This is a genomic window from Psychrobacter sp. NG254 (assembly GCF_015277735.1).
In the GTDB taxonomy this organism is placed as follows: Bacteria; Pseudomonadota; Gammaproteobacteria; order Pseudomonadales; family Moraxellaceae; genus Psychrobacter.
This window is the reverse complement of record NZ_JADHDA010000002.1, coordinates 519,043-576,713: the sequence shown is the minus strand read 5'-3', so window position 1 is coordinate 576,713 and position 57,671 is coordinate 519,043. Positions and strand designations below refer to the sequence as shown.

Here is a 57,671-nt window from a genome sequence, read left to right as displayed (position 1 = left end):
AAGACAGCTTATATAGCTCAGTGGCAAAATCAACATCCGCCTTGATGGTTTCAAACTGTACCGCTTGGCGGTTTAATTTGGTAGTATTTGGTGACGTTAGTTTGGTTTGCTCTTGCGTGATTTGCTCTTCGACTGCTTTTATTTGGCTTCTGAGCGACACCACTTGCGGCGCATCTGGATTCAGATAACTGAGCAATTGACGCTCTTCGGTACGTAGTGAGCTCAACTGTGCCTGCAAGCTGCCAATCAATTGATTGACGATCTGAGCATTGGCTTGTGGATCATAAATCTCATTGTCGTTTTGATAGTTTAGTAACTGCTCTTTGGCATCGTTTAAACGCTCTTGTGACTCATCTAACTGAGTTTCTGCGAACGCCAATTGATCACGTGCCACTTCTTGTGAAATGCGGTTCACAAAACGCTCAGACTCACCTAAGATGGCTTTGTTCAGCTCAAACGCGTACTTTGAATCAAAACCTTCGGTTGAGACTGACAGCACATAACTTTGTTCATCAAGATCAATATGAACACGTTTTTTGAAGTACTCAAGTAGATCTTCTTGCGTCGCATCAGGAGCGATTTCATAGATAGGGTCTGAACCATCGACATAATAGGCATCACGAAATTTAAATTTACTATCGAGGCGCTTTACCATGTCATTTGAAAGAATATATTCCGTCAAATAGGTGGCGTCTTCTTTACTGGTACTATTGACACCTAGTAGCGCCGATAGCCCGCCACCAGAAGGTACGCTTGCATCACTGACTTGCTTCACCACCACATCAGCAGTCGAGATAAAGCGTGGGTGAGCCAATGTCATGACGTAAAAGATAACGAGCGCCCAAGGAATGAGCACCAAGCCGATAAACAGCGAGAAGTTAATTATCTTACTTTTTTGCTTTGTGGATATGCTTTTCATAAACCTCAATCGCTTCTGTTGTATCGTCAAAGACGTGTGCTGTTTGATCCATTAATACAATACCAATATCACAGTTTCTTTTGATATCACCAATATTATGCGACACGATTAGAAACCCTGCTTGTGCACGCCGGGCGGCTAGAATCTCTTCACTACGTTTACGAAAAGCCGCGTCCCCAACGGCACCCGCTTCATCAAGCATATAATAATCAAAATCAAAAGCCAAACTTAACCCAAAGGTTAATCGCGCTTTCATACCTGATGAGTAGCTTTTCACTGGCATATCAAAATAATTACCAATATCAGCGAACTCTTCGACAAAACGAATTTTCTCGTCGATGTAAGGACCACTAGAATAAAGGCGGCAAACAAAACGTACGTTTTGACGTCCGGTCAAACTGCCCTGAAAACCACCTGCAACGCCTACCGGCCAAGAAATAGTCGAATTAGTGAGAATCTCTCCGCTATCGGGCTTATCAAGTCCACATATAATACGTAACAGGGTAGATTTACCCGCTCCATTACGCCCTAACAAACCCACACTTTGCTTGTCACCAATGGTCAAATTCAAATCTTTGAATAAGTAATGTCGACCTTGTTTGGTCATAAATGACTTAGAAACATTTCTAATTTCAATCATTTGATTGTCCTAAGTTAAAACTGATATTACGCTTGATGATTTATTTGGAACGTATTAAATCTCTCTCTACTGCTTTGTACATCAATAAACCCAAGAAATTTACTGCAATGGTCCATTTTAAAAAGTAACTCATATCAATATGGTAGGCAGGATAATTAGGTGCCAAAGCGTGTCTTATCAGCTCGATATTATGAATAAAAGGATTATAAAGTAAATAGCTGAAATATGGTTCTGGAATAACATGAATAGGATAAATGATGCCTGACGTAAAATACAATATAGTAAAAAGTATCGAAATTACCTTATTGATTTCGCCACCATAATAACCAATAATCATCATAATCAACGCGACACCGAAGCTGAACATAAAAAGCGTTATCCAGCAAAATAATACGATATGAAAATTCTCTAAACTAGCATAATCGTTAAAAAAAGCCAGCCCAATCAGCAATATAATAAATGTTATGAAATAAATAATCAGTTCTAAAGCTGATCTAGCAATAATGACGTCAATGTGTTTAATTGAACGATACATTAAAAGCCCTTGATTGGCTTCTACTGCCCCTAATGATCTAGTTGCAATAGTTTGGAACATTCTGAAAGGGACCATTCCTGCAACTAGAAATAATGGAAAACTCATTCCTGGCAATGCACGCTCAATAATCACTCCGAAAATCACTAGAAATATAAGCATTTGGAATATAATTTCTAGCGGTGCCCAAAGATAGCCCAAACGGTAACCGCCAAAGCGAGTCTGTAGTTCACGCATAAGCAGTGCATGAAAGGCGGCACCCATGACTTTTAGGCCACTGCGGTGCTTGATAGGACGATAAGGAGGTAGTTGAACAGACATGGCGTTACAGGACTTTACCGAAAACAGCCCCTATGATAAGTAAGCGCGACATAAGTTACAAGAATTAATCTGTAGCTAAACAGATAAGGCTATGATTTAGTAAGAAATGTGTAAGTAATTGCTGCAATTTGTTTATCATTGAGTCAATTTTTAGGCGAAAAAAAACCAATCTCGATAGATTGGTTTTTTAGTTGATACTAATTAAAGTATCTATAAATGGTGGCGATGAAGAGACTTGAACTCTTGACCTCACGATTATGAGTCATGCGCTCTAACCAGCTGAGCTACATCGCCATTTTAGGTTGGCTATTATGCCTAAGCAGATGACTATCGTCAACCCCTAATAAGCACTTTTTCCAAAAAACTTGACCTAATATTAAAAATATCGCTATTAAAAAATAGTTTTACTTCTAATACACATTAGGCCATTAAAAAAGGTTTGGTAAACCGATAAGCCGGGTTCTGTCGTGGACAATCATTCCTCTAGGCGTACAATCGCTCATACGCTCAAGCAACCTACCCGCATCGAACGCGGGCCGCGCCATGCCGATGCCTATTTGGTCTTGCTACGCGTGGAGTTTACCATGCCGTGAACTGTTGCCAGCCACGCGGTGCGCTCTTACCGCACCCTTTCACCCTTACCGATGACATGAATATCTTGCGATACTCATATAAGCCAAAGGCGGTCTACTCTCTGCTGCACTGGTCGTCAAGTTACCCTGCCCAGCCGTTAGCTGGCACGCTGCCCTATGTAGCCCGGACTTTCCTCCCCTGCATGTCTGTTGCCAGTGTGCAGCGGCGATTGCCTAGTCTACCAAGCGCGCTAGTATAACAAACTTATGGCAGAGTGCGAACGTCTTTTGGATTTATTTTTAGCATCAGCACAAATAGGTTAAATAAAGTCTATTGGTAAGCTTAAATGGCGATCTTTTAACAGATTATCAGTGGCATATATTGTATTTTTCAAACTGGGTAGCTGTAGCCAATGTGTCTTTGGATAGTTGCTTTTGAGATAGCTTTGCAAAAATTTTATTGTACTAGTGGCTATCTCTTCATCTGTCTGAGCAGTATTATCGTGGATATGATTATAAATCACACTATGAACCTGCAATCCGCGCGACGATATTGCCTCTAGACTGAGCAAAGTATGATTGATACTACCTAAACGACCAGAAGTGACCAAAACAATTGGATAACCTTGAATAGCAATATAATCTAAAATTAATAACTGCTCCGTTATTGGTACCAGTAATCCACCAGCACCTTCTAGTAATACCAAGTCGTACTTAGCTTGCAATCGTTTGGTGGCATTAGTAATCAGTTCAGGATCTAATACTTCCCCCGATAATCGAGTGGCTAAGTGCGGTGATGCAGGCTTCTCATAGCGATGAGCGCAAGTGGTAAAATCAAGGTCACATCGCTGTAGTGGAATGTCCATTAGTTGACGATGCATAATGATATCTTCAGCAATCCCCATCTCGCCAGTACTTGGATCAATACTGATGCCAGTTTGCACCAACTTTTGAGTGATGACTCTTACACCTTGCTGCATAAGCGCTTTGGCAAGCAGCCCAGTAGCATAGGTTTTACCGATATCGGTATCGATACCTGAGACAAATAACACACTCATAGCTCACCTTATAAAAAATTGACTGGCATATAAAACAGGGTTTTATTATTAAACTTCAATATTCGAAGCTTGCGCCAGATAGACTGTCACTACATGTAGTAACGATTGGCATAAAGTCACAAGCTCAGTACTGGTGATAATATAAGGTGGCATGATATACACTAATTTGCCAAATGGTCTGACCCAGATACCATTCTCAATCAACAAAGCCTGAAAAATGGTCATATCAACAGTGTCATGTAATTCAATGACGGCGACTGCACCCAAGCAACGTACTTCAGCAACACCTTCTAATAAGGCGGCTGGTGCTAGCTGCAGCTCCATCGTGCGTTGCATATTGGCAGTACGCGCTTCAATATCATAAGACATAATCAAATTAATCGAGGCACACGCAACCGCACAGGCCAGTGGATTGCCCATAAAGGTTGGGCCATGCATCAATGCCGGATAGTCACTATTATGAATAGTATCGGCAATTTTTCGGGTACATAGCGTTGCGGAAAAGGTCATATAGCCGCCCGTCAACGCCTTTCCAATCGTCATAATGTCTGGGCTGATAGCTGCATGCTCACACGCAAATAACTTACCGCTACGACCAAAACCAGTAGCAATTTCGTCAGCAATCAATAGCACATCATGCTCATCACACAGTTGACGCAGCAGTTGCAGATACTCAGGACTATAAAAACGCATGCCGCCTGCGCCCTGAATAATTGGCTCAATAATAAAACCTGCCAGCTTATCGCTGTGCTCATCAAAAAATGCTGTGAGGGCAACGCGATCAGGTTCTGTTAAAGCCCGCTCAAACCCTAGCGGTGGTGCTGGGACAAAGTGTTGCGTTGGTAACTGCTTACCATACAGGCTATGCATACCATTAATAGGATCACAAACACTCATCGCATGCCAGGTATCACCGTAATAACCAGAATGCGTAGAGGCAAACTGCTGCTTGGTTGGCAGCTTGGCAGCTACTTGATATTGCAGCGCCATTTTCAATGCTACTTCTACTGCGATACTGCCACTGTCCGCATAAAAAATCGCATCAATTCCAGCAGGTACAATAGAGAGCAGCTTTTTGCCCAAATCGATAGCAGGCTGATGGGTCAAACCACCAAACATCACATGCGCCATTTTACCCAATTGTTCAGTGATAGCGGCGTTAAGTACAGGATGGTTATAGCCATGAACGCTCGCCCACCATGACGACATACCATCGATCAGACGTGTGCCGTCTTCGGTAATGATATAAATACCTTCGGCACGATCAATAACGATATTTGGATAAGTGGGTGGCAAGCTAGCATAGGGATGCCAGAGGTGTTGATGATCAAAATCGCTAGTCGATTGAGCAGTAGCTGTCGTCATTTTATAGTTCCTAATGCATATCAAACATCAACACTTGCCTGTGCTGAAATTACTGACCTGTGATGCGCTTATATTTAGACAACAAGTCGCTTTGCGTCTCGACATGATCAGGGTCATGTGGAATACAGTCAACGGGACAAATCACCACGCATTGTGGCTCATCAAAATGTCCGACGCATTCGGTACATAAATCAGGGTCGATAACATAAATATCATCCCCTTCTGAGATTGCCTCATTTGGGCAGGCAGGCTCGCAGACGTCACAGTTGATGCACTCATCAGTGATTAATAGCGCCATGATCTGCTCCTTATATTGTTGCTCGTATTGGGCATAGTAGTATGGTAAATAATAGACATAACTGGCATCGCGCCCTACTTTTAACAAGGCTAGCCAGCAAACATTTTATCTACTGAGTGTTTAGTTTTTTATCAAATGCCTGCAACACGCAAGGGGGAACGAATTTACTGACGTCGCCACCAAGTTTGGCAATTTCACGAATCATCGTGGACGAGATAAATGAATAATTCTGAGACGGGGTCAAAAACACCGCTTCAAAATTCTCATCCAGCTCACGATTCATATTGGCCAACTGAAACTCATACTCAAAATCTGACATCGCTCGTAATCCGCGTAGCACCGCCGTCGCGTTTTTTTCACGCATAAAGTCAACCAGCAGCCCTTCAAACCCAATGACAGATACTTGCGGTAAATCGGCAAACACCGTTTCGACCAAGGCTACACGCTCCTCAAAATTAAACAGAGGTTTTTTGTGATGTCCTGAAGCAACCGCAATCACCACCTCATCAAATAACTTGGTGGCGCGTGTGACCAGATCCACATGACCATTGGTAATGGGGTCAAAAGTCCCAGGATATAAGATTTTGGTGTGTAGTTTTGAGGAAGTAGCAGAAATAGAGTGGCTCATAGCGTGGCTGATATCGTCGATAATAGTAGGCCATATGCTAGCAAATTTTACTCAAACTTAATACTTATCTGCTACATTTGTCCTAACAGCGGATTTACCTTTTGCTCAAAGGCTTTGATACAATAGTCAGTTCGACTCATCCCGCTTATGGTTTAGATAAAAACCATGTTATTGATTGGCTGAGGATGAGGAATCAGTAGGATCAGTTAGATAAGGACGCTGCGCTTTTAGCGATTCTTATGGAGAAATTATGTCAAAAAAATCAAAAAAACCAGATAATCAGATTTGTGCCAATAAAAAGGCACGTCACGAATACTTTATTGAAGAGTCATTTGAGGCAGGTCTTGCCCTACAAGGCTGGGAAGTAAAAGCCATTCGTGCGGGTAAAATGACGATTACCGAAGCTTATGTGATATTTCGTAATAACGAAGCTTTCTTGTTTGGTGCGCACATTCAGCCGCTGTTATCCAGCTCGACGCATGTCAGCCCAGACAGCATTCGTACCCGTAAGTTACTGCTTAATCGTCGTGAAATCGAAAAGCTATCTGGCGCAATCAATCAAAAAGGCTATGCTTGTGTGCCATTGTCTTGCTACTGGAAAAACTCACTGGTGAAATGCCAAATTGGCCTAGCACTGGGTAAAAAGCAGCATGACAAACGTAAAACCTTGAAAGACCGTGATTGGGAACGTGATAAGCAACGCGGCTTTAAGCAGCATTTAGATTAATAGAGTCAGTCTGCTATACAGTGGGACAATGTTAATCTAATACGAAAAAGGACGACTCAATATTTATTGAGCCGTCCTTTTTTATTGTCTATGACATCTCATAGACAATCGGTTTGCTCCTCTAGAGACGTTGCTGTCTGACTATTGGCTTGACGCAGTTGCCTAATACCATGCGCAACCAGACACGCTATGCCTAACCAAATCAGACCGTAGCTATAAATCATTGATGACTCAAACGGATTGCCCAAAACGGTGATGGCCAATACAAATAAGAGTGCTGGCTCTAAATAACTCATCATGCCATACATATTCACAGGTAACATTTGACTGGCGTCTACGTTGGTTTTCATGGCCAAGACACTTAATATGCCCAGCCCTACTAGCATCATGATAAAAAAGCCAGAACCACTTACCAAAGCCACACTACTGGGCGCAAAAAAGAACAGGTAAGCCAAGGCAAATGGTGCAAAAATGCTTAAGTCAACCAACAGTCCAGTTACCGCACCAATACCTTGCAGTCGGCGTAAAATATAATAAACAGGATAGGTACCACATACCCATAGCGTTGCCCATGATACGCTTTGCGTGCGCACAATTTCGCTACCCACCCCTACTGCGGCAAATGCCACTGCCAACCATTGCAGGCGGCTTAGTTTTTCGCCAAAGAGGACACAGCCAAACACCACCATCATGAGTGGGAATAAAAAATAACCCATCGCGGTTTGCACACCTTGACCATTAACTGGTGCCCACATAAATAACCAAAACTGGCTGAGAAATATCGGCGTAGGTAGTAGCAACCAAGCCCATTGCTTCGCGCCCTTTAGCGCTTTTAGTTTATCAATGTGCAACCCCAGACGTCCACTTACCACCAGATATCCTACCAACGCTGCCCACATCGCAAGCATCCGCCAAATAAACACTTGCGTTCCTGATAGTGGCGCTAAAAAACTGCTATACGCATAGAGTACGCCAAATAACACATTGGATAGTATGGCAAAAGACACCCCTAATATCAGGGTACGTTGTTGTGCGTTACCTGCCGTCCAAATCGCAGGCAATGGCAAACGTGCAGCAGTCGTTGCTAGCGTATTAGTGAAGATATTGGAGAGCATCGAGATAGACATTATAAGCACCGTAGATATTAATAGATGGTAGAGAACCAATCGGTAGCTCTTATTTTGAAGCGACTCTAATTGGTACAGTCTATTTTACTAGGGTGCTTTGATACATTATCTCTATATATCTATATTAATGAATAAAATTATCAAATAAGTACGTTATAAATTATTATTTTCTTATACTAGGGCTTTTAGTGATAATATTTATAAAATATAAAAAGATTACTACTATTAAGGAAGTCGGGACATGAGCCATACTTTAGACAATATTGATAAAGCCATTTTGAACTTGCTACAAGATGATTCGACCCTACCGCTTAAAACTGTCGCAGAGCGAGTGCATGTATCTATTGCAACGGCGCAGCGGCGTATACAGGCGCTAATAGATAATGACGTAATTACCAAACAAGTAGCCATCGTCAATCCTGACAAAGTGGGCTATGGTCTGACGGCAGTGGTGATGATAGAAATGGAGCGCTCTAATACCTCAATGCAGCATCGGTTTGAGCGCCTGATGGACGCGCAATCACGAATCATGAGCTGTTATGAAGTATCAGGGGATTTTGATTTTATGCTTATGGTCAATGCGAAAAACATGAGTGACTATCATCAGTTCACGCGCAGCTTGTTGACTTACGAGAATAATGTACGCAACTTCAAAAGTCAGTTTGTGATGAACTTTACGAAGAGTGGGACAAAAATCACGCTAGATTAATTACAACCAATAAGTCACAGCTAAATTTACCCATCATATGACAATTGAAGATAAGTAGCTAAATGATATCTAAACCCTGTACGATATCACCAGAAGTCTAGTGATAAATAAAACCTCAATAGCCAATTTCGTAAGCCCATTTATTAGACAAGGAAGCCTAATCATGACCGACAATACAAATGCTGCTAGCAAAGATATGCGCATAGCACTAAAACAGTCCAATCTAAGACCATCAAATTCAAAATCATCACATCCAAAAACCATAATGGCAGGTGCTCTGTTTGCTACGGTACTAGCCAGCTCAGGCTGTGCCACCAGCTCATTGTTAGACAATAACGGGCATGCCAGTACCAGCACAACGAAGCAAATATTGTCTGAAGATCAAATTGTTGCCTTTGGTCGCCCTGCGCAGGCGTTACCAAAAATGCCAAACGCGACAATGGTTATCGTGGGTGAAAAGAACAGCTACGTGCTCACCCAAGGTGGGACAGAGATGGTGAACTTACTGAGTAATCTGACGCAAAAAAACATTCAAGTAGATAACGATATGAGCTTTGATGTACCCAACAACGATGGGTACTTTCAAGGTGAAATGAAACTGTCTTATGCTAAATTAAAAGACGAATTTGGGCGCTCAGATTATCAGTTCTTTTTGCAAAATAACGGTAAAGAATGTACCTCGGCAAGCGATCAACGTATCAATGCTCAGCGCTTTTGCTTTAGCGTGCCTGTCAAAGGCGCTATCTACCCACAAGTCAGTAACTTAAGCCTAATTCAGTCAAATTATCGCGCTTTAACCAAACCCTATACGGTGAGATTTTATACGCAGACTCAGCAAGATGTTGTCACTCGTAGCGGTCCAAATAGCGCACAAAAACTGGTCTTACTACCCTTTGCCCTCGCCTTTGACGTGGTTACTTTCCCACTTCAGCTATTAGATAATTAGTAAGCTATTAGGCAGCTCACCGTTCGTGTTAAAACGTAGAGCACGTTACGAGGGAGTCTTTATCATAGATCGTAACGTGCTTATTTAATCGATTAAAACAACTGTTCGACCAGTGCTTTCGGGTAGCTTTGCTTAGTCGCTTGTGCTGCTCGAAACATCATTTCATCTGCTTCAACAGGCCCTGCAACATCGCACAAGCACACATAGGCCAGCTGCACCAAATTGTTTAAGAGATACTCATCGTCAGGTACGGATGGAAGACCCCCTTCCAAAAACTGTTTGATATGGATGCTATGCCCTTTGAAGGTGCGTTCTTGCGAAACAGTTTGGTGCATCGTCAGAAATAAATTGTGATTTTCCATGTCTGTTAGCTGACTACGAAGCGCCTCAATGACGCTATAAAACGCCAAAACCAATTGTGAGACGATGACTGGCGTATCGATGATGTCGCTATGATCATCCACCTCCTGTATCTGCGAATTGCTCGTTTGCAACGTATCCCAAAAGGCTTTACGAATATCAGACTTGTGATCTTGTAGCTCAGGATAGCGTCTCGTGGCATCCAATATGCATTGCTGCATCATTTTTACAGAGACCGACGAGTACCGTTGCCACTGCGATTTAAGCAGCCGTACCTCTTCAGGATGCAGATACGCTGCAAGTATCTCTGTCATCGCGGACACAGCTTGGTCTACGGATTGAGTATCAATATTCATCAGCTCTCTCCTATAAATGCCGCTCGGTTAAACTCTTGGAATCAAACATCTGCTTCTGGAATTCAGGGTAACCAAGCTCTGCATGCTCAGTATAATCAAGGCCACGCTGCTCATGTAAGCGGCTTGCCTTTAATCCAAAACTGAAATCAATGAGCTTATACATCACAAGACCCAACCCTAGCCCCCAAGCTAATGCCACGCCCACGCCCAGTGCTTGTATACCAATCCGTGATAAGTTGAACAAATCCCCTGTATAAAACAATCCTGCTGCAAGTGTACCCCATGCACCGCCAAAACCATGTACTGCTACAGCCGATACCACATCATCTACTTTGAACTTTAACAATGCCTGCGTGGATAGGATATAGACGACGGAGGCGACCGCACCAATGACAATAGCAAAGATAGGTGTCGTTGTGGCACAGCCTGCGGTGATGGAGACCAAGCCAATCAAACTGGCATTGACACTATCACTCAGCAAAATCGCTTTGTTAAGTGTCCGAGAGATCAACATATAACTCACGACAGCGCTCACTGCTGCAATGAAAGTATTGACGGCGATCAAGCCGATATCACCTGTAATAGACAAGGTCGATCCAGCATTGAACCCGAACCAGCCAAACCATAAGATAAATCCGCCCAGCGCGAGCAACGTCATGTTGTGCCCTGCGATTAGTCTGGGCGTGCCATCAGGGGCAAACCGGCCCAGTCTTGGGCCAATGACCAAGATACCTGCCAGCGCAAGCCAACCTCCGATCGAATGCACGACAGTAGACCCAGCGAAATCAATAAAACCAAGCTCGGCTAGCCAACCCGTACCGCCGAAATGACCGCCCCACACCCAACTGGCAAACACAGGATAGATAAACAGACAAATCAGACAGGCGGCGACTGCATAGCCGATGAACGAGACACGCTCTGCCATCGCTCCACTAGCAATGGTCACCGCTGTCGCCGCAAACATCATCTGAAAAAACATCAGTGCCCAGTCCATATTGGACAACTCAGTTGGCATAAAATGATCCGTACCGACAAATCCTGAGTGATTGTTGCCCATCATTAGCCCAAAGCCGACCAAATAAAATGCCAGACCACCGATGCACATATCGGTATAGTTTTTCATCATCACGTTTACTGCATTCTTTGCTCGTACCGATCCACTCTCTAGTAATGCAAAACCTGCCTGCATAAAAAACACCAATACCCCGCCCCAGATAATCCAAGCGATGTTTTGATATTCGAGCAGCTGTGCCACTGTCAAGGTATCCGTCTCTGCGGCTTGGGCGCTACCCATCGCTGTAAACAGTAGTGTACCCAGCACCAGTATATTGCTTAGCGATGACCTTAATAGTTTTAATAAGCCCTTTATCATGTCTAGCCCCGCGAATGATGCTCTCATTTTATCTCCAAACACTTATCTATCTGTTCAAATGTTATCGGTGCACCATTTTCACTCATCAGTGTGCACAAATAAGCCCTAACAGGTGTGGAGCAAAACCTGTGCCAAAATCTACTATGAGAAATTTATAAATATAAGAAAACAAATGATTAGTATTAACCAAATTCATATTTTGATTATTGTGCTTGTACTCATGTAATTATGAATTGAACAAGGATGGAGAATATTACTTAATATGAGGTTTATAGCGCCAATTATGTGACTGTTCTGCCTAGACTACTTTTGCCATTATCTTGCTGTGCTAACAGCTTACTTTGCATGAGCAGTTTATCTCATGCTATCAATAACTTATCATTAATCGCCCATCATAGAATAGGTCGCATAGTGAGGGCGATTCATGTTAAAATGAGCGCTTTTAAATTCGCCTTTATTATCAGTGAGTGATAAGGGACGTATTTTTAGTGCCAATTTTCTAATTAACAGGTCCGCCCATGTCTGCCGATACCATCGCCCGCACTGCCTTTAAACAAGGCACCAAGCCACTTTATGATTATGACAAACACTGGGCGAGCTGCTACGAGCCAGCGCCTTATCTGCCGATGAGCCGCAAAGAGATGGATGATCTGGGCTGGGATGCTTGTGACGTCATCATCATCTCAGGTGATGCCTACGTCGATCATCCAAGCTTTGGTATGGCGATTATTGGTCGCCTATTAGAATCTCAAGGCTTCCGTGTTGGTATCATTGCTCAGCCAGATTGGAAGAGCAAAGACGCCTTTATGGAACTGGGCAAACCTGTCTATGCTTATGGCGTGACCGCGGGCAACATGGATAGCATGATCAACCGCTACACGGCAGATCGTAAAATCCGTAGCGATGATGCGTACTCTCCTGGTAACGTGGCAAACAAACGCCCTGACCGCGCCGCTATCGTCTATAGCCAGCGCTGCCGTGAAGCCTATCCTGATGTGCCTATTATTTTAGGCGGTATCGAAGGCAGCTTACGCCGTATCGCTCATTATGATTATTGGTCAGACAAAGTCCGCCGTAGTATCTTGCTGGATGCCCGTGCTGACGTCTTACTGTATGGTAATGCTGAGCGTGCCATCGTCGATGTGGTACATGGTCTGTCTAAAGGCTATAGCTTTGAGCAAATGAGCAAATTGCGTGGTACATCGTATCTGTTGACTCCAACACGCCGCCACTGGCAAGACGGTATGACTGAAGTCGCGAGTAACGACGTCGATACCGTTGGCCGTGTCGATCCGATCATCAATCCTTATGTGATGACTGAAGATATTGATAGCTGCTCAATTGAGCAAGAAAAGCCAAGCGACTCGCCAGTTGGTCAAGCCATGTCATCTATGTCGTCACAGTATCAGGGATTTGTCGCTGAGCCTGTGACCAACAAAGTCATCAACGCCGATCAAGTGGACGAAGAGACGCAAGTGGTACAAATGCGCGGTTTTGATAAGCCGATGACCGCACGTAAGCATAAGCTAAAAATGCCACCACGTGAGCAGACAGTTATTCGCCTGCCTGATTATGAGCACGTCAAATCTGACCCTGTGCTCTATGCTCATGCGAGTCGTATCTTGCATCTAGAGACCAATCCAGGTAATGCCCGTGCGCTGGTGCAGCGTCATAGCAGCGGTGCAGGCAACTCCCATACTTCTATCGATGTATGGCTCAACCCACCACCGATTCCGCTCTCAACTGAAGAGATGGATTATGTGTTTGACTTGCCGTATGCACGCCTGCCTCATCCAAGCTACGGTGATGCGCGCATCCCTGCTTATGACATGATTAAGTTTTCAGTCAATATCATGCGCGGCTGTTTTGGTGGTTGTACCTTCTGCTCGATCACTGAGCACGAAGGCCGCATTATCCAAAGCCGTTCAGAAGACTCTATCTTGCGCGAGGTTGAAGCGATTCGTGATACCGCGCCTAACTTTACTGGCGTGATATCGGACCTTGGTGGCCCAACTGCCAATATGTATCGTCTGAGTTGTAAAGACGAGACGATTGAAAAGAACTGCCGTAAGCCCTCTTGCGTCTATCCTGACGTCTGTGAGAACTTGATTACCGATCACAGTAATTTGACCAAGCTGTATCGCAAAGCGCGTGATATCAAAGGCGTGAAAAAAATCCTGATTGCGTCTGGCTTGCGTTATGACTTGGCGGTGAAAGACCCTGAATACGTCAAAGAGTTGGTCAGTCATCATGTCGGTGGCTATCTAAAGATTGCTCCTGAGCACTCTGAAGAAGGCGTGCTATCGAAGATGATGAAGCCGGGCATGGGCAGCTATGACAAATTTAAAGCCATGTTTGAGCAGTACAGCCAAGAAGCGGGCAAAGAGCAATATCTGATTCCTTACTTCATCGCCGCCCATCCGGGTACCAAAGATGAAGACATGATGAACCTTGCCCTTTGGCTCAAAAGTAATGGCTACCGTGCTGACCAAGTACAGGCATTTTATCCAAGCCCAATGGCAACCGCGACCACCATGTATCATACGCACAAAGATCCGCTACATAAGATCAGCCGTGATGAAGGTGACATGGATATCGTCAAGTCTGGCAAGCAGCGTAAACTGCACAAAGCGTTCCTCCGTTATCATGATCCAAAAAACTGGGTGATGCTGCGTAAAGCTCTGCAAGATATGGGTCGTAGTGACTTGATCGGTAAAAACCGTGGTTGCCTGATTCCGCCATTTAACGCCAGTTTAGAAGGGCGTGATGCCGCGCAAGATACTTATCAGTCAGCGCGCAAAAAGAACAGCCGTGTTGGTAATGACTCAGTGAAGCGTAGCAATAATTCGTCAAATAGTAATGCAGCGGCAAAAGGCGCAGCAGCTACAAACACTAAAAAAAGAGTCAGCAAAGGCAACTTCCAAACTCAACATACGGGTCTGCCGCCGCGTAAAACCAAGTAGTATTGATAGTATAAAAATGCATGCTCGAATTAGAGCGTGTTAAGTCAATCAAAAAAGCGCCTATCAGCCATTCGTTGATAGGCGCTTTTTTATAATCAGATTTTATAGTCAGATTCTATAACCATGATTTTCAAAACACGAGCTTCAAAATCAGCATTTCATACTGTACATGTACTATGAAACTGCAAGTTACATTCGACAGCGGTTGGGTAACGAAGCTAACAGGTAACAAACAATTTCTAACATTGACATGGTTCATTTTCGCTACTATAAGCCTCATATGCTAAACGCATCATTAAGAACAAGTAAATGACACCAGTAAAAAGCTTTGGAGAGCACTATGAAAATAATAACTAAAATTGCAACCGCCCTACCTGCCCTTGCGCTATTGAGCGCTTGTGCGACTACCGCACCGACTGCGACTGATACACCTGTGCCAGAAAAGGTCACAGCAGCCTATGATCGTATGGCACCAGCACCATACACCTGTACGGATGACAGTACCATCATGGCAAAACAGTCTATTAATAAAGAACAAGTGATGCTCAATGTGACTTTGCCTAAAGTAAAATGGGCCGAGCAACCTGTCATCTTAAATGGTGCGGTAAAAGGTGAAGTGGCAAGCTATGTAAATGATTCAAACCCAGAAGTCGTCTATGCATGGCACATGAAAGATGACAAAGGTATCTTTGCGATGAAATGGGCAAACGGTAAGGAATACCAAGTAAACTGCCAAATCTAATTCGCTAAAGACCATCTAATAGTTGTCACAGATAAATAGCAGTCATTTTATAATGGCTGCTTTTTTGTGCATATTCATTCGATATCTCTATGAACATGGCTATATCAAAATTTACCATCCGATGTATTTCGCTAGAGAACCCTACAGAAAGCTGTCAAAATAGCAGGTAAAGTACATTAATCATGACTGATAATAAAAAGGATAACTCGATGGCAAAGCGTCTGATAAATCTAACGGTGATTGCAGCGGCCAGTATGTGGGCGCTGGCAGGATGTGATAGCAGTGCTGATGCTGTCAATGTCACCGACCAAGCAGCTGATAAAGTGGAGACGTCGGCTACCGCAGCAGCACCCTCAACAGCAGAAGGCAAACCAGCGGCCAATACCATCGACTGGTCGATGATGGATAGTGGCGAAAAGCCTGCTGATCCTACCACTTACAAATATCCATTTGCGCTCGATAGCCAAAACGTCCGTGATTATGCAGATTACTTTAAGGTGGACGCGGCGACTGCGCAGCATAATCTAACCATTAGCATGGCCAGTAACGAGGCAGTGTCAAAAATATTGGATCAACTGAGTGAGACCTATACTTCACATGAGCTGACCGATGGCAATGAGATGACGCTTATCATTCATACCACGCCTGATGTCGCTGCCAGTCGTTATGATTACGTGCTGTCTGATGACTTTGCCAAAGGATTGGTGCTACCTATCGTGATACAGCCAGATGGTAAGAAAGGTAATGCAAAAGCGCATAGTGAGATGGTGGAGTAGAAAACTTACGTATCGTACAGGTGGTAATCCATGAAATTAAACATGGATTATCACCGAGCTACCACTGCATTTTTAGGCCTATATATCTAGTTTGACTATCGAAATACATTCGCTGATACTTCAATTGGTACATCCACGTTTTGTAAGATATATTCAAAATACCTTTTGTGTTGAAGCGCAGCAGGAGCTATATAGATTTTATCGAGATGGTCTTTAACGCTAGGTTCATACTCGACATATAGAAAACTACCATATTTCATTGTCACTTCAGGCCTATCGATTGAAGTGATATAAATCATCCTACACTCTTGCTCTTCACGAAATGCTGAATGCTTTATCAAATACTTCAAAGGTAAAAGGATTTCATCTAATAAGGTGTTCAACTCTTTCTGCTTCAAGCTCCCAAGAATAAACCTTACACTGTTAATTTCCGTCTCTACTTCTTCATAAGTAACCTTAAGATCTTCATAAGCAATTTTGAATTCATCAGTAATGATCTTTATATAATCTTGATAAATACCCCACTCATATTCAGCTTGAGATTGCTTGATACCATCTTTTATTATCGTCTTATCACCAAACTCTCTAAAAAACGTTAAACGATTTCGCTGTGCTAAATGAAAATATTCTGAAGCTGGGTCTAAATAAACACATCTCATTACTGAATGTTTAATCACCTCACGTTTATGACTACCATTTTCGTTCTTAGTCTCTTGAACCCTTTTATCATAAAGCTTTTTACTATCTATACCTGAAACAGCCTTAGTATCGTTTGACGTATTCTCAATTGATAAATAAGAAATTCCTCCTGCAAAGTTTTTTGGCTGGAAAAAGCTTTTGTTAAAAACTAAGCTTACTCCAGAAGCCTCTTTGTTATCTTGTTTACCATAAAGTCTAAATTGATTTAGACTGTCATTATTAAAAGTAAAACAGCCTATAAAAGCATGAAACTCTTCATTAAAACCTAATGCAGTAAAATTATTATCTTTTACACTTTTCAGCTTTCTAATAAGCAATTGACCCTCACTAGGATCATTAACGTTATTAATTGTATTAAGACGAAATGCGCTTGGAAAGTTTTTTTCTTCATCACTCTCTAGCAAAATATTAGCGGTGAACGTACTGGTATAGTGTGCAAGCTTTCTTTCGAAAGGCTTTTCTTCATCAGCATATTTCCTGAAATCTAGCGTCAAAATATTAACTACATCTAATACCAGATTGAAAATTTCAAGCAAACTTAGACCAAGTTTTTTTGTCTTGGAAGCTTCCAGTAAATCGCATATTTTTTTATAGCAATAAGTTTCATAGGGATAATCTGACTCAGCATTAGTAAATGCATTTTTGGCATCAGCGTAATTTTTTGATTCATGGTCAAAAATTAGAAGCTTACCGATTTCATATTGAGCAGACATATATATTTTTAACTCATCTGAAGATAGTATATTGCTCCATATTCTAATAGCTTGTTTGGTATCGCCTTTGTTTTTAAAATCAAAACCTACCATTAATTGTGCAAAGGCATAATGTGTAGCATTGTCTTTACGTTGCACTCTACGTAATGCGTCTAGAAACCCTACGTCACTCCCCATATCTTTCATCAAAGAAGCGATTATAAGCTCTGCTTTGGCATACACTCTTGAATCATCAGAACTCTTAATATCACATAAATGCTTTAATGCACCCTCATATTCATCTTGCTCTTTTAGTATCTGAGAAGCTAGATATCTAGATTTTGCATAGGCATGAGGACTATCCGAGTGGTCAATAGCTTCTAAAAGTAATAAAGCAGATTCTTTATCATCATTGATATATAGCATTAGTCCGAGATTATATTGTGCTTGACTGTATGTCTCCAAATCATCTGCTCGGTTAATGTTCTTCCAAGCTACCTGAGCAGCATTCTTATCGCCCTTTGTATCCAAAGCGACCCCACTATCGAATTGTGCATGAGCATATGCCTTTGGATCATCTGTGCGCTTTATATTACTCCATGCAGATAACGCCTTTTCGGTATCTCTATTTTTTTCAAAAGCGATACCTGTATTCAATTGAGCATAAGCATAAGAATTTGGACTATCTTTCCGTTCAATATCTTTCCACACAGATAACGCACCAGAAACATTATTACCTTGTGCTAAGATAATACCAATATTAAACTGAGATTCCGCATATGCCTCATCCCCATCCTTCTCACGCGTCACCTTTTGCAACTCTTTAATTTCTTGCCGAGTTTCTTCGTCCAGACCTTCCATGTCATCAGTATTCATACTCTACTCCCCAACCAACGCCAAAAACTCTTCCTCACCCACCACTTTCACACCCAGCTTCTCAGCCTTCGCCATTTTTGAGCCAGCTTTTTCGCCTGCCAATAATGCCGTGGTTTTAGCAGAAATACTGCCGGATACTTTTGCGCCCAGTGCCTGTAGTTTGGCTTTGGCTTCATCACGCGCCATGCTGCTAAGTGCACCCGTAATCACCCACGTCTGCCCATCAAGTGGTAGCCCTTCAGATGCGACCTGCTCGACCTTATCCCAATGGACGCCAGCCTCGCGTAATGCAGTGATGACTTCGATATTATGTGGCGCACGGAAGAACTCGTAAGCCAGCTCGGCAGTGATGGTGCCAACGTCAGGGGTTTTAATTAGGGTTTCGATACTGGCTGCCATCAGGCTATCGAGGTCACCAAATTGCTGAGCAAAGTTTTGCGCTGTGCCCTCGCCCACACCACGTATGCCAAGCGCATAAATAAAACGAGCCAATGTCGTGTGCTTACTGGCTTCAATGGCATTGATGATGTTTTGTACGGATTTTTCGCCCAATTTTTCTAGCGTGACCATCTCATCCGTGTGAGTGTGCAATTGGTAAATATCTGCCACAGTTTTGACCAAACCGTGCTCAAAGAAGCTAATAAGCCAACTCGCGCCAAGCCCATCGATATCCATGGCACGACGTGAGACAAAGTGAATCAGTGCTTCTTGCTGCTGCGCAGGACAAAATAGGCCACCAGTACAGCGTGCCAATGCTTCATCTTCTGGCAGCACCACAGGCGAGTCGCAGACAGGACAAGTAGCCGGTAGCGTGACTGGTGTGGAGTCTGCTGGGCGTTGGTCATGCCAAACGCGGCTGACTTTCGGTATCACATCACCAGCACGGTGTACGCTGATCATATCGCCTGCACGCACGTCCAAACGCTGAATCTCACCAAAGTTGTGCAAGGTCACATTACTGACAGTGACACCGCCGACTTTGACGGGTTCGAGCTTACCGACTGGGGTGATTTGACCGGTACGCCCGACTTGCCATTCGATATCATTTAGACGCGTCATGACGGTTTCAGCAGGGAATTTATAGGCAGTCGCCCAGCGCGGCTCACGGGACAAAAATCCAAGTTGCTGCTGTAGCGCAAGGCTATTGACCTTGATGACCATACCATCGATTTCAAACGGCAAACTGGCACGGCTCTCAATCACTGACTCATAATAGGTCTGGGCAGCACGTGGATTTGCCACCACTTCTACGGCGCTGACCGTAAATCCAAGCTCGGTGAGCCATGCCAGCGCCCCTGACTGAGTGTCGATAGTATCTGGCAAACCTTGATTGACCGAATAGCCGTAGAATGCCAGTGGACGACTGGCGGCGACGGCAGGATCTAACTGACGTAAGCTACCAGCGGCCGCATTACGCGGATTGGCAAAGGTTTTACCCTCACTCTCTTCTGCTAAACGATTGAGACGCTCAAACCCTGCCTTTGGCATCAATACTTCACCGCGCACTTCTAATAGCTCGATGTCAGCGGCACCTGCAATCCAAAGTGGCAAGTTACGAATGGTCTTGGTGTTTTGCGTGATGTCTTCACCTGTCTGCCCATCACCACGCGTGACGGCTTGCACGAACTTACCGTGCTCATATTTTAACGATACTGCTAGCCCGTCGAGCTTTAATTCCATCTCATATTCTGGACTTTGCTGAGACACGCTGAGACGGTCATTGACACGGCGCATAAAATCGCGCAAATCATCGTACTCAAAGACATTGCCCAGCGATAGCATTGGAATGTCATGCGTGACTTGGGTAAAGGCTGATAACGGCATGTCACCGACTTGATTGATCGGACTGTCTGGCTGTACCAAATCTGGATGTGCTTCTTCAACCTCAAGCAGTGAGCGACGCAACTGATCGTATTCGCTGTCCTCTAATATCGGATTATCAAGCACGTAATAGGCATAGTTATGCGTCTTAATCGCGTCAATAAGCGCACGCATTTGCGAGACAATCTCTGTACTATTATTGGTACTGCCATCGGTCGGACTGGGTACATTAGAGGTCGCAGGTGCTTGGCTTTCTACTTGGGCAGATAGATTTTTAGAATTATTTGGTGAGGTAGAGTCAGTCATAGTCGGCGTCTTTTTCGCAATTCAAGATACCGATATGATAACAAGTTTGCAGTAGGCTCGGTATAGTCAATCCCATATAAATCAGCGATGGCATCAGGCCTACTTAGCTTAGTGCTTTGCGCACTTTTACTCGACCTGCTTGTCTCCAACTTATCTTGGACTGAGTGTGACTTTTTTAATAAATATACATTGAAAAAAATGCAGACCATAAAAAAGGCAAATAACGTCGAGCGCTATTTGCCCTTTTATTGCTTCTTAGATTAATCAGTGCTTAGTCTGCATCATGCTTAACTTGCACAATTTTTAACCTGCATAGTCGCGGACTTGGTTACGTAGCTGCTGCTTGTATTCAGGGGTTATTGCTTCGTTTTCTTCGTCCAAGATAGTCGCGTCAAGATCGCTTGCCATCATATAGGCAATACTCATCATACTATCAAAGCTGTGCACGGCTTGTGGATGCGGCAATGACAAGAACACCACCACGCCATTATAACTGTTGGTCGCGACACTATGCGGATCAAAGGGCGCGATACCACTGTCGGTGATACCCATCATACTAAACCACAATATGCCTGTGCCGTCTTTTTGCTCGTAGCGATGGAACATGTTCATCGCGCCATAGCGTAGGCCATATTTATCAATCAGTGCCAGCAAATCACGACCACGGATAATTGCCGCTGGACGATCACGATATTGGTTCGGCAAGATGGTGATATTGATGTTGTCTTTGGCATGGATCAGTGGGCCATTTTGCGCATCATCGCCTGACTCTGATAAATGCTGATCAAGTATCGGACTGTTTTCATCGAAGCTTGGCTCTTCTGCAGTATCGATTGATGGCATCAGGCTATCAGTCGCTGACATTAGGCTTGAGAACGCATCAGGCTCTTGTTCTATATGCATCTGCTCGGCAACTTCTACGAACTCAGCACTGTCGGCACGGCGCTGCTCATCTTGCCAGCGCGCATAGTCGGCATCATCTATCACACCATAGTCATCATCCGGCGCGGCATGATCAAGCTGGGTATTGACAGTAGTGTGCGACTCGGTCAGAGGCGCTTCCTCGACGACGGCATCTAGATAGCTACGATCAGGGCCAATGCTTGTCTCGCCCGCGACCGTATCATCCAAATCTGGCTGATCAACGATATTGCGCTCGTGACGCGGTATGATGGGAATACCATTTTTATCATAATTGACCGCAGCAGCTTCGGTAGCACCTCGGCGCTTAAAGCTGCGAATGACCATAAACAGCCCTGCAAACACGATAAACGCGGCAACGGCAATCAATATAAACTGAACAACGGTCATGATAAATACATCCTAGTATATATAACAAAAGAGAATACACAATCGAGCATAAATGGCAATATTCTAGCATGGCAAACTCATGCCGTCATCACATTGTGTATTTTATAACCAGTATGCTTGACTGAGCTCAAAATCAACAGTGTCTATGCCAACTGGTTCATTGCATTGACTTATTTAATCACAGTGCATACATTAGTGTTCTACTATAGTCAGCTCAATAGTTAACGGAGTCACTATACGGTCGATACAGCAGGGCTGATAGCGATTTTTTATTGCCATTACATAGGCAATCACAGCATAAAACATATCACTTGCGCACTTATCATGATGTCCGATACCCGTATCATTTCAGGTCAATGATAGGTGAATAGCAGCTACTAGCTCTCCACGTAACGCGCGGCCTCATCAAGTGAGACACTAACTAATGTCGAGATGCCCGCACTTGGCATGGTAATGCCTTTTAGCTCATCAGCGATCTGCATGGTCAGTTTATTATGACTGATAAAGATAAACTGTAAGTCGTCTGCCAGCTCATGAATAAGACTGGTAAAGCGCGCAACATTGGCATCATCGAGCGGCGCATCGACTTCATCTAGCACACAGAACGGTGCGGGATGCTGCTTAAAGATGGCAAAAATCAAACTCAGCGCAGTAAGGGTTTTTTCACCGCCAGACAGTACCGCTAGTCTACTGTTACGTTTGCCCTTAGGCTGCGCCATTAAGGTGACTCCTGCCCGCCACTGTTCTGACTTTGCTGTATTGGCTGGCATCTCGTCAGTATTCAACGTTAGGCTGGCTTGTCCGCCACCAAAGACTTTGGCAAACAAATTGGCCAGCTCATTATTGACCGCATCAAGTGTCTGCATAAATAGCGTCTTGGTCGTCTCGTCAATAGAGGCAATCGCTTCAGTCAATGTTTGCATACTAGCCGCAATATCTGCTGTCTGCTGTGCGAGTGGATCTAGGCGTTCATTTACCTCGGCCAACTCTGCGACCGCAGCCAAATTCACTGCGCCAATCTTGCTCAAATGCTGGGTCAGCTTGGCTCGCTCGGACTCAAGTGCCGTGATCTTATCTGGGCGGACGCGGCGATCATGAGCGATAAAATCTGCTAGCAGGTTTGAGACGCTCATGCTTGTTTGTGAATGTTGCGAATGCTCTGCTTGTGCTTTGTATTTATCACTTACACGAGCGTAAGCATCTAGGGTGCTTTGCGTATGCGTACTGGCATCTTCCAAACGCGCTGTGCTCAGTGCCAGTTCAGTCGCATGATGGGCAAGCTCGCTTTGCTGCATCTGTAATGTGTGTTGCAACGTGTCAAATGCCGTTTGCTGCTGGGCATAGTCTTGCTTTAGCATCGCCAATGCGCTGTCTCGTTCTGTTAATAACACCTGCTGCGCATCACGCGCTACCCGTACACGCTGCAATATAGCTTGCAAATCCGGCAGCTTGTTTTGCTGCTTCTCATAGCGCATTTGTAGATGTTGTTCACTCTCTAACGACTTATCATATTGCGCCGTCGCACGTACCAGACTACTAACGCTATGCTCCAAGCGCATCTCGTATTGCTGAATACGCAGCTGTAATGCTTGCCACGCGTCATCATCGGCTTGACGCGCGCGATTTAGCTCACTGCGCTCAGATTGCAGTTGCTGAGTCGTCGCTCGTGCCTCTGCTATCTGTGGGGTGAGCGTAACTATCTCAGCTTCGATGTTTTGCTGTTCTTGCTCAAGCGTTTGTTGCTCTTGCGCCAGTTCCTGCTTTTCTTGTTCTAGCGTGACTTTATCAGCATTCAGGCGTTGGCTATCTGCTTGCAAGCGTTCAGCGTTGGCTCGCTCGGTGGTCAGTTGCTGCTGGTATTGATGCTTATCTCTGGTTAATTGCTCCGCTTGCGCGCGCGTTTCTTCTAAGCTGATCATTAATGCATCATAGTCACGCTGGTTTTTAGCGATAGCTTTCTTCTGCGTTTCTATTTTGGTTTCAAATTCATCAAGCAAGTTTTCTAACGCCTGTAAACGACTACACTGTTGCAAGCGCTGCGTGAGGAATTGGCTATTGCTATCGTTTTGCTCATCCTGTGCACCAGCGAATTTGCTTAAATTAATCGTTCCATGACGACTGATCAGCCAACCATCTACGGTAAGTAGAATCGCTGATGGTGGTAATGACTTTAGCACTTCAGTCAGTGTGTCAATCTCATGCTGATAACTACTGTCAAACGCCGCTGTATATATATAGCACTGTTGCCATAGTGAGAGTAGCGGCTGAGTAATCAACTGCGATAACGGCAACACTTTATCAATCAAATTGTCTGGTAATTCGCTGACAAAATCATGGTCACTAATATCATTTTGCGCAGTAGGCAACCATAGGCTATGACCTGTCTCTACTAAGGTTTTATCCTTTGCACTGGCAGGTGTATTTTGTGCCGTTTGATAAGTCAGTAAGTCTGCAACGTCATGCTCAAGCGCTTGCCATAAGCTATTAGCTTGTTGAGAAACGCCAGTAGCATTATCAACGCTTGATTGATTGGTTTGGTTAGCTTGTTGGTTAGCAACCAGCACATGGCTGTCTAGCCATAACGCCAGAATACTATCGAGTAACGGTGCATGTTCCTGCCCTAGTGCACTTAGCTCAATCTGCGCACGTAGCGTCGCGATGGCTAACGGCTGATTAGGTATGCCATCGCTATCTACATTATCTGTCGCGGTAGCTTTAATCTTTTCTGATTGCTGCTGCGGCTGTTGTGTAGGTTTCGGATGCAATATCTGATGCAGGGTATCGTATTCGCCTGCCAGCAACGCATGACGCTTTTCATCATCGCTAAGCTCGCTCTGCTGTGAACTTAGTCTCTGCTGCAAGCCATGCGCTTGCGGTTGTATCTCAGACAAGCGTTCATCCACGCCCTCACGCTGACGCTCAATCTGCTGCAGCTGCCTATTCAAATCAGCTACTTGTTTCTCTAGCACCTGACTCAAGTCTTGCATATCAGTCATATCACTCACAGCAGCACGGTCAGATGGCGCGATAGATTGCTGTAATTGCTGCCACAGGTTTTGCCAGTTTTGCTCGCGGCGCTGCCATTTGTCATGACTTTTTTGATGGCGCTTTTGTGCTTGCACATTGATGGCCTGGTGCTGCTCAAGCAAGCGTGCTTTATCTTGCAAGCGTGACAGCTGGTTTTGTGCGTCATGCCATGCGCGCTGCAGTGGCTGCTCATTACGCTTATAGTCATCGCGTTTACCTGTCAGCTCAATAAGCTGTGGGCGTAACGCTTCTAGCGCTTGATTTTGCTCAGCTTGTTCAGCTTTTAGTCTTTCGATATCACCCACTGCTTGCTCACGCTGCTGAGCCAAGTTAGACAGTTGCTGCTCGATGGCTGTCAGTTGTGATTTGGCATCACTTAACTCGTATTCCGCTTGCTGATAGCCGAGCTGCTGCTGATAATGAATACTTTGGGCGTCATCTTTGAGCCATTGCTCTTGGTTGATACGAGTCGCCAGCTTGTCTTGCTGAGCTTTGAGCGTGTCATAGCTAGCCTGTAGCGTTGATACCTCAGTAGCACTACGCTCATGCGCTATTTTTTGCTGCTGCTGATTGTGCTTGGCTTGATACAGCTTCTGAATGGCGAGCTGCTGTTCAATATCAGCCAGCGTCAATGCCAGTGTCTCATAACGCTGCGCGCTCTCTGCTTGTTTAGACAGTGTTTTCTGTTGACGGAGTAGCTCGCTTTGCATATCGTGCAGGCGCGCTAGATTGTCTTTTGTCTTCTCTAACTTTTTTTGCGTTTCTTCACGGCGCGCCTGATAGCGTGAGACACCTGCTGCCTCTTCGATAAACTCACGCAGTTGCATGGGACTGGACTCAACGATTCGCCCAATCATGCCTTGCTCAATCACCGCATAGCTACGCGCACCCAGTCCCGTGCCCAAGAATACATCGACCACATCACGGCGACGGCAACGCGTGCCATTGATAAAGTAATCAGAGCGTCCCTCCAAATTGACCTGACGGCGAACAGACAGCTCTTGGTACAAGTTAAACTCATGACGAATGCCAGTATACTCATCTTGGGTATGCTCAAATGTCAGCTCGACACTGGCAACGCTTTTGGCGGCTTTATCTTGCGTACCAGCAAAGATAACATCACTCATCGCGCCGCCGCGTAATTGCTTGGCGGAGGTCTCGCCAAGCACCCAGCGAATGGCATCAATCACATTGGATTTGCCACAGCCGTTCGGCCCGACGATGGCAGTGATACCATGACGAAAAGTAAAGGTCGTTGGATTGGCAAAGGATTTGAAGCCTGCCAGCTTTAGAGATTTTAAACGCATGAATAGTCAATAAACTTAGCAAAAACAGGCGGCTATTCTACCTGAAATTGTAGTGAGTTTTTAGGGTTAAACGGCTAAGTGCATAAACGATTTTGATTCAAGGCTTTGATGGAACCCTCGTAGCAGTTTTTGCTCCACTTGGCAGACGTTATTTTCTGCTAAGTAGCGATTATTAAACTCGATGAGGGCTGACCATGTGATACTTGCCACTTCTAAATGATCGACTATCTCTAACAGCTCTGTTCTTAATAGATGCTGATACTTCCTTGGTCTTTTGTGACACAGCGCCAGCTCCCGATCTACGAGCGTTTGCTTATTTTGCTTTAACGCGTCACCACCGATAAACAGTAGCAAAAACTTTGCCCCTTTATCGATAAAACCTTTCTCTAATAAATGCTCATACATCAAACAGTATTTTAGGATTTGGTCCGGGTTTTTCTGACCAGCGAGCTTTAACTCATTTGCTATCAGTACATTTGCCTGATGGTTATAGGCCAAGTTATCCATATACATCGCTTTTAGCTCTGTACTGTTTTCAAACATGCCGCTGTTGCCATGTGTCGACCATGATCCACTTGGCTCAAAGGCTATAAATTGCTGATAAAATAAATCTAGATAAACATCACTACATAAACTCAAAAAGATATCGAATTCTTTATTCAGATAATCTTCAGAAAAAAACGTGACGCGGCGAACAGCTTCTCTTGCATTACAGATACCCATCGTTTGCGTTGAATAGGTCTCTAGCTGCTCAGATTCACTCATTTTTGTATTTAGCTTTTTGATGATTGATTGCTCAATCTCTTCTATGTTTTTATCCTTTAGCTCTGGATGGGTAGCCCACTCAATGATTTGACGGACATATTGCTTTTTAGTGATACCAAGAATCTGCTTTGGCTCCCATGCCAAAAACTCTACCATATTAGAGAGGCATGTCGTCCATGATAGTTGCTCTTTTAGATGATTCATTGAGCCGAAAACACGGCGGTATTTTTCTGCAGCTTTCATACTAATAATGTCTCACAGTTTACATACTAGCTTTATAAAGGTTTGTCATTGCTACCACACGTCAAGTTTATCTAAGGACTTAAGGCCTGTCAGCTTTAGGAGTTTTAAGCCTATGGATAATAGATAAACTTAGCAAAAATAGGCGGCTATTCTACCTGAAGTTGGAGTATTTGTGGTTGTCATAGACGATACCGAAACTCTCTAAGACCGTAATCTTTCAAAAGTAATCAATGAAGAATAGCAAAGGAAGTAAGACTATTCCTAAGAAGTTACTATTTGCGTATATTCATTAGCATGTCGTTTGACAACTTTTAATAGGTTTTCAGCTTCTCTATCAAATTCTTCTTTAATAACCTCACACTGTCCGAAACTACCAGAAAATAATTCGATATATAATTTAACGAGTTGTTTAGAAAATTTTTCGTAGTCCTGTTCTAACAAAGGGAAATGAAGCATGACTAAAGTATCAACTTCAGCCATTAACATCATGAATGTCTCCATCGTAAAATTTAGGTTTTCATTTCTTGAACGATAATATACGCCTTCATAAGCCATATAAGCTAGGCGATACAGCTTAATAATTAATTGCTCATACTTTTCACGTGTGAAGACTTTCACTTCCTTATTATGCTCTAACTTTAATTTATCAATATCATGCTTATGTATTTGTTTATTCGTTATATAAGGAAGTAATCCACCAATAAGAACACCTAAGAGACTAGCTATTACTGTAAACATTTTTAACTCCTTATATGATAATAAAAATTAAAAACGATTGGTTTCTTACAATATCCCAATCCCACTTAGTAACAACTGCCCACCTGCAAACAATAACAACACACCAAACGCGCGTTTAAGTGTGAGTGCTGGCAGCACATGGGCGAGCTTGGCACCGACTTTTGCCATGGCAAAGCTCGCCACTGAGATAAATAGAAACCCAGTAATATGGACAAACCCTATGGTGCCTTCAGGCAGATTGACCACGTCTTGACCGAACCATGCAAACCCTGCCGCCCCTGCCAACGCAATCGGTAGACCACACGCTGCTGACGTGCCGACCGACTGTTTCATTGGTAACCCTGCCCAGTTTAAAAAAGGTACAGTCAAACTGCCGCCGCCGATACCAAAGATAGATGACGCCATACCTATGCCAGTACCTGCACCAAACTGTACGCTAGCTGGTGGTAACGGTTTACCCACTTGCTCTTTATTAGAAAAAAACAGCATTTTTAACGCGACCAATAACGCACCAATACCGATGATGGCCTGTAGTGCCTGCCCATCAATCATATCTGCGATACCAGCACCGACTAAACTACCAATCACCAATCCAAGCGCCATTTTGCGCCATACTTCCCAGCGTACACCGCCGCGCTTATTATGTGCAGTCAGTGAGCTGATTGAGGTCACCACGATGGTTGCAAGTGAGGTACCGATGGCCAAATGGGTCACGACTTCTGGCGAAAAGTCATAAGCGGTAAAAATCCAGACCAATGCAGGCACGATAATCATGCCGCCGCCCACGCCAAACAAGCCCGCGCTGACACCTGCGAACGCCCCTGCAATCACAAACCACACATATAACATCATAGAACGAACCTTTTATAATACTGACTGACGCTATAATACTCACTGCCGCTTAGGCGTGCTCAATTGTATTTGCCAAATCTCAACGTGACCTTTATGCTGTCATTGACAATCGCCCAGTATATCAAAATTTCCTTTAACCACATCGACTAAACTTATGCTGCCACTCACGAATTCCTCTGCTTACTTATCTGAGCTCAATCACCGTCATGTTGTCAGCAGCGCCTCGACCAATAGCGAGCTGATAGAGCAAATCCAAAACGGCACATTGGATGTCACGGCAGTGCAGCTGTTGACCGCTGAAACCCAGAGCGCCGGACGTGGACAACACGGCCGTTCATGGCAATCGCCACGCGGCAATGTCTATCTGTCGCTATATCATCCTGTGCATATGCCGATCAGTGGTATATTGTCGCTCATCATCGGCGTTGAGCTGGCAAATATGCCTATCATTCAAACATTGAATGAGCAGTTGCAAGCACAAGAGTTGACGCCAATTGGTGTCAAATGGGCAAATGATCTAGGATTCTATCAGCAGCCAACTAAAACCTCAGATGAAGATAAATCTGTGGCGGTTGACTCGATATTGGACAACTCAGTCTTGAATAGTGCCGTGTCAACTCAGCGTACGCTACCCTTTAATAAACTGGCTGGCATTTTGATAGAGCCTGTCACTCAATCTGGTAGGGTGGTCGGTGTGGTATTAGGTATCGGCCTCAATGTACAAGCTGCGCCAAAACTAACGGCGCAGACATCTGAGGGCATGAGTTACCAAGCGATTAGTCTGCAAGATATTAATGAGATGCTACCTCCAGAGACGCGTTCTGAGAGACTACCAGACCTACAAACACTCTATCAGCAGATGAGTAAAGCATTGATGGCGGCGATGACGCGCTTTGAGCATTTAGGGTTAGAGCAGCCCACCGGTCATACGTATTATTTGGATAGTTTTTTGGCACAATTTGCAGCGATGGATGCGCTAGCAGGTCTGCGCTTACGCGTCACCCAACACTATAATAACAAAGAGCATGTGGTGATCGGTCATGCTTGCGGTGTGGATACTCACGGGTGTTTGCAATTGCACTTAGATAACGGTAATATTTCTACGCTTTTTACTGGACGCATCGACGTTATTTATTAAGTATATAGTCAAAGAAATCTAAAACAGCTACAAGGCAGCCGACCGTAGATTGTACATATAGTACCTCTAGGGAAGGTAACACCGTAGCGGTTTAATAGTTCGCCGGCTATAGATAACCATACTGACGAGCATCATATATTAACGAGCACAATATAAAGGGACTTTTATGCTCTGGCTTGATCTTGGAAATACCCGCCTGAAATACTGGCTCACCGATGATATCGGTCAGATAGTCACACATGATGCCAAACAGCATTTGCAAGCACCAGCCGAATTATTGATGGGTCTGACGGATCGCTTTGAGCGTTTTGCCCCTGACTTTATCGGTATCTCGTCCGTATTGGGCGACAATCTCAATGCTCAAGTATCGGAGACCTTAAGCCGTCTCAATACGCCGTTTGAGTTTGTCCATGTGGATGCCGCGCATGCGCTGATGAAGAGTAACTATAATGATGAGCAGCTCGGCTGTGATCGTTGGCTACAGATGCTGGGGGCGGTCGATAAGAAAAAGCGCCAGTGTGTCATCGGCTGCGGCACCGCCGTGACCATTGATTTGATTGATCACGCTGAGCATTTGGGCGGTTATATCTTCCCGAGTATCTACCTGCAACGTGAGTCGTTGTTTTCTGGTACCAAGCAGATTACCATCTCTAACGGTACATTCGATAGCGTTGGCCAAGGTCTGACCACACAGGATGCTGTGCACCGAGGTATCTTACTCTCTATCGTGGGTGCGATTAATGAAATTAGCCACCGTCATCCTAACTTTGAGCTAATTATGACGGGTGGTGATGCAGCCACGATATCGCAGCATGTCAATCGCCCAGTGCGCTTGCGTGATGACCTCTTACTAAATGGTCTGGCACGATATTTTGATTATCGTAATAAGCCATAATAGATAACTCAGTGTCACGTTGACATGAAAAAAGCAGTACGTTTTAAACGTACTGCTTTTTTATTTTATTATCGGAAAAGAGCTAAGGTCTCGCTAGCTATAGTTAGAGAAGTCTAAAATTGCTACAAGGCAGCCGACTGCAGATTGTACAAATAGTACATCTAGGGAGGCTAACACCGTAGCAGTTTAGTAGTTCTTTAACTATATTGCCTTAATCCTTTCTTATTTGGTCTCGTTAAATAGCTCACGACCGACTAGCATACGGCGGATTTCACTGGTGCCTGCGCCAATCTCATACAGCTTGGCATCACGCCAGTAGCGACCAAGTGGATACTCATTGGTATAGCCGTTGCCACCAAATATTTGGATACCCTCGCCTGCCATCCATGTGGCTTTTTCAGCACACCATAAAATCACACTAGCGCAATCTTTACGCACTTCACGACTATGACCAGCACCGCGCGCGTCCAACATATCGAGATTTTTTCCGACCGTATATAAGAAGCTACGACCTGCTTGCAATATCGTATACATGTCTGCGACTTTGCCTTGGATAAGCTGGAACTCACCGATGGCTTGACCAAATTGTTTACGATCATGGATATAAGGCACGACATTGTCCATCACTGCTTGCATGATGCCGATAGGACCCGCAGCCAATACAGCACGCTCGTAATCTAGCCCGCTCATCAGTACTTTGACGCCTTCATTGAGACCGCCCAAGATATTTTCGCTCGGCACGGTTACATTATTAAAGGTCATCTCACCCGTATGGCTACCACGCATGCCGAGCTTGTCTAGCTTTTGCGCTGTGCCGAAACCTTCCATGCCTTTTTCAACGATAAAAGCTGTCATGCCTTTGCCGCCTAGCTCAGGATTGGTCTTCGCGTAGACCACCATCACATCTGCATCTGGGCCATTCGTAATCCACATTTTAGTGCCGTTCAACACATAGCTGCCGTCTTTCTCTTCAGCTCTGAGCTTCATACTAACGACGTCTGAGCCAGCACCGGTCTCACTCATTGCCAATGCACCGATGAATTCACCGCTGACCAGCTTTGGTAAGTATTTTTGTTTTTGTGCTTCACTGCCGTTACGTTTAATTTGGTTGATACATAGGTTTGAGTGCGCGCCATAGCTCAGCGCTACCGATGCCGAAGCACGGCTAATCTCTTCCATCGCGACCATATGTGCGACATAGCCCATGTTAGAGCCGCCGTATTCTTCAGGAACGGTAATACCATGTAGACCGATGTCACCCATCTTTTGCCATAGATCCATAGGAAATTCATCGCTGCTATCAATCTCGGCAGCACGTGGGGCGATTTCATTGGTTGCAAACTGCTGTACCATATCGCGTAGCGCATCAATATCTTCGCCAAGCTGAAAATTCAATCCAGGTAAACTCATAACTATTCCTTGTATTTTAGTATTTAATTTTTACAATAATTTTTTAAGACTGACGTTTGTTAATTAAAGCTCGTGCCACATTTGAGCCATTTGGACGCTTTAAAAACGCACTGATACGCTCGCCTGCTACGACCAATTTATCCAAATCGATACCGGTGCTGATACCCATACCATGCAGCATATACACCACATCTTCAGTCGCGACATTGCCTGTTGCGCCTTTGGCATAAGGACAGCCGCCAAGACCAGCCACTGAGGTGTCAAACTCACTAACACCCATTTGTAATGCGGCTAGCGTATTGCTCAATGCTTGGCCATAAGTGTCGTGAAAATGTCCCGATAGCATAGAGATATCAGCATATTCTAATGCAGCTTGTAACGCCCGCTGCACTTTGAGCGGTGTACCAACGCCAATAGTATCAGCAATGCCAATTTGCTCAGCACCAATCTCTACCAGACGCTTGGTCACGTACGCTACTTGGCTTGGGTCAATCTCGCCTTCATAAGGACAGCCGACTGTACAAGAAATCACGCCGCGTACTTTGATACCCTGTGCTTTTGCCGCAGCAGCCACTGGCGCAAAACGCTCGATACTCTCATCAATACTACAGTTGATGTTTTTTTGACTAAAGGTTTCGCTGGCTGAGCCGAAAATAACGATTTCATCAGGACGGTGCAAAATGGCATTTTCAAAGCCGCGCATATTGGGTACCAGTACCGAGTAGCAAACCTCCATTTGTCGCGTAGGTGCTAGGGCATTAAGTAGCGCACTGTTATCACCCATTTGTGGCACCCACTTTGGCGAGACAAAGCTTGTTGCTTCTAGCTTTTTGACACCTGCCGCAATCAAATCATTGATAAGCGTTTGCTTAACCTCAGTCGGTACCGTCGTTGACTCGTTTTGTAGTCCATCACGCGGGCTGACATCAACGATGGTGACATGGCTTGGATACGAATGGTTTGGATATGCATTTTTCATACTTATCATCCTTGTTATTATTCGCCTTTTTATGAGGCTATGTCAGCTATTCGCTTTCAGTATCAATACGTAATAACTCGTCACCATCAGCGACCAAATCACCTGCCGCAAATAGCAATTCTGCCACAACCCCATCCGTCGGCGCAGTAATGGTATGCTCAATTTTCATGGCTTCGATGACTGCTAACGGCTCGCCTTTTTTCACAGTATCACCAACCGCCACTTTAAAGGCAACAACCTGTCCTGGCATCGGTGATTTTAAACTACCGACCGCTGCGGACTCTTCACCCACGTGCGCCATAATATCAACAAGCGTAATTTCGTCACGGCCACTGTCTGTGAACACATAAACGGTCTCATTAAGCACCCAACTTTGCGCGCTAGTACGTGCACCATCCAACCATAATGTATGATTGTGCTCGTCGCTACTGGCATAGCTCACTTGACCTTCATAGACCGTTTCGGTCTGAGCAGCTACGTTAATATTGCTATTATCCTGCGTGTTAGCGATTTCTTTTTCAATAACGAGCGTAAAGCTGCTGAGATTATCGCCACCCTTTTTGCTATCAGAACAATTCGCATTATGCCAATTGCTCAGGCGGGCAGTATAAGCACTCTCATCATAAACCAAGCTAAATGAACGAGTGTAATCGTTATAAGCACGGAAGCCAGTAGGTTTGCTAAATGGATCGATATCTGAATCTTGCATTGCCATCTCGCTCGCAAGCTGACGAGTAATGGCGGTCACAACCAGCGTCGATAAAGCTAAAGGCTGCTGATTAAAAATCGCATCACGCTCGTGCTCAATCAGAGCAGTATCGAGATTGGCTTTGCTAAAAGACGCCGTATTTAAAATATAGCGCAAAAATGCCGCGTTATTCGGCAAACCGACGATACGTGTTTGGGCAAGTGCTCGATCGAGCTTGGCTAATGCTTGCTCTCGCGTTGGTGCATGAACGATCAGCTTGGCAATCATAGAGTCATAGAACGGGCTAATCACATCGCCTTCGCGCACGCCATCATCGATACGCACGCCAGTACCGTCTTTATCAATCTTAAAGGTGCTATGTTCAGGTTTTTGATACGTAAACAACGTACCTGTCGCTGGCAAAAAGCTATTATCAGGATTTTCAGCACAGATGCGTGCCTCAATTGCATGACCGTTGATAGTTAGGTCGGCTTGGGTTTTTGGCAATGGCTGACCTGCTGCGACTAAGAGCTGCCATTCGACTAAATCCACACCAGTGATAGCTTCACTGACTGGATGCTCAACCTGCAACCGCGTATTCATCTCCATGAAATAAAAATTCATAGAGTCTTCGCGCTGCTCAACGATAAACTCGACCGTACCTGCCCCAACGTAATCGACCGCACGAGCCGCTTCGATGGCAGCTGTTCCCATCGCTTCACGCATCGCAATATCAACACCCGGTGCAGGCGCTTCTTCTAATACTTTTTGGTGACGACGCTGTACGGAACAATCACGCTCAAACAAATGCACATAATTGCCATGCATATCACCAAATACTTGGATTTCGATATGGCGCGGTTTTAATGCATACTTTTCAACCAACACTTTATCATCACCAAAGCTGGTAATGGCTTCACGGCGACATGAGTCTAGTAAGTCAATAAAATCGCTGCTTTCTTCAACGATACGCATGCCTTTACCACCGCCACCTGCACTGGCTTTGATTAATACTGGATAGCCAATAGAGTCTGCCTGCTGCTGCAAAAATTCTGCATCTTGGTTGTCACCATGATAGCCGGGTATCAGTGGTACGCCAGCCGATTCCATCAACCGCTTGGATTCAGACTTACCACCCATGGCACGGATAGCATCAGCCGATGGACCGATAAAGACCAGTCCTGCATCCTGACAAGCTTGCGCAAAGTCAGCATTTTCGCTTAAAAACCCATAACCCGGATGAATCGCTTGGGCGCCAGTTTCAAGCGCTATCGCAATAATCGCATCACCTTTTAGATAGCTGTCTTTTGGTGCCGAACCGCCCAAATAGATGGCTTCATCACAGATAGCAACATGCTTGGCTTCACGATCCGCATCAGAATAAACAGCGACGGTGCTGACGCCCAGATGCTTGGCAGTCGCGGCTACTCGGCAGGCAATTTCACCACGGTTGGCAATTAGAATTTTAGAAAACATAACTATCCCTGTGTGTTATCGTTTTTATTTGAGGTCTTGTCTATTTACTCATTTATCTCTCGTGCATTATTCATCTGCCGTCAACCAATCCGGCTTACGTTTTTGCAAAAAGGCTTGCACGCCCTCTTTGCCTTGCACTGATGAGCGAATATCAGCGATGCCTTTTACCGTATCGGCAATCAGCTCATCTGTAATAGGCGCACCCGCGACATCGTGCAATAGCTGTTTGCAGGTTTTGACTGCATCAGGGCTGTTTTTGACGATTTTGCTACAAAATATAGCGACCTCATCAGCCAGCCATTCTTCGCTAACACGTTCATGGATAAAGCCAAGCTGACGTGCTTTTTTGGCATCAAAAACTTCAGCACTTAAGAAGTAACGCTGCGATGCTCTAGCACCCAATGCTCGGATGACATAAGGGCTGATAGTAGCAGGGGCTAAGCCCAAACGGACTTCACTGAGGCAGAAGTTTGCAATTTTGACAGCGATGGCCACATCACAGACAGCGACTAAACCCATGCCGCCTGCATAAACATCACCTTGAATAGCCGCAACTGTTGGCTTCGGACACTCGTAAATAGTTTTAAGCATTTGCGCCAGTTTATCGGCATCCGCTAGGTTTTCCTCATAGCTATAATCCGCCATGGCACGCATCCAATTCAAATCGGCTCCTGCACAAAAGGCCTTGCCAGCAGCGGCTAGCACAATGACGCGTACCTCATCATCAGCGCCAAGCGTACTGAATGCATCAGTTAGCTCAGCAATCATTTCGTCGTTAAAGGCATTACGTATCTCAGGACGATTTAACGTCACCGTAGCCACGTGCTGTTCCACTTTAATCAATAAGCTTTTATAATTTTTATCACTGTCTTTTTGCATAACTTTCTCTATATTTTTATGTAAATATTTAAACAAACGCTCGGTCAATCCATAATAATATTAATACAAGGAAACCGAATGTAGATGTACAAATCGTACTTCAAATGAGGTTGACGCAGTAGTAGCTTATTATGGGAAGGCCTTAAAACTATTACATTCTAAAGACACCAAAGGTTGTCTCTTCAATCGGTGCGTTATAAGCTGCGCTTAACCCTAATGCCAATACATGACGGGTATCAGCAGGGTCAATCACACCATCGTCCCATAGACGTGCAGTGGCATAATATGGGTGACCTTGCTTTTCATACATATCGAGAATCGGTGCTTTAAATGCCGCTTCATCTTCATCACTCCACGCCTCGCCTTTACGATCAAAATTGTCACGCTTGACCGTTGCCAGTACCGATGCTGCTTGCTCGCCGCCCATCACCGAGATGCGCGCATTTGGCCACATCCATAAGAAGCGCGGGCTATAAGCACGACCACACATGCCGTAGTTACCAGCACCGAATGAGCCACCGACAATGACCGTGAACTTTGGTACTTTTGCATTGGCGACTGCCATGACCATTTTGGCACCATGACGCGCAATGCCTTCGTTTTCATATTTGCGGCCGACCATAAAGCCTGTGATATTTTGCAAAAATACCAATGGGATTTTACGCTTGCAACATAGCTCAATAAAGTGCGTGCCTTTTTGCGCAGACTCACTGAACAAGATGCCGTTGTTGGCGATAATACCGACTGGCATCCCTTCGATATGAGCGAATCCGCAAACCAACGTCGTGCCAAAGCGTGATTTAAATTCATCAAAAGCACTGTCATCGACGATACGAGCAATGATTTCTTTGATATCAAATGGCTTGCGCTTGTCCGTTGGAATGACGCCATATAGCTCTTTAGCATCGTAGCGTGGTGGACGCGGTTTGATTTGATTGGGCACTTGCTTCGCAGGACGATTTAGATGGCTAATAATATTGCGCGCAATCGATAACGCATGGGTATCACTCTGTGCTAAGTGATCGACGACCCCTGACAGACGGGTATGCACATCGCCGCCGCCCAAATCTTCGGCTGTGACCTCTTCACCTGTCGCCGCTTTGACCAGTGGTGGACCACCTAAAAAGATGGTGCCTTGCTCTTTGACAATAATAGACTCGTCACTCATCGCTGGTACATAAGCCCCGCCAGCCGTACAGCTGCCCATGACCACAGCAATCTGTGGAATACCTGCCGCACTCATATTGGCCTGATTAAAAAAGATACGACCAAAGTGCTCTTTATCGGGGAACACGTCATCTTGATTGGGTAAATTAGCACCGCCTGAATCTACCAAATAGACACAAGGCAAGTTGTTTTCTTGCGCGATTTCTTGCGCACGCAGATGTTTTTTGACCGTCATTGGATAATAAGTGCCGCCCTTTACCGTAGCATCATTACAGACGATCATACACTCAGTGCCATTGATGCGACCAATACCCGCAATCACGCCAGCGGCTGGAATCTCTTCACCATACATATCGTGCGCGGCCATCGGTGCCACTTCTAAAAATGGCGTGCCCACATCGAGCAAACGCTCAACACGCTCACGAGGCAAGAGTTTGCCACGGGCTAAATGCTTGGCACGTGCACGCTCTGAACCGCCTTGCACGACTTTACGCAAGTGACCATATAAGTCATCGACCACCGCTTGCATGGCGGCACTGTTTTGCTGAAATTCAGCGGCGTTTGGACTCAGTTTACTGGTTATGATAGCGCTCATGACATCCCTTTTCTTTAATACGTAAATGCAAGTGGCTTTTTTATTTTATGCTTTATTTTAGCTTTTACTCATATATCTTATTCATAAAATAAAAGATAAGAGTGGTTAAGTTTCTACAAACCCAACTCTTCTTTCATTTGTTCAATGATTTTATATTTCTGAATCTTTCCAGTGATAGTCATTGGATATTCATTCACGAAACGATAGTAAGTCGGCACTTTATAATGGGCAATATGCTCGCTACAGAACTCGCGAACTTCCTCTTCGGTTAAGCTGTCTGCTTCTTTAGGGATAATCCACGCCGCGAGTACTTCACCATACTTTTTATCAGGAATCCCGACGATTTGCACGTCACGAATCTTCGGATGACGATAGAGATAGTTTTCGATTTCGACAGGATAGATATTCTCTCCGCCGCGAATGACCATGTCTTTACTACGACCAACGATTTTTACGTAGCCATCTTCATCCATCGTTGCCAAATCACCCGTATGCATCCAGCCGTCTTGGATGGCCGCGCGGGTTTTGAAGCGACTGCCCCAATAGCCTTTCATCACTGAATAACCGCGTGTGAGTAGCTCGCCTGTCTCGCCCAAGGCGACAGTCTCACCCGTTTCCGTATTGACAACTTTGACCTCAAGCGCAGGCTGCACTAAACCAACGGTCGATACTTGCTTATCAAGCGGCGTATGTTCATTGGTCTGACAAGATACGGGACTGGTCTCTGTCATGCCATAGGCAATGGTGACTTCGCTCATGTGCATCTCATCAATGACGCGGCGCATGACTTCGATCGGACAACTAGAGCCTGCCATGATGCCAGTGCGCAAAGTCGATAAATCAAAGTTTTTAAACTCGGGATGGTCAAGCTCAGCAATAAACATCGTTGGCACACCGTGCAAACCCGTACATTTTTCTTCTTCGACTGCTTGCAATACGGTCAATGGCTCAAACCCATCATTTGGATAAACGATACAACCGCCATGCGTGAGAATCGCTAGGTTGCCAAGCACCATACCAAAGCAATGATACAAGGGCACTGGAATGCACAGCTTATCTTCTTCGGTAAGGTTCATAGCCTCACCGATAAAGTAACCGTTGTTGAGAATATTGCGATGGCTTAAGGTTGCCCCTTTTGGCGTACCAGTCGTACCACTGGTGAACTGTACATTGATAGCATCCGTGTTTTTGAGCTGGGCTTGACGCTCTGCAACACGTGGGTCGTTGGCATTGCCTTCCGCCATCCATGCAGAGAATTTCTGCATAAAGCCAAAGGTTTCTTCACTGTCAGGCTCATCAATCCAAATGATACGCTCAATCGTCGGAATCTCGACCAAATCAAGCTGAGTATAGTCTTTATGATAAATTTCAGGACACAGTTCACTGATGAGACTGGCGTAATCGCTGGTTTTGAAATGACGCATGAGCACAAGCGCTGAGCAACCCAATTTATTCAAGGCATATTGCAGCTCAAAAGTACGATAGGCAGGGTTAATATTGACGAGAATAACACCGACTTTTGCCGTCGCTAATTGCATGAGCAACCATTCAGCATTGTTGTGTGACCAGATGCCGATACGATCACCGATTTCCAGCCCCATCTCAATCATGCTACTGGCTAGCTGATTGACTTGCTGTTGTAGCTCACGGTAAGTCCAGCGGATGTTTTGATGGCGAGAAACCAAAGCTTCGCGCTCTGGATACTTGGATACGATAGCATCAAAAAAATCACCGATAGTCGCTTCAATGAGCGGCACATCAGGGCCTTTGTCATAGCTTTGGGTAAGCGGTGCATTTGCTGAGCGTGCGCCCATATTAATACTAGGAATGCTATTTAAAATAGTATCAAAATCAGAAGTTTGCGTCATAACGAGTCCTTTCGTTTTACTTTTTATCGTATTTGTCATTTATAGATAGTACGTGCTGATAGCCGGCAGACCCGTCACTCTTCCTTGAATAGGTCTTTTATAGATTGTCACTACTATACCGTTGTAAACAAACGGCTGTCAATCATAGTAATACAATGCGTATCATTTAATTAGTCATTAATATTTCGTCTTAGTAAAAGGTAACATAGAATCATGGCAAATTTTTGACATAAAAAAAGCCAGCCTCATTATTCATAATGAGGCTGGCTTTTACAGCAAATGAGGCTATTAATGTTGAATAGTGACACTATATAAGTGTCTGTGTTTGATAACGGCTAGTTTGATAGCAGCCCCTGCCCACAGCTCTAAATCATCCTAGACCTAACTCCTCTACCATTTGCTCAACAATTTTGAACTTCTGAATTTTACCAGTGACCGTCATTGGATATTCCGTCACAAAGCGATAATAAGTCGGTACTTTATAATGGGCGATATGCTCACCACAGAATTGGCGCACCTCCTCTTCAGTCAAACTGTCTGGTTCTTTTGCAATAATCCACGCTGCCAACACTTCACCATACTTCTTATCAGGAACCCCGACAATTTGTACATCGCGAATCTTCGGATGACGATAAAGATAGTTTTCGACTTCGACGGGATAGATATTTTCGCCGCCGCGAATAATCATATCCTTACTACGACCCACCACAGTGATATAACCGTCCTCATCCATGGTCGCAAGGTCACCAGTATGCATCCAGCCATCTTGAATAGCCGCACGTGTTTTAGAGCGGCTGCCCCAATACCCTTTCATCACCGCATAGCCATGCGTGAGTAGCTCACCCGTCTCTCCAATCGGGACGACATCACCCGTTTTCGTATCGATGATTTTGGCCTCAAGTGCGGGCAGCACCATCCCCACAGTAGAGACTCTCTTTTCAAGGGGCGTCTGCGAGCTGGTCTGACAAGAAGCCGGACTGGTCTCAGTCATACCATAAGCAATCGTCACCTCGCTCATGTGCATCTTATCCATGACACGGCGCATGACCTCAATCGGACAGCTAGAGCCACCCATAATACCCGTGCGTAAGCTAGACAAATCAAAACTGTCAAATTCTGGATGATCGAGCTCCGCGATAAACATCGTCGGTACACCAAGCAGAGCCGTACACTTTTCCTCTTCTATGGTTTGCAATACGGTTAACGGATCAAAGCCATCATTGGGATAAACGGCACAGCCTCCATGCGTTAATATAGCGAGATTACCACCCACCATTCCAAAGCAATGATAGAGTGGTAGTGGAATACACAGCCTATCCTCTTCTGTCAGCTTTATACCTTCACCCATAAAATAGCCGTTATTCAAGATATTTCGATGCGTGAGCGTAGCGCCTTTCGGTGTGCCAGTCGTGCCACTGGTAAACTGCACACTAATAGCATCGGTGTTCTTCAGCTGGGCTTGGCGCTCTGCTACGCGTGGATCATTGGCATCGCCTTCTGCCATCCATGTAGAGAATTTCTGCATAAAACCAAACGCTTCATCAGATGCTGGCTCATCAATCCAAATGATACGCTCAATCGTTGGAATCTCGACCAAATCAAGCTGAGTGTAATCTTTATGATAAATCTCAGGGCACAGCTCACGAATCATCTGTGCGTAGTCACTGCTCTTGAAATGGCGCATCAAGACCAATGCCGAACAGCCCAGTTTATTCAGCGCATATTGCAACTCAAAGGTACGATAAGCAGGATTAATATTGACCAAAATGATGCCGATTTTTGCCGTCGCTAATTGCATGAGCAGCCATTCAGCATTGTTGTGCGACCAAATGGCGATACGATCGCCAATCTCAAGCCCCATCTCAATCATACTACTGGCCAGCTGATTGGATTTTTCCTGTAGCTCGCGATACGTCCAGCGGATATTTTGATGGCGAGACACCAATGCTTCACGCTCAGGATATCTATCAACAATCGCATCAAAGAAGTCTCCAATGGTCGCCTCAATCAGCGGCACATCAGGACCTTTATCATGGCTTTGGGAGAGTGGCGCATTTGCAGAACGTGCGCTTATATGAACTTTGGGAACGTTGTTGAGAATATTGTTATTAGACTTACTTTCATGAATAGTGCTGTCAAAATCATTAATCTGAGTCATCACGAGTCCTTTCGTTGTGCTATTTGGTTTTGGTATGGCTATGCAACTGCTTACGACACATCTATTCATCTACCTACAATCGTAGAAAGTAAAAATATGCTACTACCGTAAATACGATATTCTTCCTTGAATATTGTTTACCACTAGACATGATATTTAAATCACGCCTAGCCAATATAGCGCCTTAAACAAAAGACTGTCAATCATATAGATACGGTATGTATCGATTATGATTGAGATAAAAAGCAAGATAGTCAAAGAAATCTAAAACAGCTACAAGGCAGCCGACCGCGGATTGTACATATAGTACCTCTAGGAAGGGTGACGCCGTAGCGGTTTACTAGTTCGCTGACTATAGATATAAAAAAGCCAGTGCTGCATAAAGATGGCAACACTGGCTATGGTTTGTAACGCTTTTACAATTGTGCTTTATTCTTTATCTTTCAGGCTTTAAGCACTACAGGCACTTTAATAGTAACTGTTGCGCTGACTTCATCACTATCATTTATCAAGTCCATGACCAACTCTTCATCACTTTCTGTCTTGACCTGCCAGTTGCCAGTCGCTTGTGGCACACCTGTCACCATGACGGAGATTGCTTTGTTTTTCAAGCGAATCATTGGTGGCTTATGCTCATAGCCGTTATGCTCTAGGCCCAATACATCATCTGCAATGGTAGCAGCCTGCGCGCGTAATGGGGCGACGTAACGACACGGCACACCATCGATAGACATACAGTCACCAATCGCATAGATATTGGCCGTACTGGTACGCAAGGTTGGCGCATCCACCACGATACCAGTGCGACGATTGAACTCGACGCCAGCAGCAGCAGGCAGCTTATCATCGACCGTCAGACCTGTACTGGCAATCACATGATCGACGATAAGTGGTTCGATTGGCTCAGCAGTCGTATTTTCTGAGGCTAGCGCCTCATAACTGACTTGTAGCTTTTCATCACTGATACGAGTAATAGTAGATACTTGATAACCTCCTAAAAAGTTAATCCCTTGCGACTTGACCGCTTGGGCGATACGAGCCGTCGCTTTCGACGGTAGCATTTGTGATAGCGGCGCATCGTTCAAATCAATGAGCGTCACTTGATGACCAGCTTTGAGTAAGTCTTCTGCAATCTCCGTCCCAACCATACCTGCACCGACGATAGCAACGTGCTGACTGCCAGTGGCTAGCTTTTCTTGCAGCTGTCCAAAACGCTCAATATGATTGACGTGCCAAACTAAATCCTCTGGCAAGCTTTTTGGGAAGATAGGATGCGCACCCATCGCCAGTACCAACTTACCATAACTGATCGTGGCATAATCCGTGTTGGCTGGATCTGAGCGCTGTGCAGATATAAGCTGCAACTGTTGAGTGGTCGTATCAACATCCGTTACTTGCGTGTTAGCAAGTAGCTTAACATTTGCCGCTTCTGCGGCGTCAACACCAGTGGCTCTAACCAAATCTGCCGCACTTTTCTTTTGGCTAATGGCCATGGTCAGCATTGGTTTATGGTAACGATCTCCGCTATCAGCTGTCACCAACGTAATCTGAATGTCTTTGTCTTTCGCACGAATGGCATCAATCACATGCCAGCCTGCCAAACCTGCACCAATAATGACAATACCGTTGTTTAATACTTCTGAGTTCTCAGCGCTCATATTAGCTCCAATATGGTTTATAGATTATTTTAATTATCAAAAATATTGACCGCTATTGTATCAGTAAACAGCCATTCACTCATCTACTCACTTATGTAACCAATCATATCAATACCACGATGAGAGGCATCAAGCTATCACGCACAAAAAAGCGCCTATAAATAGACGCTTCACATGGTAATACAGTCGAATACAAAATTAATGATTGAGAATCTTCGATAAGAACTGCTGTGCACGTTCACTTTTCGCGCCTTCAAAAAACTCATCCTTACTACAGTTCTCAACGATATGACCTTCATCCATAAAGATAATACGATTGGCTACCTGACTGGCAAAGCCCATTTCGTGCGTCACGCACATCATGGTCATACCATCACGAGTCAGTTCCACCATCACATCGAGCACTTCTTGAATCATCTCAGGATCGAGTGCTGAGGTTGGCTCATCGAACAACATCGCTATGGGATCCATCGCGAGCGCACGAGCAATAGCCACCCGCTGCTGTTGACCACCTGATAGCTCAGCAGGATATTTATTGGCTTGAACGGTTAGCCCTACTCGATCTAAATAAGCCATGCCTTTTTGCTTGGCTTCCGCTTCTTTACGGCCCAATACTTTAATTTGTGCGACCATTAAATTATCGATGATGGTCAAGTGAGGGAATAGCTCAAAATGCTGAAACACCATGCCGACACGGCTACGTAGCTTAGGTAAGTTGGTTTTTGGATCACCGACAGAGATGCCGTTGACCATGATATTGCCTTTTTGAAAAGGCTCTAGCCCGTTCACGGTCTTAATCAAGGTTGATTTACCGCTGCCTGATGGACCACAGACCACGACGACATCGCCTTTGTGGACATGAGCGGTACAGTCAGTCAGTACCTGAAAGTCGCCATACCACTTGCTAACGCTATCTATCTCAACGACCATCTCACTGCTAGCATGACCACTGTCTGTGACCAGTCCACCAAAGTCATTTATAAACGTTTTAGCATCATTCATCATTGGCTCCTAGCCTTATTCTTACTCTTGCCAAATTGCATTCAATCAAAACACATTAATGACAAATGCAGTTAAATTTTGAAAGCATTAGAGCCAATCAAATAGGATCAAATAATGAGGCATTGATCGACTCTAACGCTTAACAGTCCTTTATTAAAACCTTAACCTTTTTTGTACGCGCTGTACGCCGACTGAAGCTGCCAAGCTTAAGACAAAATACACGGCGCCAGCGCCCAAAATATAAGGCGTCAATAATCCCATTAGTTCACCACGTACGTATGCTGCTCGGAAGAAGTCAGTCAGACCAATAGCGAACACTAAAGTCGTATCTTGGAATAAGATAATACACTGCTGCAAAATCAATGGCAGCATCTTACGAAAGGCTTGTGGCAAGATGACCAGACGCATCGTCTGTCCATAAGTCATGCCCAATGCTTTTGCTGCATTAACCTGACCACTACCGATAGACTGAATACCCGCACGGACGACTTCTGAGAAGTAAGCCGCTTCGAACATCATAAACGCGACAACACAAGAGGCAAAGGCTGCATCTAGTTGTAGATACTTACCCGCTGCCCAAAAATAAATCATCGGGACGGCAAAGTAGAACCAAAGTAGCACCAACAGTAATGGTACGGATCTAAAATAATTAACATACAGCTTGGCGGGAATCTCTAATGCTTTGATACCTGATAAGCGCATGAGCGCCAATACAGTACCTAAGCTGATACCACCGATAATAGCCAAAAACAGGACTTTTAGCGTGGTAATCATGCCACCCATTAAGCCTGGATACGCGGTCGCAAGTTCGGTCATCATACTCATTTCTGACTCCCTGCGATAAGCCCTGGTACTCTTAATTTACGCTCGATCAGACCCATAATAGCGATTAGCGAGAGATTAAAGACGAGGTAGATAATCGTCGCATAAGTATAAATCTCAAGGCTATTCTGTGTATATTCGCTGATGGTTTTGGTTTGACTGATGAGCTCCATGACGCCAACTAGTGAGGCGACAGAGGCGTTCTTGAAACAGTTGGTCAGCTCAGAGCTAAGCGGCGGTAAGATAATACGGAATGCTTGTGGTAGCAGTACTTGCTTGTAAGCTTGTGGAATAGTAAAGCCTAGCGCATACGCTGCGTTTATCTGTCCTTTTGGTAGCGACTCGATACCGGTGCGCACTTGCTCGACAATACGAGCTGCTGTAAACAGTCCTAAACCAATACTGGCTGAGAGCATCGCGGATGTATTCGGCGATAGATCCCTAAACCACCATTCTTGTAGCGCTGGCGTCAACCAACCAGGTGCCACATAAAACCAAAAAAATAGCTGCACAAGCAGCGGAATATTACGAAAAAAGGTCACATAAGCGGTGCCAATGCGACGAGCTGTTTTGTTAGGTAAGGTACGCATAATACCAAAGACAGTACCGACGACCATCGCGATGGTCCAAGCAATACTACCAATCAGTAATAACCAGCCAAGACCAGTAATCATCCAGTGGATATACAGCTCGTTGCCAATACCCGTATGCTCAAACAGCACACCCCAGTTCCAGCTATAATTCATGATTGTCTCTCCGAACAGCGATTGAAAAACTTACGTGCTAGAGGAACGATGAGTCCGATCTGAACACGTAAGTAAGCTAGATTGAAGGACAAATACTACTGTGCTGCTGCTACTTTTGGCTGATCACTGTCATGCGGATTGGCGATAAGTGCTTTTAGGTTGTCTGACATCTCAAAGTTCAAGTTGACGTTCTTTGGTGGAATTGGGTTTAAGAACCACTTGTCATAGATGCTATTGATTTCGCCTGAGCTAAAAGTTTTGTTCAGTGCGTCGTTTACGACTGTTTTGAATTCAGGATCGTCTTTACGCATCATACAACCATAAATTTCAAACGATTGCGGCGTACCAACGATGACCCATTCATCAGGATTTTTAGCTTTGGCTTTTTCGCCTGCTAACAATACATCATCCATCATAAACGCATCAGCGCGGCCACTTTCTAACATCAAGAAACCTTCGCCATGATCTTTAGCAGAGATAATATCGGTATCCATCTTTTTCTCGTCATTGTATTGACGAATATAACGCTCTGACGTCGTACCAGCGGTAGTCACTAGGCGCTTACCTTTTAGGTCTTCAAAGTCTTTGATACCAGAATCTGCTTTGGTCAATAGACGTGTACCAATCTCAAAGAAACCATTAGAGAAAGCCACTTGCTCTTGGCGCTCGACGTTATTGGTTGTTGAGCCACATTCAAAGTCGACTGTGCCGTTTTGAACCAAAGGAATACGAGTTTGTGAGGTGATGAGGTTATAACGAACTTCTAGATCTGGCATGTTGAGTTTTTCTTTAATACCCTCAACCACTTTCATCTCTAAATCATGCGCATAGCCCATAGGCTGATTAGGATCGTCAGCAACATATGAAAAAGGAATAGAAGAGTCACGATAGCCGACCACGATGGTGCCAGAGTCTTTGATTTTTTGTAGCGTACCATTCATGGTCTCTGACGTCGCTGCATCATCTGCTGGCGCATCGGTAGTGGTCTCGCTGCTGTTGCTACAGCCTGCCAAGCCTAATGCCATCAATACAGCCAAAGTCAACGGTTTGGAAAATGAGTAGATCATGAAATACATCCTTTTATCACAAGTTTGAATGAGTGCTTGGACGACATTGGCCATAGTGACTGACCTGACTGCCCCGCATCCGTACGGATGTTGCTATTGTCTATCACAATGCAACTTCATGTTACTTTACAACAAAACGTCCGTGGATGGTAAGTTTTTTCGACAGAATCTATAATTATGAATATATTCGATGTCAGATTCAGAATTAACTGTCTATAACGATACAACGCCATGCATTTGCCTCACTATTTTATGCGTCTCTAAACTCCTTTATCGATCAATATCATAAATAGATGAAAAAACAGTACGGTCAATATGATTGATAAATCAGCAGTAATCCCCATAAAGCCAATAACTTCTCAACACTATAAATGACTTATGACACAAGATACTCAAGTCCCAGCTACCGACCTTCCAACTGCTCACAATCATAGCGATAATGATATCCGTCAGCGCTTCTTTATCGAAGATTCGCCTGTACGCGGTGATGTCGTGCGCCTATCACGCAGTTATGCGAGTACGATTGCCCAAAAGCCTTATCCCGAAGCCATCAAACGCTTATTGGGTGAAATGCTGACGGCAGCGAGCTTGCTGATCAGTACGGTCAAAATCAACGGTCGCCTATCTATTCAGTTGCAATCATCAGACAGCGATAGCCTGCTGAACTGGGCAATGGCAGAGTGCGATCAAGACGGTATCATCCGTGCGCTTGCCAGCTGGAAGAGCGAGACCGATGAGCAAGTACAAGCGTGGGATAATATGATCCATGCCAAAGAAGCCTTTGTTGAGCTGGGTGCAACGGGACAAGGCGTCTTGTTTATTAATATCCAGCCTGAGGGCGGCGAGCCATACCAAGGTATCGTTGAGCGTAGCCATGACAATTTGGCAGACTGCTTAGCACATTATCAAAAACAATCGGCGCAGATTCCGACGTTGATTAACTTAGCATCTGATGGCCTGCAAGCGGGTGGTATATTGGTGCAAATGCTCCCTCGTACTGCCGAAGAGACGTATGAAGTCGAGCAAAACCAAGATGCGGGTATCGATGATGATTTATGGACACGTCTGAGCGTGTTGACGCGCACGGTCAAAGCAGAAGAGCTGACCACACTGGATGCCAACGAAATACTCTATCGCTTGTATCATGAAGAAAACATCGTGGCACCTGAACCTGCTCCGTTATCATTCGGCTGCACTTGCTCACGTGAAAAGTGTGAGACAGCCATTGAACAAATCGGCGAAGCAGAAGCGTTAGATATCGTTGAAGAGCAAGGCGGGACATTTGAGATGGATTGCGGATTCTGCGGTGAAGTCTATAAGTTCAATAAAAATGATGTCGCAGCGATATTTGCTGAGTAAGTTTTCTTACTTACTATAAGTTAGCCTTTATAGAAATACAAAAACCCCTCAAGTGTAATGCTTAAGGGGTTTTTTGTTTTTAAATCATAAAGAGAGATAACTATTTTGATGTTGAACTGTCTCTAATCTTGATGCCATTTTCCCATGTAATCAATCGCCATGATGTTGATTGCCTTCCAGTTTGAAAGATTTTTTGCGTCAAAGTGGATCAGAATATTATTGTTATAAACAGGATGTAGGTACTCCATTTGACAAAGACTGTTCTGTTCTTCATTTTCCGCTATCCAACATCGAAAAGTAGAAGGAGAATTTGGATAAACATGTCCTGTATAAGATAAGGTTGAATCATCACTAATATCGACATAGGCTTCTAAGTTGAATTTATCTTGGGTAATATCTCTATGATTCGATTCCTTTATAATTTCAACTCTCGTAGGCATATCGTTGCCTACAATTCCTGAACCTATCGCTGTCCAGTTAAATCTTATGATATCGTCTTCATGTTCCAAAACGTTTGGGTCTTTGTCATTGTTGTTTAGCCCTCGTCCACTAGGCCAGAAAAAATAGCTAAGACCCATATCCGTCTCAAAACTGGCATAACTACTCGTATCTGGTCTAACAATATGGTTTAAGGGAATGACATAATTGTCACCATTTACATTGACTTTAATTTGAGCGTTAGGGTCGTATACATTTGGCTTGGCACAACTAGTGACTATGAGTGCGCCGCCTAATAGCAAAGACAAATTTCTCAATAGCACTTTCTTAAAGGATAAAAGCACCATCGCGCAGTACACATAGCGTAGGTAACTCGAAATAATACCCACCACTCTCTACACTGCCACATCTAAACTTCTAGGATAAGAATGTATGCGCGGACGTCCGGCGTAGTCGCTGCGACCATTATCAACCAGCCACTCAACGACTTGCTCACGTACCCGTCTACTATGGATTAAGTTCATATGATTGACGCCATAAAATATGGCTTTGTGACCATCTGGCACAAACAAAGCATGCTCAGCATCATCCTCCCCCAGCGCTGATGCGACTGATACCAAACTGTCCCCGAGCAGATCGGTCACTTTAGAGTCGTAATGCGTCTCGAGTAATGCACTGGCAACAAAATAGGTTTTGATACCACTTGGCAAGCGCGCAGGATGACGAAAATCTTGTGGCAACACACTGCGACCTTCTAATGCTTTCCAATCCGCATCCCGAATACTGCCATGACGCAAATCAATAATACCTGCGCTGCGCATGTCACCGAGCTTGGCAAGTGAGCCTGCAAATGGCAGCTTTGCAATGATATCCTGTACATAATTGCCGATACGCTCAAGCACAGCACCATGATGCGGTGAGCCTAATGTGATGAGATTGCCCACACGCTTGATCCAATCTAGGCGATCTTGCTCACCATAAAACAGTGCACTACGAGAGACTAGGCCACCCATACTGTGTCCGACCAAATCTATCTGACTGATGTTTGGGTTATTATCGACCAACTCTTGCAGCAATTGAGAGAACTTGCGACCACTGCGCGAGATACGTCGACCTGTGTTGTAATCCAAGTACAATACTGTGGCATCAGGCTGACTGCTATGAATAGCCGCGCCTAAGTCATTATTTTCTTGGGCTTGCCAGCTTAAGTGACTCATGCACAGACCATGACACAAGATAGTAATGCGCCCTGATAGGGCTTCACTTTGTGGTTTGCCATCTTGAGTGTATAGCATCATCGGAATGGCAAGCGTGTTTTGATTATTGACCAGATGATCGCCCATAACGCCATTTAAGACGTTGACCAGTTTTTTTAAGGCGTCAGGTAGTGGCTGTGCTGATTTTTGGACGATGAAGTTTTTATATATTCGTAGCACCGAGGCCAGATTGTTACCGACCATCAGCATGACGTGACGTATCGTGCCATAGATGCGGCCCGTAAATCCGCGCTGCCAGTTGTTTACGTTCTTATCATTGAAGCGGCCCAGCGGACGCAAAATAACCTCGCGATGTATGGCTTCTACAATCTCTGTGATCTCCACCACGCCCATGGTCGCCAGCTGTGCCAACCCTTCAAAAAAGTCCGCCAAAGAGACCGGCTTGGAGGATGTCTCATCATTATCGTCCACATCTGCCAGTAATTTGACCAGCTCATCCATATCGATGGCTTCGAGTTGGTCAATCTGTTTATACAGTTCACTGTGCAATGGCACGCTCGCATCTGGAATGAAATGCCCATCAAGCTCATGGTGAGCACGAGCATACTGGCTGTCATTTTTAGCATTACGATCATTGATAAGGTCGTTATAAGGCAAATGTTGACTGATCATAATATTGGTACATTTAGCGAGAAGAATAGTTTTACATACTATCCTTTAAATACAAAAAATAGAAGCAAATGATGTGATTGCAGTGTATTTCCTCATTTTTAGAATACTTTGATAAGCCATTGATATTATTCCTATCATTATTACCATCTATAGCAAAAATTATGGCCAAAATACAAAAACCCCAAGCGATGGCTTGGGGTTTTTATATGAGCACCTATTTTGGTTATTGTTATCGATTGTGCGCTAACAGTTTACCCAACTATGTCGTGCTCACTGCTGCATCAAATGACTCTGCCAGTATGACATCACCGTCCTCGCGAGTAATCATCACAGTCGCTGAACGAGGCGTACTACCACCAGCGACGGCGCCCCACGTATTGCCTGGATGCTGAATATTGATAAACAATGTCTTAAAATCTGGCGCCATGGTGATGCCTGTCACCTCACACCCTTCAGGACCCACAAAGAACCGTTTGATATTGTCATTGCTTGCCAGTGTACCGGCGCGCGTTGACTGACCTGCCGAGGTGGTGGTCAGCGAGCCATCACTGACCTTGCCCGGTAGTGCCGCGAGCAACATGCAGCTACTGGTATCAGTATAAGCGCCATCATCGGTTTGAATCCATAAGACACCGCGTGGATCAAAATATAACCCATCAGGAGATGAGAAATCATTATTATCATTCAGCTGAGACAAGTTTTCTGCTGACAAGTCACTTGGCGCACCAAACAGGTAGATATCCCACTCAAAACTCATTGCCGCGTGATCGCCGCCTGCTTCTGCCCAGCGTATGATATGGCCATTGTCATTACCAAGCGCTTTGGTACCAGATTGATAGCTACGCGGATTGGCGGCTGAGACAGGTTGGTCGTCACGTACGCCGCGATATTTATTATTGGTCAGTGTCACATAGACGTCGCCTGTTATAGGACTGACCGACACCCATTCAGGTCGATCCATCTTGGTCGCGCCAGTGACATCGGCAGCAGCACGGGCAAAGACCAACACCTCATCTTGACCATTGAATGGCAATTCGCTGTTAGACGCATCCAATCCATTTTGGCCATGCACGAGTGCCTTCCATTCACCGCTACCGTCTTCATTGAATATGGCCACGTATAGCGTGCCATCATTTAGATACTTGTCACCTGATTTGAGCCCGCCGCCGATGTCCGAGTTTGACCACAGTGCTTTTGACACAAACTTGTAAATGTACTCGCCTCGAGAATCATCACCCATATAAAACACCACTGGGCGGCCTTGCTCAACAGGGGCATAAGCACAGTTTTCGTGAGCAAATCTGCCCATTGCTGTGCGTTTTTGCGGCAAAGAATTTTGGTCAAACGGATCAATCTCTGTGATGTAACCAAAGGTATTGAAGCCATGGCGATAATCTTCAGCAGCGCTGGCACCGACAGCGGTCATATCCCAACGTGAGAACTCATCTGCTATCTTGGCATCGCTTGCGTCTGGGGTATGCCATAGGTATTCCCAGCCTGGGAAGTTCTCGACCGCACCGTAACGCTCGCGACCATAGTTATCACTGGCACTTAACTGACTGGCGTCTTGTCCACGTGCAAATACGCCTAAGAAGTTCTCTTCGGTCGTCAGATAAGTACCCCAAGGTGACAGCCCTGCACCGCAGTTGTTATTAATACCGCGAGTCTGATAGCCTGTTGGATCGAACTTGGTCTTAACCAAATCAGAGCCTGCCACAGGGCCCGCCAATTGCGCGGTTGAACTGCTGGTCAGCCTGCGATTGTATTTAGAATTGGTTACCATCTCATAGCCCATGCCATCGGCGCGGCGTTTTAACTCTACTACCGAGACACCATGACAATTGACCTCACGGCGCACATCACTTGCGAGGCGACGGTTTTTGAAGATAGGCGCGGCATCGTTATCTTGCGTCACATAATAGCCAAATGGGCTGAGCTCATCGCTGTTGACGTACTCATGATTCATCACCAATAGACTGTTTTCTGAGGCTTTGGCATCATAGGCATTGCCGTTTTTGCCAAAGAACCACATGCCATCGTGATTGTCACCCATACGCCATTCAAATGACTCTGCTGACTGCTCACGATTGTCTTTCCAATCATCGATACCGGAGATTAGCGGCGTGCCAAGTGGCAATATCATCTCAGCCTTGTAGCCTGCTGCAACGGTCATGGTTTCAGCCGTTGAGTGTGCGACCGCCTCAAACTTTAGCGTATCAGGTCGTTTTAGGTCACCCTGCGCAGGGATAGCGGCATTATTATCATCACCCACAACACCACTGTCATCATCTTCACTACAACCAACCAAAGGCAATGCCCCAAAAAAAGCAGCGGCTGTCAATCCTGTGCCACCTTTTAAGATACTACGGCGATTCAACCGACGACTGATAATGGTTTGAAAATCAGTATTATTAGTAGGGTTTGAGTCTTCAACCACTTCGTGGGCAAGCGTTCGTTCGTTGTTCAATGATGTCATTATCAGTCACCTTGCTATTGGGCTAGATTGGCAGAGAGTTGATCGCGGTAGTACAATTACAACCACAAAAATACGAATTCCGCTTAAGTCTACTTATCCTTTATGACAGTACGCTGAACGCTAGATGACAAACTGATGACAATTGCTCTTGCGCTTACTCTTGCTAATGAAAGTAGAATGAGGTTGAGAAAATAAAATGGTTTGGAAACTAAAAAGACTTATAAAAGTTAGAAAGAGGCCAAAAAAATATGGCTGCATAAAAACAAAAATCCCAAACAATGGCTTGGGATTTTTAAAGTGGCATATATCATGGCTTGATGGTTTGAATCAAAAAGTCTATCGGACTTGTGACTGCCACTCATGAGCACCCAATGTTAGCTTGAGCTGATCGCCTGCATGCAGTATACCTACGCCGCTTGGCGTGCCAGTCATGATCACATCACCTGCTTGCAAACTAAAAGCATGACTGATATTGACCAATAGCTCATAAACAGGGAACAACATCAATGCGCTATCGCCATCTTGCATTAGCTTATTGTTGATGGTCAACTGATGCGATACGTTTTGGAGATTGCCAAATACTTGTGGATCCACCCAGTCAGCAAGCACACAAGCCCCATCAAAACACTTAGCACGCTCCCACGGATGGCCTTTGTCTTTTAGGGTGCTTTGCAGATCACGCAAGGTCAGATCTAGACCCAAGGTCACACCGCCAATTGCTTGTTGCGCTTGCTCAATCGTCGCCATAGATAAATCAGATGATAGCTGAATACAGAGCTCAGCCTCGTAGTGCGTCTCACCAAATATCTCTGGGTTTGGGCGATCTACATCACTGCGGATAGAGACCACTGAAGACGCTGGCTTCATAAACAATATCGGCGATGATGGCACTTCATTGCCCAGCTCTGCAGCATGCGCTGCATAGTTACGACCGACACAGACGACTTTGCCAATTGAAGCTCGCAAGCGCTCATTATGGTTGTCAACGCTCTGTTCTGCATTGACACCAGCAGCGATGGCATTCGCTAATGACTGATGTGGTGATTGGCTCATACTAGACTCTCCCTGTAAGTGATATAGTCAAATCCATATAAATCCGCTACATCGTCATCCTCGCTAACCATACTAATGTATCGCTTGCACTCGGTTTTCTTGTATCGAAATTATCTGAACCTAACTATATTTATATTATCAGCAATCCGTACTTTATTGCATGTTGTGCCGATTTTTCATTGCTAATTATAATCTTAACTACTAACTATGGAATCGTGTTGGTCACCACATCTGGTGGCACATAACTGGCGTGACGGTTCATGCGTTTTTCAAACATTCTAAAACTAAACAAGATTACCCATGACAGCAGTAGATAGACGATACCGGCTGCAAAGAATAGCTCCATCAAGGTATAGGTACGCGCACTGATCGTACGAGCGACGCCTGTGATATCCATCAACGCAATGGTCGAGGCCAGCGCACTGCCCTTTAGCATAAAGATGACTTCGTTGCTATAAGCGGGAACCACGATACCAAAGGCACGCGGTAAGGTAACACGTGTCAGTTTTTGCCACTTTGACATACCAAGCGCATCGGCCGCTTCAAGTTCACCGACTGGAATCGTCTGAATCGCACCGCGTATAATCTCTGCCAAGTACGCACTGGTATTGAGCGTAAAGGCGATAATCGCACACCAGTATGCTTGACTGAGTACGGGCTCCCATAAAAACGAATCACGTACAGCCTCGAACTGGCCAAGACCGTAATAGATAAGGAATATCTGTACCAGTAGCGGTGTACCGCGAAAAAAGAAAATATATAAAAACGGGATGATCTGAACGACCCAATTCTTTGACAGCCGTAGCAGTGCTAAAACCAATCCGAAAAGCAACCCGATAATCCCTGAGATAACGACTAGCTGCACGGTCAATACTGCACCGCCTAGTAAATCAGGTATATGATCAAAAATGACCTGCCAATTCCAATCCATAGTATCTCTCCTCTATCCTATGGTCGATTGACGATGCGTTGATTGACGGCTCAGCTTTTTGGCATAGCGGGCCGCAGGATTGGCGCGCCACTCAAGCCACATCATAAAGCCCGTAATTAACATGGTCAGACCCAAATAAATAATCGCTGCTGCCATATAAAAGGTGAACGGCTGCTGTGTTGACTGCGCGGCACGTGATGACTGATACATAATGTCTTTGAGACCCACAACCGATACCAATGCGGTATCTTTGAGCAACACCAAAAACAAGTTACCCAAACCAGGTAGGGCAATCTGCCATACTTGCGGCAAAGTGATGCGATAAAACGTCTGAAAAGGACGCATGCCTATCGCTTGCGCCGCTTCTCGCTGCCCTATTGGAATCTCTTGAATGGACATGCGAAAAATCTCAGTCGCATAGGCACCAAAAGCAATAGACAATGCCATCACACCGCCCCAAAAAGCGCTAATCTCGACATAGTCGTTATAGCCAAACTTTTTGAGGATGCTCATCAATAAGATAGAGCCGCCATAATAAATAAAGAGCACCAATAACAGCTCAGGGATACCGCGCATCGTCGCAGTATAGACAGTCGCAAGCTTACGCAGCAACCAGACATTTGACATCTTTGCAGTTGCGCCGAGCAAGCCTAAGGCCAGACCAATAATTAAACTGGTCACGGCAAGCTGTATAGTGACGGTAGCGCCGCTCAATAAAAGCGCGCCAAATCCTTGTAAGTCAAACACGATTATCCACTCAGTCTCTTTATATTAGCAATTTGCAAAATATGAGTTAAAAGAATCAGCATCAATAGCTGAACGCAGCCAAACACCGTATTTTTTATCACATCAATAGAGATGGTCAGCGTCAAAATAATGACGTCAGAAAAATACGATTATTGCTGCGATAGTTGACACAGTAGAAATGAGCGCTGATTTTATCATATTCACTCGCCGTGATGTTAATACTGACGCGTAAAAGCCGTGCCTAAATAGACACATATCTCTGTAGATATAAGATAACCAAACTAAATTTAAGCAAAATTGACAGTCGCTACCGACCATCACATTATGATTCAATGGCAAAATAAAAAAGACACCGCCATGATGACGATGTCTTTTTTTATTCACCACTTGTTCATGACAACTGAACTATAGCAACTAGGCTGTCACAAATTAGCTATCACAGCCAAAGTGTTTGACGCATGTTAATTACTGACTGGCCTCTTCTGCCACAGGTTGCTCAGTGGTTTCGGCACTGACCGTGCTTGTTGCAGAGGCTGGCACCGCAAAGTACTTTTGATTGATTTTATCGTAAGTACCGTTGGCTTTGATATTGGCTAAAGATTGATTGATTTTTGCTTGTAACTCATCACCCGGACGGACGGCAATCGCAAAATTATCATTGATATCAATCTCTTCACCTTTGAGCGCATACTTACTACCAGCAGGTGAGCTGAGCCACTCTATTGCAGGCAATTTATCAGATACCATCGCATCGACGCGGTTTGACCCAAGATCCAAAAACGCATTACTTAGCGTGTCATAAAGCTTCATATCGGCTTTTGGGTAAGTGTCTTCAAACCACTGTGAGGAAATGGTCGAACGCTGTGCGGCAATAGAGTGAGAGTCGATGTCGCCACTCTTACTAGGATCAAAACTGCTGTCTTTTTTGGCTAAGAAAACCAAAGTATTACTAAAATACGGATCGGTAAAGCTGACCTGCTCTGCACGCTCCGGCGTGACGGACATCGCTGCCACAATCGCATCGTACTTGCCTGCTTTTAGACCAGGAATGATACCGTCCCAGTCTTGTGCCATGATTTCACAAGTCACTTGCATATCTGCACAGATGGCATTTGCTATCTCGATATCAAAGCCACCCAGTGTCCCATCAGCATTGGTATAGTTGAAAGGGGCGTATGCTCC

The 57,671-nt window shown here is 44.8% G+C and carries 45 protein-coding genes, 1 tRNA gene and 1 other RNA gene (2 of these 47 only partly in view); 9 read left to right on the top strand and 38 right to left on the bottom strand.

The features are described from left to right. From IP510_RS05060 to coaD, 9 genes are all read right to left on the bottom strand, one after another. Positions 1-919: the 5' portion of a capsule biosynthesis protein gene (locus IP510_RS05060; RefSeq protein ID WP_194363670.1), read on the bottom strand. It extends 197 nt beyond the left edge of the window; only the first 919 of its 1,116 coding nucleotides appear in the window; the start codon lies at positions 917-919; its stop codon lies beyond the left edge, outside the window. Next, on the bottom strand, positions 888-1,559 hold the full coding sequence (locus tag IP510_RS05055) for an ABC transporter ATP-binding protein (protein ID WP_194363669.1): 672 nt from the start codon (positions 1,557-1,559) through the stop codon (positions 888-890). Before IP510_RS05055 ends, IP510_RS05060 begins: the two co-directional genes overlap by 32 nt. Positions 1,560-1,599: 40 nt before the next feature. Further along, the gene (locus tag IP510_RS05050; RefSeq protein ID WP_194363668.1) at positions 1,600-2,412 is read right to left on the bottom strand and encodes an ABC transporter permease; all 813 of its coding nucleotides are present in this window, start codon (positions 2,410-2,412) and stop codon (positions 1,600-1,602) included. Between the two features lie 217 nt (positions 2,413-2,629). Next, positions 2,630-2,706, bottom strand: a tRNA-Met gene (locus IP510_RS05045). Positions 2,707-2,847: 141 nt separating this feature from the next. After that, positions 2,848-3,230: RNase P RNA component class A (gene rnpB / locus IP510_RS05040), an RNA gene on the bottom strand. A gap of 74 nt (positions 3,231-3,304) precedes the next feature. Then, the gene (gene bioD / locus IP510_RS05035; RefSeq protein ID WP_194363667.1) at positions 3,305-4,042 is read right to left on the bottom strand and encodes a dethiobiotin synthase; all 738 of its coding nucleotides are present in this window, start codon (positions 4,040-4,042) and stop codon (positions 3,305-3,307) included. Positions 4,043-4,090: 48 nt separating this feature from the next. Beyond that, positions 4,091-5,407 carry an adenosylmethionine--8-amino-7-oxononanoate transaminase gene (bioA, locus tag IP510_RS05030; protein WP_194363666.1) on the bottom strand — a complete coding sequence of 439 codons (1,317 nt, stop codon included), beginning with the start codon at positions 5,405-5,407 and terminating at the stop codon, positions 4,091-4,093. 49 nt (positions 5,408-5,456) lie between these two features. Next, entirely contained in the window at positions 5,457-5,705 is a 249-nt protein-coding gene (locus IP510_RS05025) for a YfhL family 4Fe-4S dicluster ferredoxin (protein WP_194363665.1), read from the bottom strand. Positions 5,706-5,814: 109 nt separating this feature from the next. Then, complete coding sequence (gene coaD / locus IP510_RS05020) at positions 5,815-6,333, bottom strand: pantetheine-phosphate adenylyltransferase (protein ID WP_194363664.1); 519 nt, start codon at positions 6,331-6,333, stop codon at positions 5,815-5,817. 250 nt (positions 6,334-6,583) lie between these two features. On the opposite strand from coaD, the gene smpB reads away from it, so the two are divergent. Further along, entirely contained in the window at positions 6,584-7,060 is a 477-nt protein-coding gene (smpB, locus tag IP510_RS05015) for an SsrA-binding protein SmpB (RefSeq protein WP_194363663.1), read from the top strand. Between the two features lie 98 nt (positions 7,061-7,158). On the opposite strand, the gene rarD is transcribed toward smpB, so the two are convergent. Beyond that, positions 7,159-8,187 (bottom strand): EamA family transporter RarD, encoded by a 1,029-nt coding sequence (gene rarD / locus IP510_RS05010; RefSeq protein ID WP_265087559.1) that lies wholly within the window; start codon positions 8,185-8,187, stop codon positions 7,159-7,161. Positions 8,188-8,428: 241 nt separating this feature from the next. Here rarD and IP510_RS05005 point away from each other — a divergent pair, with 241 nt between their 5' ends. Both IP510_RS05005 and IP510_RS05000 read left to right on the top strand, forming a co-directional pair. After that, positions 8,429-8,896 carry an Lrp/AsnC family transcriptional regulator gene (locus IP510_RS05005; protein WP_194363662.1) on the top strand — a complete coding sequence of 156 codons (468 nt, stop codon included), beginning with the start codon at positions 8,429-8,431 and terminating at the stop codon, positions 8,894-8,896. 163 nt (positions 8,897-9,059) lie between these two features. Further along, complete coding sequence (locus IP510_RS05000; RefSeq protein WP_194363661.1) at positions 9,060-9,842, top strand: hypothetical protein; 783 nt, start codon at positions 9,060-9,062, stop codon at positions 9,840-9,842. Positions 9,843-9,934: 92 nt separating this feature from the next. Here IP510_RS05000 and IP510_RS04995 read toward each other — a convergent pair whose 3' ends face one another. After that, positions 9,935-10,558 carry a hypothetical protein gene (locus IP510_RS04995; protein WP_194363660.1) on the bottom strand — a complete coding sequence of 208 codons (624 nt, stop codon included), beginning with the start codon at positions 10,556-10,558 and terminating at the stop codon, positions 9,935-9,937. A 10-nt stretch (positions 10,559-10,568) separates the two neighbouring features. Further along, positions 10,569-11,852, bottom strand: coding sequence for an ammonium transporter (locus IP510_RS04990; RefSeq protein ID WP_413786462.1), 1,284 nt, complete (start codon positions 11,850-11,852; stop codon positions 10,569-10,571). Between the two features lie 596 nt (positions 11,853-12,448). Here IP510_RS04990 and IP510_RS04985 point away from each other — a divergent pair. From IP510_RS04985 to IP510_RS04975, 3 genes are all read left to right on the top strand, one after another. Continuing rightward, on the top strand, positions 12,449-14,893 hold the full coding sequence (locus IP510_RS04985) for a YgiQ family radical SAM protein (protein ID WP_194363659.1): 2,445 nt from the start codon (positions 12,449-12,451) through the stop codon (positions 14,891-14,893). A gap of 340 nt (positions 14,894-15,233) precedes the next feature. After that, the gene (locus IP510_RS04980) at positions 15,234-15,635 is read left to right on the top strand and encodes a hypothetical protein (RefSeq protein ID WP_194363658.1); all 402 of its coding nucleotides are present in this window, start codon (positions 15,234-15,236) and stop codon (positions 15,633-15,635) included. 182 nt (positions 15,636-15,817) lie between these two features. Then, positions 15,818-16,411 (top strand): hypothetical protein, encoded by a 594-nt coding sequence (locus IP510_RS04975; protein WP_227669478.1) that lies wholly within the window; start codon positions 15,818-15,820, stop codon positions 16,409-16,411. A 95-nt stretch (positions 16,412-16,506) separates the two neighbouring features. Here the strand turns inward: IP510_RS04975 and IP510_RS04970 are convergent, their stop codons facing one another. The 7 genes from IP510_RS04970 to IP510_RS04940 all read right to left on the bottom strand — a co-directional run bounded on the left by IP510_RS04970 (position 16,507) and on the right by IP510_RS04940 (position 29,045). After that, positions 16,507-18,678, bottom strand: coding sequence for a DUF2971 domain-containing protein (locus IP510_RS04970; protein WP_194363657.1), 2,172 nt, complete (start codon positions 18,676-18,678; stop codon positions 16,507-16,509). 3 nt (positions 18,679-18,681) lie between these two features. Continuing rightward, positions 18,682-20,805, bottom strand: a complete 2,124-nt coding sequence (ligA, locus tag IP510_RS04965; protein ID WP_194363656.1) for an NAD-dependent DNA ligase LigA — start codon at positions 20,803-20,805, stop codon at positions 18,682-18,684. 303 nt (positions 20,806-21,108) lie between these two features. Then, positions 21,109-22,116, bottom strand: coding sequence for a cell division protein ZipA C-terminal FtsZ-binding domain-containing protein (locus IP510_RS04960; protein WP_194363655.1), 1,008 nt, complete (start codon positions 22,114-22,116; stop codon positions 21,109-21,111). Between the two features lie 377 nt (positions 22,117-22,493). Next, on the bottom strand, positions 22,494-26,450 hold the full coding sequence (locus IP510_RS04955; RefSeq protein ID WP_194363654.1) for an AAA family ATPase: 3,957 nt from the start codon (positions 26,448-26,450) through the stop codon (positions 22,494-22,496). 66 nt (positions 26,451-26,516) lie between these two features. Continuing rightward, positions 26,517-27,458, bottom strand: a complete 942-nt coding sequence (locus IP510_RS04950) for a hypothetical protein (RefSeq protein ID WP_194363653.1) — start codon at positions 27,456-27,458, stop codon at positions 26,517-26,519. 261 nt (positions 27,459-27,719) lie between these two features. Continuing rightward, positions 27,720-28,196 (bottom strand): hypothetical protein, encoded by a 477-nt coding sequence (locus tag IP510_RS04945; protein WP_194363652.1) that lies wholly within the window; start codon positions 28,194-28,196, stop codon positions 27,720-27,722. Between the two features lie 45 nt (positions 28,197-28,241). Next, on the bottom strand, positions 28,242-29,045 hold the full coding sequence (locus IP510_RS04940; RefSeq protein ID WP_194363762.1) for a sulfite exporter TauE/SafE family protein: 804 nt from the start codon (positions 29,043-29,045) through the stop codon (positions 28,242-28,244). A gap of 157 nt (positions 29,046-29,202) precedes the next feature. On the opposite strand from IP510_RS04940, the gene IP510_RS04935 reads away from it, so the two are divergent. Together IP510_RS04935 and IP510_RS04930 are read left to right on the top strand one after the other, a co-directional pair. Then, complete coding sequence (locus tag IP510_RS04935) at positions 29,203-30,186, top strand: biotin--[acetyl-CoA-carboxylase] ligase (RefSeq protein WP_194363651.1); 984 nt, start codon at positions 29,203-29,205, stop codon at positions 30,184-30,186. A gap of 166 nt (positions 30,187-30,352) precedes the next feature. Beyond that, positions 30,353-31,081: a pantothenate kinase gene (locus IP510_RS04930; RefSeq protein WP_194363650.1), complete on the top strand. Its 729-nt coding sequence runs from the start codon at positions 30,353-30,355 to the stop codon at positions 31,079-31,081. A 222-nt stretch (positions 31,082-31,303) separates the two neighbouring features. Here IP510_RS04930 and IP510_RS04925 read toward each other — a convergent pair whose 3' ends face one another. The 12 genes from IP510_RS04925 to IP510_RS04870 all read right to left on the bottom strand — a co-directional run bounded on the left by IP510_RS04925 (position 31,304) and on the right by IP510_RS04870 (position 47,596). After that, on the bottom strand, positions 31,304-32,491 hold the full coding sequence (locus IP510_RS04925) for an isovaleryl-CoA dehydrogenase (protein ID WP_194363649.1): 1,188 nt from the start codon (positions 32,489-32,491) through the stop codon (positions 31,304-31,306). 43 nt (positions 32,492-32,534) lie between these two features. Then, the gene (locus IP510_RS04920; protein ID WP_194363648.1) at positions 32,535-33,470 is read right to left on the bottom strand and encodes a hydroxymethylglutaryl-CoA lyase; all 936 of its coding nucleotides are present in this window, start codon (positions 33,468-33,470) and stop codon (positions 32,535-32,537) included. A gap of 46 nt (positions 33,471-33,516) precedes the next feature. Further along, positions 33,517-35,634, bottom strand: a complete 2,118-nt coding sequence (locus IP510_RS04915) for an acetyl/propionyl/methylcrotonyl-CoA carboxylase subunit alpha (protein ID WP_194363647.1) — start codon at positions 35,632-35,634, stop codon at positions 33,517-33,519. Positions 35,635-35,700: 66 nt separating this feature from the next. After that, entirely contained in the window at positions 35,701-36,513 is an 813-nt protein-coding gene (locus IP510_RS04910) for an enoyl-CoA hydratase/isomerase family protein (protein ID WP_194363646.1), read from the bottom strand. A 151-nt stretch (positions 36,514-36,664) separates the two neighbouring features. Beyond that, a complete protein-coding gene (locus tag IP510_RS04905) occupies positions 36,665-38,275 on the bottom strand; it encodes a carboxyl transferase domain-containing protein (protein ID WP_194363645.1) in 1,611 nt (536 codons plus the stop codon). A 113-nt stretch (positions 38,276-38,388) separates the two neighbouring features. Continuing rightward, positions 38,389-40,143, bottom strand: coding sequence for an AMP-binding protein (locus IP510_RS04900; protein ID WP_194363644.1), 1,755 nt, complete (start codon positions 40,141-40,143; stop codon positions 38,389-38,391). A 370-nt stretch (positions 40,144-40,513) separates the two neighbouring features. Next, positions 40,514-42,301, bottom strand: coding sequence for an AMP-binding protein (locus tag IP510_RS04895; RefSeq protein WP_194363643.1), 1,788 nt, complete (start codon positions 42,299-42,301; stop codon positions 40,514-40,516). A 443-nt stretch (positions 42,302-42,744) separates the two neighbouring features. Next, positions 42,745-43,959, bottom strand: a complete 1,215-nt coding sequence (locus tag IP510_RS04890; RefSeq protein WP_194363642.1) for an FAD-dependent oxidoreductase — start codon at positions 43,957-43,959, stop codon at positions 42,745-42,747. Between the two features lie 198 nt (positions 43,960-44,157). Continuing rightward, positions 44,158-44,889 carry an amino acid ABC transporter ATP-binding protein gene (locus IP510_RS04885; RefSeq protein ID WP_194196339.1) on the bottom strand — a complete coding sequence of 244 codons (732 nt, stop codon included), beginning with the start codon at positions 44,887-44,889 and terminating at the stop codon, positions 44,158-44,160. 225 nt (positions 44,890-45,114) lie between these two features. Further along, complete coding sequence (locus IP510_RS04880) at positions 45,115-45,786, bottom strand: ABC transporter permease subunit (protein ID WP_010201838.1); 672 nt, start codon at positions 45,784-45,786, stop codon at positions 45,115-45,117. Next, the gene (locus IP510_RS04875) at positions 45,783-46,529 is read right to left on the bottom strand and encodes an amino acid ABC transporter permease (protein WP_189582821.1); all 747 of its coding nucleotides are present in this window, start codon (positions 46,527-46,529) and stop codon (positions 45,783-45,785) included. Before IP510_RS04875 ends, IP510_RS04880 begins: the two co-directional genes overlap by 4 nt. A 95-nt stretch (positions 46,530-46,624) precedes the next feature. Continuing rightward, positions 46,625-47,596 (bottom strand): glutamate/aspartate ABC transporter substrate-binding protein, encoded by a 972-nt coding sequence (locus IP510_RS04870; RefSeq protein WP_194363641.1) that lies wholly within the window; start codon positions 47,594-47,596, stop codon positions 46,625-46,627. 378 nt (positions 47,597-47,974) lie between these two features. Between IP510_RS04870 and IP510_RS04865 the strand changes: the two genes are divergently transcribed. After that, a complete protein-coding gene (locus IP510_RS04865) occupies positions 47,975-48,955 on the top strand; it encodes an Hsp33 family molecular chaperone HslO (protein WP_194363640.1) in 981 nt (326 codons plus the stop codon). Positions 48,956-49,077: 122 nt separating this feature from the next. Here IP510_RS04865 and IP510_RS04860 read toward each other — a convergent pair whose 3' ends face one another. The 7 genes from IP510_RS04860 to IP510_RS04830 all read right to left on the bottom strand — a co-directional run. Then, the gene (locus IP510_RS04860) at positions 49,078-49,740 is read right to left on the bottom strand and encodes a hypothetical protein (protein WP_194363639.1); all 663 of its coding nucleotides are present in this window, start codon (positions 49,738-49,740) and stop codon (positions 49,078-49,080) included. A 48-nt stretch (positions 49,741-49,788) separates the two neighbouring features. Next, complete coding sequence (locus IP510_RS04855) at positions 49,789-51,282, bottom strand: alpha/beta fold hydrolase (RefSeq protein WP_194363638.1); 1,494 nt, start codon at positions 51,280-51,282, stop codon at positions 49,789-49,791. Positions 51,283-51,541: 259 nt separating this feature from the next. After that, the gene (locus tag IP510_RS04850; protein ID WP_194363637.1) at positions 51,542-53,758 is read right to left on the bottom strand and encodes a PhoX family protein; all 2,217 of its coding nucleotides are present in this window, start codon (positions 53,756-53,758) and stop codon (positions 51,542-51,544) included. A gap of 336 nt (positions 53,759-54,094) precedes the next feature. After that, complete coding sequence (locus IP510_RS04845) at positions 54,095-54,724, bottom strand: fumarylacetoacetate hydrolase family protein (RefSeq protein WP_413786460.1); 630 nt, start codon at positions 54,722-54,724, stop codon at positions 54,095-54,097. 292 nt (positions 54,725-55,016) lie between these two features. Further along, the gene (locus IP510_RS04840; RefSeq protein WP_194363635.1) at positions 55,017-55,742 is read right to left on the bottom strand and encodes an ABC transporter permease; all 726 of its coding nucleotides are present in this window, start codon (positions 55,740-55,742) and stop codon (positions 55,017-55,019) included. A gap of 12 nt (positions 55,743-55,754) precedes the next feature. Then, on the bottom strand, positions 55,755-56,489 hold the full coding sequence (locus IP510_RS04835; RefSeq protein ID WP_194363634.1) for an ABC transporter permease: 735 nt from the start codon (positions 56,487-56,489) through the stop codon (positions 55,755-55,757). Between the two features lie 465 nt (positions 56,490-56,954). Continuing rightward, positions 56,955-57,671 carry the 3' portion of an ABC transporter substrate-binding protein gene (locus IP510_RS04830; RefSeq protein WP_194363633.1) on the bottom strand. The gene runs 213 nt beyond the window's last position, so the window shows 717 of its 930 coding nt (coding positions 214-930); its start codon lies off the right edge, out of view — the gene reads right to left on this strand; the stop codon is at positions 56,955-56,957.

Bases quoted from the DNA above. Each gene is read 5' to 3' on its own strand.
- IP510_RS05055 (WP_194363669.1), bottom strand. From the start codon at position 1,559: ATGATTGAAATTAGAAATGTTTCTAAGTCATTTATGACCAAACAAGGT.
- IP510_RS05050 (WP_194363668.1), bottom strand. From the start codon at position 2,412: ATGTCTGTTCAACTACCTCCTTATCGTCCTATCAAGCACCGCAGTGGC.
- bioD (WP_194363667.1), bottom strand. From the start codon at position 4,042: ATGAGTGTGTTATTTGTCTCAGGTATCGATACCGATATCGGTAAAACC.
- bioA (WP_194363666.1), bottom strand. From the start codon at position 5,407: ATGACGACAGCTACTGCTCAATCGACTAGCGATTTTGATCATCAACAC.
- IP510_RS05025 (WP_194363665.1), bottom strand. From the start codon at position 5,705: ATGGCGCTATTAATCACTGATGAGTGCATCAACTGTGACGTCTGCGAG.
- coaD (WP_194363664.1), bottom strand. From the start codon at position 6,333: ATGAGCCACTCTATTTCTGCTACTTCCTCAAAACTACACACCAAAATC.
- smpB (WP_194363663.1), top strand. From the start codon at position 6,584: ATGTCAAAAAAATCAAAAAAACCAGATAATCAGATTTGTGCCAATAAA.
- rarD (WP_265087559.1), bottom strand. From the start codon at position 8,187: ATGTCTATCTCGATGCTCTCCAATATCTTCACTAATACGCTAGCAACG.
- IP510_RS05005 (WP_194363662.1), top strand. From the start codon at position 8,429: ATGAGCCATACTTTAGACAATATTGATAAAGCCATTTTGAACTTGCTA.
- IP510_RS05000 (WP_194363661.1), top strand. From the start codon at position 9,060: ATGACCGACAATACAAATGCTGCTAGCAAAGATATGCGCATAGCACTA.
- IP510_RS04995 (WP_194363660.1), bottom strand. From the start codon at position 10,558: ATGAATATTGATACTCAATCCGTAGACCAAGCTGTGTCCGCGATGACA.
- IP510_RS04990 (WP_413786462.1), bottom strand. From the start codon at position 11,852: ATGGGTAGCGCCCAAGCCGCAGAGACGGATACCTTGACAGTGGCACAG.
- IP510_RS04985 (WP_194363659.1), top strand. From the start codon at position 12,449: ATGTCTGCCGATACCATCGCCCGCACTGCCTTTAAACAAGGCACCAAG.
- IP510_RS04980 (WP_194363658.1), top strand. From the start codon at position 15,234: ATGAAAATAATAACTAAAATTGCAACCGCCCTACCTGCCCTTGCGCTA.
- IP510_RS04975 (WP_227669478.1), top strand. From the start codon at position 15,818: ATGACTGATAATAAAAAGGATAACTCGATGGCAAAGCGTCTGATAAAT.
- IP510_RS04970 (WP_194363657.1), bottom strand. From the start codon at position 18,678: ATGAATACTGATGACATGGAAGGTCTGGACGAAGAAACTCGGCAAGAA.
- ligA (WP_194363656.1), bottom strand. From the start codon at position 20,805: ATGACTGACTCTACCTCACCAAATAATTCTAAAAATCTATCTGCCCAA.
- IP510_RS04960 (WP_194363655.1), bottom strand. From the start codon at position 22,116: ATGACCGTTGTTCAGTTTATATTGATTGCCGTTGCCGCGTTTATCGTG.
- IP510_RS04955 (WP_194363654.1), bottom strand. From the start codon at position 26,450: ATGCGTTTAAAATCTCTAAAGCTGGCAGGCTTCAAATCCTTTGCCAAT.
- IP510_RS04950 (WP_194363653.1), bottom strand. From the start codon at position 27,458: ATGAAAGCTGCAGAAAAATACCGCCGTGTTTTCGGCTCAATGAATCAT.
- IP510_RS04945 (WP_194363652.1), bottom strand. From the start codon at position 28,196: ATGTTTACAGTAATAGCTAGTCTCTTAGGTGTTCTTATTGGTGGATTA.
- IP510_RS04940 (WP_194363762.1), bottom strand. From the start codon at position 29,045: ATGTTATATGTGTGGTTTGTGATTGCAGGGGCGTTCGCAGGTGTCAGC.
- IP510_RS04935 (WP_194363651.1), top strand. From the start codon at position 29,203: ATGCTGCCACTCACGAATTCCTCTGCTTACTTATCTGAGCTCAATCAC.
- IP510_RS04930 (WP_194363650.1), top strand. From the start codon at position 30,353: ATGCTCTGGCTTGATCTTGGAAATACCCGCCTGAAATACTGGCTCACC.
- IP510_RS04925 (WP_194363649.1), bottom strand. From the start codon at position 32,491: ATGAGTTTACCTGGATTGAATTTTCAGCTTGGCGAAGATATTGATGCG.
- IP510_RS04920 (WP_194363648.1), bottom strand. From the start codon at position 33,470: ATGAAAAATGCATATCCAAACCATTCGTATCCAAGCCATGTCACCATC.
- IP510_RS04915 (WP_194363647.1), bottom strand. From the start codon at position 35,634: ATGTTTTCTAAAATTCTAATTGCCAACCGTGGTGAAATTGCCTGCCGA.
- IP510_RS04910 (WP_194363646.1), bottom strand. From the start codon at position 36,513: ATGCAAAAAGACAGTGATAAAAATTATAAAAGCTTATTGATTAAAGTG.
- IP510_RS04905 (WP_194363645.1), bottom strand. From the start codon at position 38,275: ATGAGCGCTATCATAACCAGTAAACTGAGTCCAAACGCCGCTGAATTT.
- IP510_RS04900 (WP_194363644.1), bottom strand. From the start codon at position 40,143: ATGACGCAAACTTCTGATTTTGATACTATTTTAAATAGCATTCCTAGT.
- IP510_RS04895 (WP_194363643.1), bottom strand. From the start codon at position 42,301: ATGACTCAGATTAATGATTTTGACAGCACTATTCATGAAAGTAAGTCT.
- IP510_RS04890 (WP_194363642.1), bottom strand. From the start codon at position 43,959: ATGAGCGCTGAGAACTCAGAAGTATTAAACAACGGTATTGTCATTATT.
- IP510_RS04885 (WP_194196339.1), bottom strand. From the start codon at position 44,889: ATGGTCGTTGAGATAGATAGCGTTAGCAAGTGGTATGGCGACTTTCAG.
- IP510_RS04880 (WP_010201838.1), bottom strand. From the start codon at position 45,786: ATGAGTATGATGACCGAACTTGCGACCGCGTATCCAGGCTTAATGGGT.
- IP510_RS04875 (WP_189582821.1), bottom strand. From the start codon at position 46,529: ATGAATTATAGCTGGAACTGGGGTGTGCTGTTTGAGCATACGGGTATT.
- IP510_RS04870 (WP_194363641.1), bottom strand. From the start codon at position 47,596: ATGATCTACTCATTTTCCAAACCGTTGACTTTGGCTGTATTGATGGCA.
- IP510_RS04865 (WP_194363640.1), top strand. From the start codon at position 47,975: ATGACACAAGATACTCAAGTCCCAGCTACCGACCTTCCAACTGCTCAC.
- IP510_RS04860 (WP_194363639.1), bottom strand. From the start codon at position 49,740: ATGGTGCTTTTATCCTTTAAGAAAGTGCTATTGAGAAATTTGTCTTTG.
- IP510_RS04855 (WP_194363638.1), bottom strand. From the start codon at position 51,282: ATGATCAGTCAACATTTGCCTTATAACGACCTTATCAATGATCGTAAT.
- IP510_RS04850 (WP_194363637.1), bottom strand. From the start codon at position 53,758: ATGACATCATTGAACAACGAACGAACGCTTGCCCACGAAGTGGTTGAA.
- IP510_RS04840 (WP_194363635.1), bottom strand. From the start codon at position 55,742: ATGGATTGGAATTGGCAGGTCATTTTTGATCATATACCTGATTTACTA.